49 protein-coding genes (2 of these 49 only partly in view) are annotated in these 57,021 nt (G+C 64.0%); 16 read left to right on the top strand and 33 right to left on the bottom strand.

Annotated features, from left to right (window positions below; translation table 11 throughout):
- A protein-coding gene (locus U0004_RS12730; protein WP_034787797.1) for a hypothetical protein crosses the window boundary here: on the bottom strand, positions 1-450 show its 5' portion. It extends 3 nt beyond the left edge of the window; the window shows 450 of its 453 coding nt (coding positions 1-450); the start codon lies at positions 448-450; its stop codon lies beyond the left edge, outside the window.
- Between the two features lie 182 nt (positions 451-632).
- Here U0004_RS12730 and U0004_RS12725 point away from each other — a divergent pair, with 182 nt between their 5' ends.
- Positions 633-1,100, top strand: a complete 468-nt coding sequence (locus tag U0004_RS12725; RefSeq protein ID WP_070253636.1) for a PACE efflux transporter — start codon at positions 633-635, stop codon at positions 1,098-1,100.
- On the opposite strand, the gene U0004_RS12720 is transcribed toward U0004_RS12725, so the two are convergent.
- Positions 1,076-1,957 (bottom strand): LysR family transcriptional regulator, encoded by an 882-nt coding sequence (locus U0004_RS12720; protein ID WP_034787224.1) that lies wholly within the window; start codon positions 1,955-1,957, stop codon positions 1,076-1,078. The two genes, U0004_RS12725 and U0004_RS12720, sit on opposite strands and share 25 nt — an antisense overlap.
- A gap of 87 nt (positions 1,958-2,044) precedes the next feature.
- Here U0004_RS12720 and U0004_RS12715 point away from each other — a divergent pair, with 87 nt between their 5' ends.
- Positions 2,045-2,248, top strand: a complete 204-nt coding sequence (locus U0004_RS12715) for a DUF3460 family protein (protein WP_070253637.1) — start codon at positions 2,045-2,047, stop codon at positions 2,246-2,248.
- 6 nt (positions 2,249-2,254) lie between these two features.
- On the opposite strand, the gene U0004_RS12710 is transcribed toward U0004_RS12715, so the two are convergent.
- Together U0004_RS12710 and U0004_RS12705 are read right to left on the bottom strand one after the other, a co-directional pair.
- The gene (locus U0004_RS12710; RefSeq protein ID WP_370452800.1) at positions 2,255-3,004 is read right to left on the bottom strand and encodes a YcbK family protein; all 750 of its coding nucleotides are present in this window, start codon (positions 3,002-3,004) and stop codon (positions 2,255-2,257) included.
- A 99-nt stretch (positions 3,005-3,103) separates the two neighbouring features.
- On the bottom strand, positions 3,104-3,940 hold the full coding sequence (locus U0004_RS12705) for an EAL domain-containing protein (protein WP_070253639.1): 837 nt from the start codon (positions 3,938-3,940) through the stop codon (positions 3,104-3,106).
- A gap of 234 nt (positions 3,941-4,174) precedes the next feature.
- Between U0004_RS12705 and U0004_RS12700 the strand changes: the two genes are divergently transcribed.
- Positions 4,175-4,987 carry a class II glutamine amidotransferase gene (locus tag U0004_RS12700; RefSeq protein WP_071653602.1) on the top strand — a complete coding sequence of 271 codons (813 nt, stop codon included), beginning with the start codon at positions 4,175-4,177 and terminating at the stop codon, positions 4,985-4,987.
- A 65-nt stretch (positions 4,988-5,052) separates the two neighbouring features.
- On the opposite strand, the gene U0004_RS12695 is transcribed toward U0004_RS12700, so the two are convergent.
- Complete coding sequence (locus U0004_RS12695; RefSeq protein ID WP_070253641.1) at positions 5,053-5,583, bottom strand: GNAT family N-acetyltransferase; 531 nt, start codon at positions 5,581-5,583, stop codon at positions 5,053-5,055.
- Between the two features lie 561 nt (positions 5,584-6,144).
- On the opposite strand from U0004_RS12695, the gene U0004_RS12690 reads away from it, so the two are divergent.
- Positions 6,145-7,101, top strand: coding sequence for a sulfate ABC transporter substrate-binding protein (locus U0004_RS12690; protein WP_046685513.1), 957 nt, complete (start codon positions 6,145-6,147; stop codon positions 7,099-7,101).
- A 58-nt stretch (positions 7,102-7,159) separates the two neighbouring features.
- Here the strand turns inward: U0004_RS12690 and U0004_RS12685 are convergent, their stop codons facing one another.
- The gene (locus U0004_RS12685; RefSeq protein ID WP_070253642.1) at positions 7,160-7,648 is read right to left on the bottom strand and encodes a hypothetical protein; all 489 of its coding nucleotides are present in this window, start codon (positions 7,646-7,648) and stop codon (positions 7,160-7,162) included.
- Positions 7,649-7,818: 170 nt separating this feature from the next.
- Between U0004_RS12685 and U0004_RS12680 the strand changes: the two genes are divergently transcribed.
- Positions 7,819-8,037: a TOBE domain-containing protein gene (locus U0004_RS12680; RefSeq protein ID WP_034757699.1), complete on the top strand. Its 219-nt coding sequence runs from the start codon at positions 7,819-7,821 to the stop codon at positions 8,035-8,037.
- A gap of 54 nt (positions 8,038-8,091) precedes the next feature.
- Here the strand turns inward: U0004_RS12680 and U0004_RS12675 are convergent, their stop codons facing one another.
- From U0004_RS12675 to U0004_RS12665, 3 genes are read right to left on the bottom strand one after another with little or no spacing between them, the layout of a single operon-like run.
- Positions 8,092-8,520, bottom strand: a complete 429-nt coding sequence (locus U0004_RS12675; protein ID WP_081345408.1) for a DsrE family protein — start codon at positions 8,518-8,520, stop codon at positions 8,092-8,094.
- Between the two features lie 43 nt (positions 8,521-8,563).
- A complete protein-coding gene (locus tag U0004_RS12670) occupies positions 8,564-9,313 on the bottom strand; it encodes a LytR/AlgR family response regulator transcription factor (protein WP_034777866.1) in 750 nt (249 codons plus the stop codon).
- Positions 9,310-10,569 carry a sensor histidine kinase gene (locus tag U0004_RS12665; protein WP_070253643.1) on the bottom strand — a complete coding sequence of 420 codons (1,260 nt, stop codon included), beginning with the start codon at positions 10,567-10,569 and terminating at the stop codon, positions 9,310-9,312. The genes U0004_RS12670 and U0004_RS12665 overlap by 4 nt, the downstream gene beginning before the upstream one ends.
- A gap of 415 nt (positions 10,570-10,984) precedes the next feature.
- On the opposite strand from U0004_RS12665, the gene U0004_RS12660 reads away from it, so the two are divergent.
- Positions 10,985-11,863 carry a serine hydrolase gene (locus tag U0004_RS12660; RefSeq protein ID WP_035826880.1) on the top strand — a complete coding sequence of 293 codons (879 nt, stop codon included), beginning with the start codon at positions 10,985-10,987 and terminating at the stop codon, positions 11,861-11,863.
- Here the strand turns inward: U0004_RS12660 and U0004_RS12655 are convergent, their stop codons facing one another.
- Complete coding sequence (locus U0004_RS12655) at positions 11,864-12,796, bottom strand: DMT family transporter (RefSeq protein ID WP_070253644.1); 933 nt, start codon at positions 12,794-12,796, stop codon at positions 11,864-11,866.
- Positions 12,797-12,905: 109 nt separating this feature from the next.
- Between U0004_RS12655 and U0004_RS12650 the strand changes: the two genes are divergently transcribed.
- Positions 12,906-13,805 (top strand): LysR family transcriptional regulator, encoded by a 900-nt coding sequence (locus U0004_RS12650; protein WP_070253645.1) that lies wholly within the window; start codon positions 12,906-12,908, stop codon positions 13,803-13,805.
- 4 nt (positions 13,806-13,809) lie between these two features.
- On the opposite strand, the gene U0004_RS12645 is transcribed toward U0004_RS12650, so the two are convergent.
- The 6 genes from U0004_RS12645 to U0004_RS12620 form a co-directional block, all read right to left on the bottom strand.
- Positions 13,810-15,747 (bottom strand): methyl-accepting chemotaxis protein, encoded by a 1,938-nt coding sequence (locus U0004_RS12645; protein ID WP_071653603.1) that lies wholly within the window; start codon positions 15,745-15,747, stop codon positions 13,810-13,812.
- Between the two features lie 159 nt (positions 15,748-15,906).
- Positions 15,907-17,865, bottom strand: coding sequence for an exodeoxyribonuclease V subunit alpha (gene recD, locus U0004_RS12640; protein ID WP_070253646.1), 1,959 nt, complete (start codon positions 17,863-17,865; stop codon positions 15,907-15,909).
- Complete coding sequence (gene recB / locus U0004_RS12635) at positions 17,855-21,526, bottom strand: exodeoxyribonuclease V subunit beta (protein ID WP_070253647.1); 3,672 nt, start codon at positions 21,524-21,526, stop codon at positions 17,855-17,857. The genes recD and recB overlap by 11 nt, the downstream gene beginning before the upstream one ends.
- Positions 21,523-24,942, bottom strand: coding sequence for an exodeoxyribonuclease V subunit gamma (gene recC / locus U0004_RS12630; protein ID WP_115057465.1), 3,420 nt, complete (start codon positions 24,940-24,942; stop codon positions 21,523-21,525). The genes recB and recC overlap by 4 nt, the downstream gene beginning before the upstream one ends.
- 75 nt (positions 24,943-25,017) lie before the next feature.
- Positions 25,018-28,056, bottom strand: a complete 3,039-nt coding sequence (locus U0004_RS12625; protein ID WP_070253648.1) for a CHASE domain-containing protein — start codon at positions 28,054-28,056, stop codon at positions 25,018-25,020.
- Positions 28,057-28,199: 143 nt separating this feature from the next.
- Positions 28,200-29,090, bottom strand: coding sequence for a LysR family transcriptional regulator (locus U0004_RS12620; protein WP_070253649.1), 891 nt, complete (start codon positions 29,088-29,090; stop codon positions 28,200-28,202).
- 108 nt (positions 29,091-29,198) lie between these two features.
- Between U0004_RS12620 and U0004_RS12615 the strand changes: the two genes are divergently transcribed.
- Complete coding sequence (locus U0004_RS12615; protein ID WP_070253650.1) at positions 29,199-30,191, top strand: cyclase family protein; 993 nt, start codon at positions 29,199-29,201, stop codon at positions 30,189-30,191.
- A 1-nt stretch (position 30,192) separates the two neighbouring features.
- Here U0004_RS12615 and cobA read toward each other — a convergent pair whose 3' ends face one another.
- From cobA to U0004_RS12560, 11 genes are all read right to left on the bottom strand, one after another.
- Positions 30,193-30,963 (bottom strand): uroporphyrinogen-III C-methyltransferase, encoded by a 771-nt coding sequence (gene cobA, locus U0004_RS12610; RefSeq protein ID WP_070253683.1) that lies wholly within the window; start codon positions 30,961-30,963, stop codon positions 30,193-30,195.
- A gap of 14 nt (positions 30,964-30,977) precedes the next feature.
- Entirely contained in the window at positions 30,978-32,168 is a 1,191-nt protein-coding gene (locus U0004_RS12605) for a CmpA/NrtA family ABC transporter substrate-binding protein (RefSeq protein WP_070253651.1), read from the bottom strand.
- A gap of 157 nt (positions 32,169-32,325) precedes the next feature.
- A complete protein-coding gene (locus tag U0004_RS12600) occupies positions 32,326-32,964 on the bottom strand; it encodes an ANTAR domain-containing response regulator (RefSeq protein WP_034777888.1) in 639 nt (212 codons plus the stop codon).
- Positions 32,965-33,037: 73 nt separating this feature from the next.
- On the bottom strand, positions 33,038-34,537 hold the full coding sequence (locus tag U0004_RS12595; protein WP_034777890.1) for a CoA-acylating methylmalonate-semialdehyde dehydrogenase: 1,500 nt from the start codon (positions 34,535-34,537) through the stop codon (positions 33,038-33,040).
- Between the two features lie 9 nt (positions 34,538-34,546).
- The gene (gene iolB, locus U0004_RS12590; RefSeq protein WP_070253652.1) at positions 34,547-35,344 is read right to left on the bottom strand and encodes a 5-deoxy-glucuronate isomerase; all 798 of its coding nucleotides are present in this window, start codon (positions 35,342-35,344) and stop codon (positions 34,547-34,549) included.
- The gene (gene iolE / locus U0004_RS12585) at positions 35,341-36,261 is read right to left on the bottom strand and encodes a myo-inosose-2 dehydratase (RefSeq protein WP_070253653.1); all 921 of its coding nucleotides are present in this window, start codon (positions 36,259-36,261) and stop codon (positions 35,341-35,343) included. The genes iolB and iolE overlap by 4 nt, the downstream gene beginning before the upstream one ends.
- Positions 36,258-38,087, bottom strand: coding sequence for a 3D-(3,5/4)-trihydroxycyclohexane-1,2-dione acylhydrolase (decyclizing) (gene iolD, locus U0004_RS12580; protein ID WP_070253654.1), 1,830 nt, complete (start codon positions 38,085-38,087; stop codon positions 36,258-36,260). The genes iolE and iolD overlap by 4 nt, the downstream gene beginning before the upstream one ends.
- Positions 38,084-40,030: a bifunctional 5-dehydro-2-deoxygluconokinase/5-dehydro-2-deoxyphosphogluconate aldolase gene (locus U0004_RS12575; RefSeq protein ID WP_070253655.1), complete on the bottom strand. Its 1,947-nt coding sequence runs from the start codon at positions 40,028-40,030 to the stop codon at positions 38,084-38,086. The genes iolD and U0004_RS12575 overlap by 4 nt, the downstream gene beginning before the upstream one ends.
- A gap of 8 nt (positions 40,031-40,038) precedes the next feature.
- Positions 40,039-40,824: an ATP-binding cassette domain-containing protein gene (locus U0004_RS12570; RefSeq protein WP_034777901.1), complete on the bottom strand. Its 786-nt coding sequence runs from the start codon at positions 40,822-40,824 to the stop codon at positions 40,039-40,041.
- A 3-nt stretch (positions 40,825-40,827) separates the two neighbouring features.
- Entirely contained in the window at positions 40,828-41,997 is a 1,170-nt protein-coding gene (locus tag U0004_RS12565; RefSeq protein WP_034777904.1) for an ABC transporter permease, read from the bottom strand.
- A gap of 139 nt (positions 41,998-42,136) precedes the next feature.
- Entirely contained in the window at positions 42,137-43,186 is a 1,050-nt protein-coding gene (locus tag U0004_RS12560; RefSeq protein WP_034757655.1) for a sugar ABC transporter substrate-binding protein, read from the bottom strand.
- Between the two features lie 248 nt (positions 43,187-43,434).
- Here U0004_RS12560 and U0004_RS12555 point away from each other — a divergent pair, with 248 nt between their 5' ends.
- The 3 genes from U0004_RS12555 to U0004_RS12545 are packed head-to-tail and all read left to right on the top strand — an operon-like array spanning position 43,435 to position 46,331.
- Positions 43,435-44,301, top strand: coding sequence for a MurR/RpiR family transcriptional regulator (locus U0004_RS12555; RefSeq protein ID WP_034757651.1), 867 nt, complete (start codon positions 43,435-43,437; stop codon positions 44,299-44,301).
- Complete coding sequence (gene iolG, locus U0004_RS12550) at positions 44,294-45,280, top strand: inositol 2-dehydrogenase (RefSeq protein WP_081345411.1); 987 nt, start codon at positions 44,294-44,296, stop codon at positions 45,278-45,280. The genes U0004_RS12555 and iolG overlap by 8 nt, the downstream gene beginning before the upstream one ends.
- A 28-nt stretch (positions 45,281-45,308) precedes the next feature.
- Complete coding sequence (locus tag U0004_RS12545; RefSeq protein WP_070253657.1) at positions 45,309-46,331, top strand: Gfo/Idh/MocA family oxidoreductase; 1,023 nt, start codon at positions 45,309-45,311, stop codon at positions 46,329-46,331.
- Positions 46,332-46,346: 15 nt separating this feature from the next.
- Here the strand turns inward: U0004_RS12545 and U0004_RS12540 are convergent, their stop codons facing one another.
- Together U0004_RS12540 and U0004_RS12535 are read right to left on the bottom strand one after the other, a co-directional pair.
- On the bottom strand, positions 46,347-46,682 hold the full coding sequence (locus tag U0004_RS12540; protein WP_071653604.1) for a helix-turn-helix domain-containing transcriptional regulator: 336 nt from the start codon (positions 46,680-46,682) through the stop codon (positions 46,347-46,349).
- 20 nt (positions 46,683-46,702) lie between these two features.
- A complete protein-coding gene (locus U0004_RS12535) occupies positions 46,703-47,080 on the bottom strand; it encodes a type II toxin-antitoxin system RelE/ParE family toxin (RefSeq protein WP_412101869.1) in 378 nt (125 codons plus the stop codon).
- Positions 47,081-47,278: 198 nt separating this feature from the next.
- Between U0004_RS12535 and U0004_RS12530 the strand changes: the two genes are divergently transcribed.
- Positions 47,279-48,496 (top strand): hypothetical protein, encoded by a 1,218-nt coding sequence (locus U0004_RS12530; RefSeq protein WP_070253659.1) that lies wholly within the window; start codon positions 47,279-47,281, stop codon positions 48,494-48,496.
- Positions 48,497-48,499: 3 nt separating this feature from the next.
- Here U0004_RS12530 and U0004_RS12525 read toward each other — a convergent pair whose 3' ends face one another.
- Positions 48,500-49,879, bottom strand: a complete 1,380-nt coding sequence (locus U0004_RS12525) for an MFS transporter (RefSeq protein ID WP_070253660.1) — start codon at positions 49,877-49,879, stop codon at positions 48,500-48,502.
- 122 nt (positions 49,880-50,001) lie between these two features.
- On the opposite strand from U0004_RS12525, the gene U0004_RS12520 reads away from it, so the two are divergent.
- Complete coding sequence (locus U0004_RS12520) at positions 50,002-50,652, top strand: TetR/AcrR family transcriptional regulator (protein WP_231958185.1); 651 nt, start codon at positions 50,002-50,004, stop codon at positions 50,650-50,652.
- A gap of 21 nt (positions 50,653-50,673) precedes the next feature.
- On the opposite strand, the gene U0004_RS12515 is transcribed toward U0004_RS12520, so the two are convergent.
- From U0004_RS12515 to U0004_RS12505, 3 genes are read right to left on the bottom strand one after another with little or no spacing between them, the layout of a single operon-like run.
- Positions 50,674-52,137, bottom strand: coding sequence for an ATP-binding protein (locus tag U0004_RS12515; protein ID WP_034777919.1), 1,464 nt, complete (start codon positions 52,135-52,137; stop codon positions 50,674-50,676).
- The gene (locus tag U0004_RS12510; RefSeq protein ID WP_034777921.1) at positions 52,130-52,843 is read right to left on the bottom strand and encodes a response regulator; all 714 of its coding nucleotides are present in this window, start codon (positions 52,841-52,843) and stop codon (positions 52,130-52,132) included. Before U0004_RS12510 ends, U0004_RS12515 begins: the two co-directional genes overlap by 8 nt.
- Complete coding sequence (locus U0004_RS12505; protein WP_230522030.1) at positions 52,818-54,146, bottom strand: ABC transporter substrate-binding protein; 1,329 nt, start codon at positions 54,144-54,146, stop codon at positions 52,818-52,820. The genes U0004_RS12510 and U0004_RS12505 overlap by 26 nt, the downstream gene beginning before the upstream one ends.
- Before the next feature lie 355 nt (positions 54,147-54,501).
- On the opposite strand from U0004_RS12505, the gene U0004_RS12500 reads away from it, so the two are divergent.
- The 3 genes from U0004_RS12500 to U0004_RS12490 form a co-directional block, all read left to right on the top strand.
- A complete protein-coding gene (locus U0004_RS12500; RefSeq protein WP_034777923.1) occupies positions 54,502-55,767 on the top strand; it encodes an ABC transporter substrate-binding protein in 1,266 nt (421 codons plus the stop codon).
- Between the two features lie 111 nt (positions 55,768-55,878).
- Positions 55,879-56,793, top strand: a complete 915-nt coding sequence (locus U0004_RS12495) for a carbohydrate ABC transporter permease (RefSeq protein WP_034758088.1) — start codon at positions 55,879-55,881, stop codon at positions 56,791-56,793.
- A gap of 8 nt (positions 56,794-56,801) precedes the next feature.
- On the top strand, positions 56,802-57,021 hold the beginning of the coding sequence (locus U0004_RS12490) for a carbohydrate ABC transporter permease (protein WP_034777925.1). Its footprint extends 620 nt past the window's final position; the window shows 220 of its 840 coding nt (coding positions 1-220); its start codon is at positions 56,802-56,804; its stop codon lies beyond the right edge, outside the window.

Below are 57,021 nucleotides of genomic sequence, written 5' to 3'. Positions count from 1 at the left end.
GCGTCCCATGCGGCTGCGGCGCAAGCCGAAATCATGGCCCACCACCAGCAAGGTGCTCGCTACCAGGCTCGATAGCCCCACGATCAGCTGGATCAATTTATCATCAGGCAAGATCCACAGCGACGAGTCCGGCGTCTCGCAGCCCGTGGCCGCGCTGATCAGGGGAGACACCCAGGCCGCGTCCGGCGTCACGTCGAGCACGACGGCGCCGTCGGCGCTGGTCTGCATATAGATATCGCCGCCTTCGGCCAAAGTAAAGCAGATGCCCACGCCCGTTTCCGTGGCGCGAATATTGTCCTGCATGCTGCGGTTATGTTCTTCGATCCACACTTCCACGTCGTATGGCGTTTCCAGGTGCTCCCACGGACGGGGGCGAAAACGGGGACGTTCGTCCGCACTGGCGGGGGTGTCAGGAACCTCGGGGATGTTGCTGTCTGCTGCGCCTTGCATGCTCGTTGACCTTTTCTGCGGTGATGCGGCGGGACCGGTTGCCTGCCAGCCGCCATTATCCACCGTTCAGGGCAAGCATGGTATTCCCACGCCGAATCAATCAGAAAAACTGACAGCTATCGACTTTAAAGATCAGCATGCCTGACTTAAAATACGCGCCATCTCTTCTTTACAGGCTTTACATGCAAGGCATTAAACGCAAAATCGTCTACGTCACCGCTTTTGAAATCATCGGCATGGCCATTTCCACGCTCTGGCTGACCCTGCTTTCGGGCGAATCGCCCACCAGCACGGGGCCGCTGGCCATCATGATCACCACCATCGCCGTGATCTGGAACCTGCTCTACAACACCGCATTCGAATACTGGGAAATCCGGCAAGTGTCGCGCACGCGCACGGTCTGGCGCCGCATCCTGCATGCGATCGGCTTCCAGATCACGCTGGTCATCTACCTGATCCCGCTGATCGCCTGGTGGCTGAACATCAGCCTGTGGCAAGCCTTCGTGCTCGATTTCGCGCTGATGCTGATCATCCCGTGCTACAGCTTCATTTTTAACTATTTCTTCGACGGCCTGTTCGGCGTGCCCCTGTCGGCGCAGCAGCCGAAGGAAGAAGCCACTGACGTTCAGGCTGCTTCGCTGAGCAACTGAAGAAAAGACCGCGCCGCCATGCCCAGCGGCCGGTCCTTCATCCACACCAGGTGGATGGGCACGACCAGGCCATTGCCCGTATTCTTGAACGCCACGCAGCGCACCCGCCCCGCCGCCAGAGAATGCTGGATGGCCGAGGCGGCAAAGTTGCCCCAGCCCAGTCCCGCTTCCACCATGGCCAGCGCCATCGGCAAACTGTCCGTGCGCCAATAGGACAGCCCCACCACGGGGCGCGCATCGGCCAGGTCGAGTTCGCGGCTGGCCACGATGATCTGGCGCAAGTTCACCAATTCCTCGATATACAAGGGCTGGCCCGCCGCGCTGGGCGGATGCTGGGTGGAAATAATCGCCAGCAAGGCATCGCTGCCGACCAGCTGGAACTGCTCCTCGTGATTGATGCGCCCGCCTGCGAAAGCCATGCAGGCGCTGATGCGGCCCCGGTGCAGCATGTCGAGCACATCGTCCTGCGGCGCCGTCAGCACCTCGATATCGAGCAAGGGATGGCGCTGCGACAGCGCGCGCACGGCGGCCAGGAAGGGAGTATGGTCGAGCTCGGCCGCGATGCCCAGCGAAATGCGGCTTTCCAGTCCCTGCGACAATTCCTGCACGTGCAGGTGCAACTGTTTCAACTGCTCGGCGATCAGGCGCGCGTGCGGTATCAGGGCCAGCGCGGCCGGGGTGGGCACCGCTTCGCGCGCGCCGCGGTCGAACAGGGTGATGCCCAGTTCCGCCTCGATATTGGCCATCGCCATGCTGACGGCCGACGGCGCCCGCCGCAAGGCGCGCGCGGCAGCCGAGAACGAGCCGCCGTCGACGACGGCCAGGAACAGTTCGATGTTATGGCTGGAAAGTTTCATGGAAATGGAAAAAGGGAAGCTCGAAACGGGCGGCACTTTGCCGCCGCTGGCGATAGAATGAAAGAAATCTCGACTGCAGGAGGAGCCATGACTCATCCACTTCCCTACCGCTGCGGCGGCTATGTCTCGGAATTCACGCGCTTTATCGACGGCTATCTGCGCGACCATCCCGAAGCGCAAACCAGCCAGCGCCTGGGCTGGCGCATTTACTGGGAACGCCCCGTGAATTTCGAGGAATGGCGGCGCGCCGAACGCGATAGCGTGCCGGAGCCGCCCTACCACTACGACTAAAAAGCCTTAGCCTTTCCAGGTGCGCTGGAGTCCGGTATCCGCATGTATCCAGCCACCACGCGGGCCGTTGCGGTAATAGAAGCCCACGCCGCCCTGCTTGAAGCTGCGCACCAGCGAACCGAGCACTTCCGCGTTCAGATTCGCCACGCGGATGTCGGCGGCGCGGCCCGAGATGTGCAGCGACTGGCGCGCGGCCGGCACGCCCGCTTCGCGCAGCCTGCTGTTCGACTCGGCCGTGCGGTAGCCCGACAAAATCTCCAGCGGCTGCTCGATGCCGTAGCGGGCCACGAACGCTTGCGTGCCCCACAGGGTTTCCAGCAGTTTCGGATCGATGGGCGCCGTCTTCTTGCCGTTCACGTCGCGCAGCAAGTGACACAGTTCCTGGTAGGCCGAATCGATGACTTCGCCATCTTTCCAGTACAGCAGCTTGGCCTTTTCATTGCTGGCCGGGCGCACCACTTCCAGGGTGCGGGGCTTGAGCCAGAATTCCAGGTCCAGCGCCTGCGCATCGAAAATGTCGGGTGGCGGTTCCATCTCGGTGATGGCCTGGCGCGACTGCGACGTGATCGAGCGGTCGATGCTGGCCAGTTGCGTCGGCTGCGGCGGCACGGCCGTGCGCGGCGCGCGCGGCTTGGCGCTGGCCGAAGCCGAGGCGGGAGCGGCCGTGCGCGAGGCGCAGCCGATGAGAGGAGTGGCAACCAGGCCCAGCGCGGCCAGGCCCATACCGTGGTGTAGAAAATTTCTGCGCGATGCCATAGTCAGTCCAATTTAACGATGGGAATACTATAGCGTATTGTGCCGCGAAGAAAAACCCTCAATGCCTATCGTGTCACCCTCATTTCAAGGCATTTTGCGTCAGGCGGCAGCCGCGACGGAGGCGCCGGCGCCTTTCGCCTGCGCCAGCGCCGTCAATGGCTTGTCGAGCAGATAACCCTGGGCCACGATGGGCAAGCCCGTGATGGCGGCGACGCGTTGCAGCGCGGCCAGCGCGGCCGGCGTGTCGAGGCGCTTGAAAATGACGCGGATTTTCGCCGCATGGCACACAGTGACGAAGCTGGCGACGGCTTGCTCGTCGCTGAGGTTGCCCGCGTCGAGCTTGAACGCATGCGGGTGCAAGCGCTCCAGCATGCCCGTTGCCTCATGCACGTTGGCCACGTTGATGGCCAGGCGGAAACCGTTGCGGCGGTAATTGTCGGCCACGTAGTTGAGCAGCCAGCCCTGGTTCGGCGTGACCGTCGGCAATTGCAGCACGATGCGCTCGATGGGCAAGCCCAGCGCGTCGAGGATGCGCTGGAAAGCGTGGCCGTGATTGCTGCTGACGGCGCTCAGCAGGCGGTCATGCACATTCAGGTACAGGTCGGCCTGCTCCGCTTCCGCCTGCCGGAAAAAATTAATGGCATGCAGCATGCGGCACAGCCGGTCCAGCTCCACGGATTCATCGTCGCTGGCCGCGTGATCGAGCAAGCGCCACAGCGACAAGCCCTCGTCCGCCTTCGATACGCTGCGCGCCAGTCCTTCGAACGCCACCAGCTTGCCGCTTTCCAGTTCGCGCAGCGGCTGGAAGGCGCTGGTCATGGTGCAATTGAAAAAGCGCCCCAGCGCCCGGCCCTCCCCGTCGAGCCAGACGCTGGTGCCGGCCTGGGTTTGATGCGACAGGCGGGCCAGGTAATTTTTCAGGACGGGAAATGGCATACGTGCTCCTTCGTAAGGCTGCGCCAGCTGCCCTCATGGGGAAGACGGCGCCAAAGTGTGCAGAGTAAGGCAGCGCAAACCAAAGGAGAACGAATGGTTTCGCCATTTGATATGCACCAAGCAAATATGGACGCAACAACGGACAGCGCATAACCATAGTCGGAAACATTCCTTCCCGCCCCCTGGTCCAGCCTTTACTGTGGGCATGTACCGATACCATCAGGAAGGGCCGCCATGTGCCAGTTACTCGCAATGAACAGCAGCAAGCCTGCGGCGCTGGGATTTTCCTTTGCCGGCTTTGCCGAACGGGGCGGACGCACGGACGAGCACCGCGACGGCTGGGGCATCGCCTATCATTCCAGCAGCGGCTGCACCCTGCTGACGGATCACCTGGCGGCCATCGATTCGCCGCTGGCGGCCCAGGTGCAGCAGCATCCCGTGAAGGCGAAAAACATCGTCGCGCACATCCGCAAGGCCACGCAAGGCCGCATCGCCCAGGAAAATACCCACCCGTTCGCCCGCGACCTGTGGGGCAAGACCTGGTCCTTCGCCCACAATGGGGACTTGAAAACGTGGCGTGCGCCCGCCAATGCGCACTACCGCGCCAGCGGCGACACGGACAGCGAACAAGCCTTCTGCCACCTGCTGGCCACCTTGCGCACGCAGTTTCCCCTCGGTGAACCCACGCGCGCCGACTTGCGCGCCGCCATCGCCGAGGTCGCCAAGGACATTGCGGCGCACGGCACCTTCAATTTCATCCTGTCGGACGGCGAACTGCTGTTTGCCCACTGTTCCACGCACTTGCACTATGTGATACGCGAATACCCGTTTTCCGTGGCGCAACTGATCGACTGCGAGCGCAGCATCGACTTTCGCCAGCACAACCACCTGGACGACAGGATCGCCGTCATCGCCACGCATCCGCTGACGCAAAACGAGGATTGGCTGGCGTTCGCTCCCGGCGAACTGAAACTGTTTACGGGCGGCACCTTGCTGCCGGCGGATGATGCCGCGCCACAAGGCGTGTATATCCAGATCAGTTACTGAGGGAATTATTGAACGGGAAGAAATGGCCCGCCGCCGGATGGGCGGGCTGAGGGAATGGCGGGGCGTCAGGCCGAATTGCAGTTGCAAAAGCGCTTGCGCTTGGGGTCGCCGCTAGCGATGCCCGTGGGATCAATCTGTTTCCAGCAAAAAATCGTTTCCACGCCATATGGCGAACGCACATTGCCCGCCTCGACATAACCCTGCTTGACGAAAAAGGCCTGGCTGCTGGCCGTGCTGTGCAGTTGCAGGGCCTTGATGCCCCACTCGCGCGCCTGCGCTTCCAGCTGCTCCACCAGCGCCTTGCCGGCGCCGCGGCCTTGCGCCTCGGGCAGCAGGTAGCACAGGGCCAGCTTGCCGGCGCGCGTCAGCAAGCCGACGCCGACAACGGCGCCCGCCTCGACTGCGACCAGCGAAAAATTAGTCGGCGACGCAAACCAGCACGCCACCATCTGCGGTGTTTTATTGCCCAGCCAGGCTTCCAGGATGGCCGGATCGTCCCGGTGATCGAGGCTGCAGCATTCGACGATGGAGCGTCGTAATACGTTGCACGCCTCGAAAGCGTCGGTCGATGTTGCAATACGAATTTCAAGACTCATGTACGCTCACAAAATATTCCAGTTGCCGATGCGGACGGTTTTCCCCCTGTATCGTGCGATTCGACTATACACCAAGCGGCGCTTTCGGGTTTTTTGCCGCACGCCACGGGCCGGTTTTGCCTATGGCGCTATGCCTGCAGACTAAGTGCTGATGCGCATCTTGCCCACGAATGTTTCCAGAAATCGATATATGTTTTTTAGCGCAAACGGGAATCGAATCTAAGAGCCTATCCCCGCAGGGAGCGTCTTCTGCTGGCAGCGCATCAGGAGCGCGGACAAGGCGTGAGGAGGACGCGTGGCGAGCCACGCGACGACGAGCAACGCAGTCCCCGCTTCTGAGGGGCGCCAGCAGGGGATGTATTCATCTGCTGGGATAGGCTCTAAGCATATTACGAAAAATTCGTTTCTTTTCCGGCCGGAATTTTAGACTATGTCTATCTATTCTCACAACAAGAGTTCAATATGACCCATTCCAACGCCGTAACGACTGCCGCAGCAACGCTCACCCAACGCTCGCGCCGCTGGTTCCTGGCCAGCGCCCTGGCTGCTTCCGCCGCCGCCATGAGCCTGCCGATGGCCGCCAGCGCCGCCGAACCGGTGGTCTTGCTGAACGCGTCCTACGACGTGATGCGCGAATTGTTCAAGGACGTGAATCCCGCATTTATTGCTGATTGGAAAGCCAAAACGGGCGAAACCATCACCATCAAGCAGTCGCACGGCGGCTCCAGCAAGCAGGCGCGCTCCGTCGCCGATGGCCTGGAAGCATCCGTCGTGACCATGAACCAGGCCAATGACATCGACATCCTCGTCGACCGCGGCCTCGTGGTGGCCGACTGGGCCAAGAAATTCCCGAACAATGCGGCGCCGTTTTACTCGACCATGGTGTACCTGGTGCGCAAAGGTAACCCGAAACACATCAAGGATTGGGACGATCTGGCCAAGCCCGGCATCAAGGTCATCGTGCCGAATCCGAAAACCTCGGGCAATGGCCGCTACACCTACCTGGCGGCCTGGGGCTATGCCGTGAAAAAAGGCGGCAGCGAAGCGCAGGCGCGCGACCTCGTCACCAAACTGTTCAAGAACGTGCCCGTGCTGGACGGCGGCGGCCGCGGCGCCACCACCACCTTCACGCAGCGCGAAATCGGCGATGTGCTGGTGACGTTTGAAAATGAAGTGCAACTGGTGCGCGCCGAATTCGGCGACAACTTCGAAGTCGTGTATCCAAGCATCTCCATCCTGGCCGAATCGCCGGTGGCCGTCGTCGACAAGGTCGTCGACCGCCGCGGCATCCGCAAGGAAGCCACGGCCTACCTGCAATACCTGTACTCGGAACCAGGCCAGGAACTGGTCGCCAAGCACTACCTGCGCCCCCGTTCGGCGGCCGTCGCCAAGAAATACGCGGCCAGCTTCAAGCCGATCACCCTGTTCACCATCGACGACGTCTTTGGCGGCTGGAAACAGGCACAAAAGAAACACTTTGACGATGGTGGCGAGTTCGACAAGATTTATCAGAAGTAATCTTCGCCGCATCAACAAAAAACCGGGACATGTCCCGGTTTTTTTATGCCTCCACACATCACTGCTTCTTCAGCAGCAGCTTGAATTGCGGCACCCAGCGCCCGTCCACCAGCATCTCGCTGGCCGCCTCATACGCATCGCCCGACGGCGTCCAGCGCACGCGATAGGTCAGCGTCTTGCCATTCGCCCCCACGTATTGCGTGGCGGGAAAGTCGAGGCCGCCGTCCGCCGGCAGCATCGTGCCGCGGCTATGGCCGCCGCTGTTTTCCACATACAGGAAGGCTACCTTGCCTGCGGCGGGATCGTGGTAATACGTGGTTTCGCCCACGTAGTCGGGCTTGCCGGGGCTGCGCACCGTGTGGACGTCGCGCAGCATCTGGCCGCCATACAGCCACTGGAAACAGTGCTCATCCGTTTGCTTCCCGCCAGGGAACTCGCCCTTCCAGCAATGCCCGGCCAGGAAAGCCATCGGTTGCAGGGCGGCAATGGGTTGCGCCAGCACGGCGGCTGTGGGCAACAGCAAGAGCGACAGCAGGAATGGACGCATGGCACACCTCCGGTAGATACTCGAGTATAGGCGAATAATATGCTTGCAGCAGCGCTGGCGCACACTTTGCGCATATCGATATGCGCATCGATTCGTGGTCAAAAGCGTGCGCGCGCCGTACTCTGGCCTTGTCGCGCCGCATGGCGTATTACGGGCTCAAAGGAAATATCATGGCTATCTCGGAAGTGAATGTACGCAACCAGTTTCGCGGCAAGATCAAGGAAATCATCTTTGGGCCCGTGGTCTCGGAAGTGGACGTGGAAACGCCGCACGGCATCGTCACCTCGGTGATCACCTCGCGCTCGATCAAGGACCTGGACTTGAAAGTGGGCAGCGAAGTCATCGCGCTGGTGAAATCGACGGAAGTGTCGATCGCCAAGATCCAGTAAGGGTTACCCACCCGCTAACGCCGCGCCCCTTGCCATCCGGCAGCGACGCGTGCGTCAGGGCTTGATATACGCATACCCTTCCTGCCACTGCAAGCGGCTCAGTTCGGCCACGCCCGAGGGCACGATGACGGCGTCGGGCAGCACGCGCTGGCGGTCGATGTTGCGTCCTTGCAAGGTGTTATTGCAGACACGGAAACTCACGCCGCGCTTGGTCAGCTCGCGCACCACTGCGTCATACGGAGTGCCATTCTTGTCGACGGCGCCATCGAGCAGGAAATCGATGCCGGGGCCATGCGCGACGAGCACGATGGTGGCTTGGGGACTGGCGTCCAGGTGATTGCGGATATTTTTCAGCGCAGCCGTGGCATTGCTGGCGTCATTGACGTGATACACCACCTTTTCCTCCTTCTGCGCTGCCGTGGCGGCAGTGCAAGCGAACAAGGAAAGAAGGATGGCGGAGAACCAGCGGCGCAAGATTGTCATGAGATGTCCATTTCAGTGGCAGATTAAAAACATTGCCATCATATCAATCTCTGAACAAATACGTAAACGTGCGGCTGACGGGCAGCTTTTCCGTGCTGCCGCGCAGCAGCACCTGCATGCGCTCGGCGTCGATGCGTTCGGCCGCCTCGATGGCTTTCACGTTGACCATGGTGCCGCGGTGGATTTGCCAGAACTGTTCCGGATCGAGGCCACCCAATAAATCCTTCAGCGGCGTGCGCACCAGCGCTTCCGAGCCGGCCAGCACCACGCGCGTGTACTTGGTGTCGGCCTGAAAGAACAGCACGTCGTCAATGTCGATCAGGCGGATCTGCTTGCCCACGCTGGCCCTGATCCATTTCAGTTTTTCGCGCGGCGCGGCCGGCAGCGCCGCGCGCAGCGACTGCAGCAAGTGGGCCATGTCGGCCGGCTGCGCGCCCAGCTTGTCGCGCAGCCGGGATAGCGCGCGCTGCAGGCGCTCGGCCTGCACGGGCTTCAACAGATAATCGACGGCGCCCGCATCGAAGGCATCGACGGCATACTGGTCATACGCGGTGACAAATACCACGTGCGCCCGCACGCCGATACGCTCGGCCACTTCCAGGCCCGACAGGCCAGGCATGCGGATGTCGAGGAAGACCACGTCCGGCTCATGCTCGAGGAAACCGTCCCAGGCATCGTTGCCGTTTTCCGCCACCAGCACGATGCGTGCCTCGGGCCAGGCCAGCGCCAGCATCGTTTGCAGGCGTTCGCGCATCAGGGGCTCGTCTTCGGCGATCAGGATGGTGGCATTCATGCGGCAAGTTCTTTCAGGCTGGATGCAATTTTAATGGGAAGCAATATCTCGGCGATCACGCCCCCCTCTTCGCCGTCGCGCAGGGTCAGGCTGGCGGACGGATCGGACAGCGACAGCCGGCTGCGCACGTTTTCCAGGCCCAGGCCGCCTTCCGGCGCGCTGCCCGCGGCGCTTGCCGGCAAGCCCATGCCCGTGTCCTGCACGCGCAAGCGCAGCATGCCGTCCACCCGCAGCGCCGACAGGCTGATCTCGCCGCCGCGCAAGGATGGTTCAATACCGTGCTTGATGGCATTTTCCGCCAGGGTCAGCAAGATCATGCTGGGAATCGTCGCGTGTGCAAATTCGGCCGGCAAGTCCAGCGCATAGCGCAGGCGGGAGCCCATGCGCGCCTGCATCACGCGCAAATACGCGGCCACCATGTCGAACTCGCTTTGCAGCGGCACTTGCTCGCTGCGCATCTCCGCCATGCTGGCGCGCAAAAAGGCGATCAGGTCGGCCGTCAATGCCGCGGCCCGGCCGGCGCCTTGCGCTCCCTGCTCGGCCAGCTGTTGCACGGCGCCCAGGGTATTGAACAGAAAATGCGGCTCGATCTGCGCGCGCAACAGCCGCAGCTGCGATTCGCTCAGTTCGCGCGCCAGGCGGTCGCGCTCGGCATCCTGCTGCAGCTGCAGGGCCAGCGCTTCGTACTGACGGTTGCGCCAGGTGCTCACGACCGCCAGCGGCACCATATAAAACAACCCGGCCACCAGCAAGGCAATGCCGCCCACGCGCAGCAAGCGCTCGAAGGCCATTTCCATGGAACCCGTATCGCTCAAGCCGGCCAGCAGCACGCCGGCCGCTACCCCTGCCGCGCAGGTCGACACGATCAACAAAAGCTTCTTGAACTTGTAGCGCACGGAACTGCGGTAATTGAACCAGACGCCCACCAGGCCCCACGCCAGCGCAAAACCCAAGCCGTTGCTGAAGACCAGGGCCTTGAGCAATTCGAACCGGGCCGGCAACAGCAGGTGCAGGGTGACGCCGATGGCGCTGAACAGCAGCGTCAGCTTGAACGCGGCGATGTAAAAACCGGCGCCGCGGTACTTGAGCAGGAAATCGTGCAATTGCTGGCGCTCGATCGGCGTCAGCTTGACCAGCTTCATGGCGACGTAGCGGCGCACTCTTCCCTGGATCTGGTCCGCCATCTCGGGATGTTTCAGTACCAGCAGCGATTCTTCGTCGATGCTGCGGTACCAATCCGTATATTTTTTTAACACGATGCGCTCCCTTGGTCTGTGATTCAGGCATGAACGCAGTCTACGGCGCCACCGTGGCAGGGCATAGCGCGGGGCGACGAAGCACGAAGGGACAGGCATCAACGACGAGGTACATGGCGCCTGCCGGATCCTCGCTGCCAATATTGCTGAAATAATACGAAGTTTCCAAGGCGAAATCAATAATTGCGTAACAATTTTCACTACGGCAAGATTAGCCCCATTTATTTGCCAAATTGGCCGCAACACCGCTTGTCGCGGGCCTGTACCGTAGACATCGCTTGATCTTTAATGGTATTGTTTAAGCTTGGCAAATATTGCCTCCGAGATACACTCCGCGTCCCCATGCGGCCCGTTTCCGGATTTGCGCGCAGCGCCCACGATGGCGCCCCAAAACTGCTTTCCCACATACAATTCCATGCTCAAAAAAATGTTCGCCGCGGTGCTGATGACGCTTTCAACAGCGGCCATCGCCGTGCCCTTCGGTTCCCAGTCGATACTGGTGGTCGAAGACGGCACAGGCAAAGTCTTGCTTGAAAAAAATTCCAACGTGGTGGTGCCCATCGCCTCGCTGACCAAACTCATGACGGCCATGGTCGTGCTCGACTCAAAGGCGAATATGCAGGAAGAGATCAGCATCGACCGCGAGGATGTCGATACCTTGAAACACAGCACCTCGCGCGTGCCCGTGGGCGCCACGCTGAGCCGTCATGACGTGCTGCAACTGGCGCTGATGTCGTCCGACAACCGCGCCGCCGCCTCACTGGCGCGCACGTTCCCCGGCGGCCCCACCGCATTTGCCGTGGCCGTCAACGCCAAGATCAAGGCCCTGGGCATGCGCCAGACCGTGATCGAAGAGCCGACGGGCTTGTCGCCGAACAACCAGTCGACGGCAGCAGACCTCGTCAAGATGGCCGTGGCCGCCTCGCGCTACCCGGAAATCAGCCGCATCACGACGGATTCGAAGGACGTGATCCAGATCAAGGGCCGCGACGTGGAATACCACAACACGAACCGCCTGGTCGGTGCCAAGGGCTGGGATATCGGCCTGTCGAAAACGGGCTACACGAATGAAGCGGGCCGTTGCCTGATCATGCGCATCAAGTCGGCCGGCAAGTTCGCCACCATGATCCTGCTCAACGCGCGCGCCAATTCCGTGCGCGCCATGGACGCCGTCAACATCCGCCGCATGCTGGCGGCCGAGAACGGCATCGAAGAGCCGAAAGTGATGCGCGCCTCGGTCAGCCGGCACAAAAAAGCGCCGGCGAAACCATCCAAACGCCGCCGCGCAAAATAATTACTTCGCTTGCCGGTTGGTCATCACCACGCCGGCAATCGTTACCGCGCCGCCCACCAGCATCGAGGCCAGCACCGGCTCGCCCAGCAGCACCGCCGCCAGCACGATGCCGAACACGGGCACGAGGTTGTTGAAGACGGCCGTGCGCGACGGGCCCAGCGCTTTCACGCCCTCGTAATACCAGACAAAGCCGATCACCGTGCCGAACACGCCCAGGTAGCCGATGGCGGCCCACACTTGCCAGCCAAAGCTGTGCCATGGCACGGTGGGGAACTCCACGGCCGCCCCCACCAGCAAAAAGGCCAGGCCCCACATCGACGCATACGTGGTGGCGGCAATCGGGCTCAAGCCCTTCAGCGCGACCCGGCCGATCAGGGTGTAGGCGGCCCAGCTGGAAATGCCGCAAAACATGAATACCTCGCCCATGCCGATGCCGCCACCCGTGCCGTGCAGCACGCCGGCGAGATCGCCGCGCGTGATGACGATGGCCGTACCGCAAAACGCCAGCATGATGCCCAGCCACTTGAAGGAACCGAGCCGTTCGCGGAACAGCATGGCCGAGGCCAGCGCCGTGACGATAGGGTTCAGGGCCACGAACAGGGCCGTGCGCCCCGCCGGCATGCGCGACAGGGCCGCCAGGAAGCACAGGTTGTACAAAAAGATGCCCGTCAGGCCCAGCGCGGCCGTCGTTGCCAGCTGCTTGCGGTCCAGGCGCGGCAAGCCCCCTTCCAGTTTCCACGCCAGCACGAGCAGCAACAGCACGGCCACGCCGAAGCGGCCGCTGGCGGCCGTCATGGGCGGCATCTGCTGCGCCAGCACGCGCCCCGCGATAAAGGTGCCGCCCCAGAACAGGGCGACAAAGATCAGTTTGATGTAGACGAGCGGCGATTGCACGGAAGGCAAGGCGGCTGATGGTATGGCGGAAGAAGACATGGAATATCCTGTATGGCCGCTTGCGCGGCGGGTGGCGTCCATATATATTAATACTAATATCAACTCATGAAATAATGAGTAAATACTCATAACTCAACAAAACCACACCATGACCTTCACGCAACTGGAAATTTTTACCCTAGTGGCCGAATTGCACGGCTTTTCCGCTGCCGCCGCGCAGCTGGGCATCAGCCAGTCGGCCGTCTCGCACGCCTTGAAGGCGCTGGAAAAGGAGATGGGCGTGGACCTCATCGTGCGCCACCAGGCGTCGGCCGAACTGACGGACGTGGGCCGCCAGCTGCTCGTGCGCGCGCGCGAAATCCTCGGCTTGTCGGAGGCCATGCGCCAGGAAGCGGCCGACGTGCTGGGCCAGCGCCAGGGCACCCTGCGCATCGGTTCCTTCGGCCCGACGTCATCGTTGAATCTGCTGCCGGCCATCACGGCCCAGTTTCGCCAGCGCTATCCGGGCATCGACTTGCGCATCGACGAGGGTGCAGACCATGAAGTGGTGCAGTGGATACGCGAACGCAGGGTCGATGTCGGCTTCGTCGTGCTGCCCGACGAGCGCTTCGACACGGCGCCGCTGGTGGAAGACCAGATGATGGCGCTGGTGCCGCGCAGCCATGCGCTGGCCAGCGAAACCGCCATCACCCTGGCGCAGCTGTGCGAAGGGCCGTTCATCATGTCCGAGGCGGGATGCGCCTGCCTGATCGAACCGCTGTTCGCCAACGCGGGCTTGCAGCCGAACGTGCCCTATCGCATCAGCCAGGTGATCACCATCCTCGACATGGTCAGCCGCGGCGACGGCCTGTCCATCGTGGCAGAACTGGCCCTGCCGCAGCGCCTGCGGGAGCAGTATCCGGAACTGGTCGCCTTGCCGCTCAATCCACCCGTCAGCCGCAAGGTGGGCCTGGCCGTGCGCGACCGGCGCCAGAATACGCCCGCCACCAACGCCTTTTTCGAGGTGGCCAGGCAGATGGCTCCGACCCTGGCGCCCCGGCGCGCTTGAGAGTTTAGAAAGTCTCCCACTCCTCGCTGCGCTCCGGCTTGACGGCCGCCGCCTTTGCCGGAGTGCTGGCGAGGCGCGGCGCCATCGCGGCGCGCACCACGGGCCGAACGGGTTGCTGCTGCTGCGGCGGCGGCGGCGCCTGCCCCTCATCGAGCTTGAACACGCCCACCACCTGCGCCAGGGTGCTGGCCTGGTCTTGAAGGCTTTCCGCCGCAGCCGCAGCCTCTTCCACCAGGGCCGCATTCTGCTGCGTCACCTGGTCCATCTGCGCGATGGCCTGGTTCACCTGCTCGATGCCCGAACTCTGCTCGGCGCTGGCGGCCGTGATCTCGCCCATGATGTCGGTTACGCGGCGCACGCTGTCGACGATTTCCTGCATCGTCGCGCCAGCCTCGTCGACGAGGCGCGCTCCCGAATCGACCTTGCCCACCGAATCGTCGATCAGCAGCTTGATTTCCTTCGCCGCGCCGGCGGAGCGTTGCGCCAGGCTGCGCACCTCCGTCGCCACCACGGCAAAGCCCCGCCCCTGCTCTCCCGCGCGCGCCGCCTCCACGGCCGCATTGAGCGCGAGGATATTCGTCTGGAAGGCGATGCCGTCGATGACGCTGATGATGTCGACGATCTTCTTCGACGAATCATTGATCGAGGCCATGGTATCGACCACCTGCGCCACCACTTGCCCGCCCTTGCTGGCCACGCTGGACGCCGATTGCGCCATCTGGTTGGCCTGGCGCGCATTGTCCGCATTCTGTTTCACCGTGCTGGTCAGCTCCTCCATCGAGGCGGCCGTTTCTTCCAGCGAACTGGCTTGCTGTTCCGTGCGCGACGACAGGTCCTGGTTGCCGGCGGCGATTTCTGACGAGGAAACCTTGACCGATTCGCTGGCCGTGCGGATTTTCACGAGAACGGCGGCGATCTTGTCGATGAAGCGGTTGAAGGCGCCGGCGATCTGCGCCAGTTCATCCACGCCGGAAGCGTCGAGGCGGCGCGTCAAATCGCCTTCGCCCGAGGCGATGTCGTCGAGCGCATCGCGCACCAGTTCCAGGCGCTTGAGCATTTTGAAGACCAGCAGCGACAGCAGTAGCGCCGCCAGCCCGGTCAACAGCGCGGCCGTGACGGTGGCCGTCGTCAGCATCGTCTGCAAGGCTTGCATGGCTTCCTGCTGATCGAGCACCACGGCCAGCAGCCAGTCGGTGCCCGCCACGCGCGTGACATACAGCTTGCCGTCGCGTTCATTGAGGCGCACGGCATCGCTCGTGCGCGTGCTTTCCAGCCGGTTGACCTGCGCGGCCGACAGCGCCGCATCGAGTTTTGCCACCGGCTGCAGGCTCAGATCCTTGTTGGCATGGGCGATGATGGTGCCGCTCTGGTCGACGAGGAAGGCAAAGCTGTGCGGCGTCGGCTTGATCGCCACCACGTTGGCAATCACCGTATCGAGCAGCACGTCCGCGCCCGCCACGCCCAGCAGCGCCTCTTTCGGGCCGACGGGCGCCGTAAACGACACCACCAGCTTGTGGCTGGCCGCGTCCACATACGGCGGCGTGAGCATCGGCACGCCCGCCTTGACGGTGTCCGTGTACCAGGCGCGCGCCGTGGGATCGAAATCGGCCGGGCGGCCCGGATGGGTAAACACGGAGCGCTTGTCCGCATAGCCGATGAACACTTCCGCAAAATCGCCGGCCTTTTCCGCGATCTGGAAGGCGCGCAGCGGATCGGGCGTCTCGGCGGACATGACAACGGATGCCATGACCTTTTTCTTGCCATCGACCCATTGCGCCAGCACTGCCGACTGGCTTTGCAGCAGTTGCTGCATCTGCTGATCCGACGACGCCAGCATGCTGCTGCGCGTCGTCACGTAATTGGCAACCGACAAGGCCAGCATGGACAGTACGACAATGGCCACGCAAATGAGCACCAGCCGCGTGCGAAGGGAAGACAACATGATGGACTCCTCGTTTCGATTTTAATGGCGTGAAACAGTGCTGTTGCACCGCTTTCTCTACGCAAGTATTTTCACACAAAAATCGGAACAATTTTCATCAATATTCGGAATACAACACATATATTTCCGTGCGGAAACCTATCGAACCCTGTCAACCTATCAGCGGATCAGCCCCCTCAAGCCGCTGGCCCGCTGCGTGCGGCGCAGGATCGCGTCGAACAGCACGGCCTGCGTGGGCGAGACGAGGGTAAAGAAGTCGCGCGCGCGCGTGATGCCCGTGTAGACCAGTTCGCACGCCAGCATGGCGCCGCCTTCCTGCGGCAGCACCAGCACCGTGTGGCGAAATTCCGAGCCCTGCGATTTGTGCACCGTCATGGCGAACGCCGTCTCCACGTGGCGCAGGCGCGTGGCCAGCACGCTGCGCACATTCTCGCCCTCCAAAAAATACACGCGCAGGGAACCGGGCCGCGCAGGATCGCGCAAGGTCAAGCCGATATCGCCATTGAACACGCCGGTGCCGTAGTCGTTGCGCGTGACCATCACGGGACGGCCCACATACCATTCGCTGCGGCGTATCAAGCCATCCTTTTCCAGCCGCAGTTCGATGGCCGTGTTCAGGCCCGCCACGCCCCACTCGCCTTCGCGCACGGCGCACAGGATGCGGAACGATTCAAAACTGTGCAGCACGGCGCGCACCCAGTCGTCATGCTGCGCGTAGCCTTCGCCGCCCGCATTCACCAGTTCCAGGTAAGGCTGGTAGCCGCCCGGTGCGTCGGCGCGTCCGCGCAAGGCCAGGCGCAGCACGTCTTCCTGCTGCGCCGGCACGCTCCACGCCAGCTGGCCGCCGCTGTCGCCGGCGAAGCACGCTTTGGCCAGATCGGGCCTGCCGCCATTCACGGCCAGCGCCAGCTCGCCGATCGGACCGCTGAAGCGGTGGCTGTGGCGCAGCATCACCGTCTGCTGCGCCAGCGCGCCGGCGGCACCGGCAAAATCAGCGGGTATGGCCACGCCGCTGGCCGCCTGCGCATACGCGATGGTGGCGTCCGTGTAGCCGCCCGCCTGCGCGTCGTGGCACAAGTCGCCCAGCACGGCGCCCGCTTCCACGGACGCCAGTTGGTCCTTGTCGCCGAGCAGTATCAGGATCGCCGTGGACGGCAAGGCATCGAGCACGCTGGCCATCATCTCCAGGTGCACCATCGACGCTTCATCGACGATCAGCACATCGACGTCGAGCGGATTGCCCGCGTGATGGGCAAAGGCGCGCGTCTCGGGCCGCGCACCCAGCAAACTATGCAGGGTGCGGGCCGCCCCCATGCGCCGCGCCAGTTCCTGCAGGGGCAAGGCATCGCCCGCCTTCGCCGCCAAGCCTTCCAGCGCCTTGTCGATCGACTGTTTCAGGCGAGCGGCCGCCTTGCCCGTCGGCGCGGCCAGCGCGATGCGCAGCTGCTCCGGCTGCGGCGAGACGGCAAACAGCAGTGTCAACAGGCTCGCCACCGTGTACGTCTTGCCCGTCCCCGGCCCGCCCGTGATGATGGCCACCTTGCCGCGCAGGGCGATCGCGCACGCCACTTTTTGCCAGTCCGGGCCACCATCCTGCGCGGGCTGGTCGAACAGGATGTCGAGCCATTGCCGCACCTGCGCCAGCGGGGGATCAATCAAATCCTGTGCGCGGAGGGCGATTTTCTCGCCCACCAGGCTTTCGTCGCGCCAGTAGCGGCGCAGATACAAACGGTCGCCATCGAGCACCAGCGGCTGGCGCGCATCGGCCGCACCGACCTGCCACACTTGCGGCGCGCCGGCCAGCAGCGCGCGCCAGCCATCGACGCTGTCCGGCAGCGGACCGGAGACGGCCAGCACGGCATGCCACAGCTCCTCGCTCCAGCCCAGCAACTGCGACGGTTCGCTGGCCAGCTCAAACAGCATCAAACAGCTGTGCCCCCGTCCTTCCAGCTCGGACAGCACCACGCACGCCACGGCCACGGCGGGCGCATGCGGCGCATTCTCGTCCAGGCTGGCGATGAAACGGGCAAAGGCGGCGCTCAGGCGGCGCAGATGGCCATTCTCGGCGATGCCGTCGACATGGGCAAACAAGGCGTTCATCTGTGCGTCATGCTGCATGGTGTTCCGTTTCTTCTAACAGTTGATCGAGGCCGTCCAGCAATTCCAGCTGCGGCGCCAGCCAGTAGCAGCCATGTGTATCCGCATTCGCTATGCCGCGCAAGAACAGGAAGATGGCGCCGCCCAGGTGCTCAGCCGCATCATAGGCATCACCGAGCCGGCTTTTCAGCAGCCGGTGCAGGGCCAGCATGTAGATGGCGCCCTGGATGTCGTAGCGGTGCTGCGCCATGCCGGCCGCCAGCGCCTGCGTGTGGTAGGCACCGTCGTTGGCGCCCAGCGCATTCGACTTGTAGTCGAGCACCCAGTAGCGGCCATCCCTTTCGATGACCAGGTCGGCAAAGCCTTTCAGCATGCCGTGCAGCTGGCGCCGCGGCAGCACGGGACGCGGCGCGCCATCGAGCAGCAAGCGCGTGCACAGCTGATCAAGCGCCCCCGTGGACAAATGCTCGCTGGGGAACCAGAACTCCATCTCGGACAGGGTGCTATCGAGCTGCGACAGCGACGCATCGAGCAGCGGCAACGGCGTGAGGGCGATTTCCCTGAGCCAGGCGATGGCGTCTTCCTGGCGATGGCCCCAGCCGGCCCGCTCGCAGCGCGCGGCCAGACGGGTATTGAAGTGCTCGTCGTGGACGCTGTCAAAACCTTCGCTGCCCATCCACTCGAGCTGCTCGTGCAGGAAATTGCCGGGCACGGAGCCACGCGGGAAGCGGTGCCATGGCGCGTCGCCCATGTGCATCTGCGAAGTCACGGCGACAGCCGTGCCATCTTCCAGCAGGGTTTCCTCCAGCGCCCGTTGCGGCACGTGCGCGGCCGCCACGGCACCGATCTGGCGCGTCAGCGACGTAAAGCTGCCCACCGACCAGTCGCGCTCGAACTCGCCCGCGAACACGGGCGCCGGACGCAGCTCGGGGCGCCGCTCGACCCGGTCCAGCACCGTGCAGGCATCGGGCTGCGCCAAAGAAGCCACGTAGATGGCGTCGCAGCTGCCCGCCACCTGCTGCCAGCGCAGCAGCAGCTGCTCCGCCGGCAGCTTGTCGCCGCCCGTCAGCAGGTAGCCGAGCGCCGATTCGTGCAAGGTGTTCTCGCCCGCCTTGCGCGCCGCCTGGGCGGCCACGCCCAGCCACAGGAAGTGGCGCGCGCGCGTCAGCGCCACATACAGCAGGCGCAAGTCTTCCTCTATGCGCGCCTCTTCGACCGCCGCCATGGCCTCGTCGGACAAGGACAGGTCGAGGCGGCGTTCGCCATCCTCGCCCGCATAGTCGAAGAAGCTGCGGTTGCGTTTGTCCACCTTGCGCGCCGTGACGGCAAACGGTAAATAGACCAGCGGATATTCGAGTCCCTTGGATTTGTGCACGGTGATGACCTTGACCAGCTCCGCATCACTTTCCAGGCGCAGCACGCGCTCGTCGCCGCCCTCGCCTTCGCCGGCGATCTGCTCGGCCAGCCAGCGTATCAGCGCCTGCTCGCCATCGAGCTGGCGGCTGGCCGATTGCAGCAGTTCGGCCAGGTGCAGCAGATTCGTCAGCCGCCGCTCGCCGCCCGTCTGCTGCAGCAGCATGGCGGGCAATTGCAGCTCGTGGATGAAGCGGCGCAGCATGGCCAGCACGCCCTGGCGCTGCCAGATCAGGTGCAAGGCCTTCAACTGCTCGACGCGGCGTTCCCATTCCAGTTCATCGCTGGACAGGCGCGCCAGCTCGCCCAGCGACAGGCCGATGGTGCGCGTGGCAAAGGCGGCGCGCGCCAGTCCCCCGTCGAGCGGATTGGCCAGCGCCGCCAGCCAGCGCAGCACATCTTGCGCTTCCTCGCTGTCGACGACGGAATCCTTGTCGGACAGGTACACGCTGGCGACCCGGCGGCGCGCCAGCGCGCGGCGGATGGCCGCCGCTTCCTTGCGGTCGCGCACGAGGATGGCGATATCGGCCGGCTGCAGGCGCGTAAAACCGTCGGGGCCAGTAAAACCGGCTTGCGCATCGCCCAGCATGGCGACGATATGTTCGGCGCAGTGCTGCGCGAAATACTCGCGGTAGCTGTCGCCGCGCAGCCCTTCATCGCTGGCGCAGGCGGCCAGCAGGGCCGGCAGCGGGCCGCTGGCGTTCACCAGGTATTCGGCGCGGCCCTTGGCATCGACGGCTTCGAACGGCAGCGGGTTCTCGCCATTTTTCCGGTAGCGGAAGGCACCAAGCGGCACTTCGGCGCGCTCGGCGTGCAGGAACAGCTGGTTGACGGCCGCCACCAGGGGCGCCGTCGAACGGTAGTTGGTGCCCAGCTGGTAGTGGCGTCCCGTCGTCGCGCGCCGCGCCGCCAGGTAGCTCTGGATGTCGGCGCCGCGAAAGCCGTAGATCGACTGTTTCGGGTCGCCGATCAGGAACAGGCCCAGGGCCGGATCGTTGTCGGCAATGCGGTACAGCAGATTGAAAATCTGGTACTGGGCGGGCGCCGTATCCTGGAATTCATCGACCATGGCCAGCGGATACTGGTCGATGATGCGCTGGCGCAGGGCCGTGCCATTCTCGCCGGCCAGCGCGTCGTGCAGGCGCTGCAGCATGTCGGCAAAGCCGAACTGGCGCGACTGGCGTTTTAGCTGGTCCATGCGCCGCGCGATGGCCGCCGCAGCATGCAGGTGCAGCTTGTGCGCCAGCGGCGTGAGGCCCGCCAGGGCGATGCCCAGCCCTTCCGTATGCTCGAAGCACTCGGGCACCTGGGCCGTGAAACTCTTGGCAAACGCATCCTCGATGCCGAACGGCGTCAATCTCTCCCACGCCTTGGCCGTGATGGCCGGCTGCAGCAGCAGCGGGTCTTGCGCCCAGCGGCGCAAGCCATCGAACCACTTCGCCAGGTTCTCCGGCTTCATCTTGACGCCGTTAAAACACTTGGGATTGGCGGCGCGGTGGTCGTTGATCCAGGCGGCCATCTGGTCCACGCGCTCGACCCATCCCGCCTTCAGGGTGGCCAGCTGCGCGGCCAGCGCCCGCTGTTCGCGCGCGATCAGCGCGGATAATGGCTCCTCGTCCGCCATGCCCATGATGTCCGCGCGGCGCGCCAGCTCGCGCGCGCCCTTCTTCAGCGCCCCCACGTCGGGCCAGCAGGCCAGCAGCACGTCGAGCGCCTGCGGCGGCAAGGGATAGACTTGCTGGCGCCAGTAATCGTGGGCCGCATCCTCGAACAGGGCTTGCTCGTCGCTGACCAGTTCTTCGTCGAACAGGCTGCCGCTGTCGAACGCGTGCTCGCGCAGCATGCGCTGGCACCAGGCGTCGATGGTGAAAATGGCCGCTTCATCCATCGTCTCGGCGGCCAGCATCAGCCGGTGCGCGGCCTTTTGCCGTTCGCTCTCGTCCGGATAGGACTCGAGCAAGGCGTCGAGAAAGGGGTCGCTGCCGCCGGATTCAATGCCAAATTCGTGGCGAAAATAGGCGGCCGCTTCGATCAGGCGCTCGCGCACGCGGTTCGACAATTCGCGCGTGGCGGCGCGGGTAAACGTCATCACGAGGATGTCGGCCGGCAGCAAGGGACGCGTAAAACGGCTGTCGTCGTCGCCATGCCCCAGCACGAGCCGCACGTACAGCGCGGCGATGGTCCAGGTCTTGCCCGTGCCGGCCGAGGCTTCGATCAGGCGCGAGCCGTGCAGCGGGAACGCCAGGGGGTTGAGCAGATGGCTCGTCATGGTTCTTCTCCCGCGCCATCGAAGGGCGCGCTGATAGGGTCGATCGTGATGTGTTCTTGCAGCCAGTCGGCCAGCGGGCCATACAGCTCGCGCGTGCAGTCTTCCCAGGCTTCTTCCGCGGCCAATGCGGAAAACTCGGGCCACAGGCGCGCCAGGCACAGTTCTTCGCGCTCGCCAGACAGTTCAAAACCGCCATCATAGATGGCGCGCGGGTCGCCCTGCTGCACCAGCGCCAGGCCCGTCTTGCACGCCGTCGGCAGCGGATGGTTCATGCCTTCGCGCCACAGCGCCAGCAAGATGGCCAGCGCATCGCGCGACGTGGCTGGATCGAGCGGCGCCATGCTGACGATGGCGTCGCGCGCCACCAGGTAGCCGGTAACGGGAAAGCCGAGGGCGGCGGCGGCCAGCTGGCGCAGCCACATCAGCATCAGCTTGTCCCCGCGCGCCAGGCCGCCCTTGTCCGTCACCTTCGAGGAAATCTGCATCAGCCAGGCCGTGTCCTGCCCGTTGCTGCACAATTTGTCGAGCCAGTCGTCGATCTGCAGCTCGCCAAACGGCAAGTTGATGGCGCGCTTCTCGGCCGCCAGCGGGAACGAGGCGCGCAGCGACAGCCACGCGCTGCGCACGGGCACCAGCGCCTCGACCAATTGCGCCTGCACTTGCCGCCCGATCAGGCCAATCGGGAGCACGCCTTCGCGCGCCAGCTTTTCCGCGCGCGCTTCCAGGCTGGCGCGCACGTCATCGAGCGCTTCAACGGCGCCGCCGTCGTCCAGCATGGTGTCTTCCAGCAGATAGCGCTCGAGCGCGTTCAGGCCGAACGGCTCTTCATCCTCGCCCAGCATGGCCGCATCGGCGAAATACACGCTCAAGCGGCGGCGGAAAAAGTATTTGACGGGCTGGCGCAAAAAGCTGGCCAGCTCGCCCAGCTTCAGCCGCGTGCCGGGATCGAGCTCGTAAGGACCCAGCGGCAGCACGGCGGCCTGCGCATCCGCATCGGCATGCGCGACACGCCATTCGCGCGCGTAGGTCAGCAAGCCATCGGCCTCGAAATAGCGGCGGCTGAACGGCTGCAGCGCATGCTCGGTGGTCAGCGATGCAAGGTGCCGGTCCAGCGACCAGCCGGCGGCCAGGTAATCGCGCAGCTGCGACACCAGCACGGACGGCGGCTGCTCGGAATTGTCGCGCACATTGCGCCCCACCCAGCTCACGTACAGTTTGTCGCGCGCGGCCAGCAAGGCTTCGAGCATCAGGTAGCGGTCGTCGTCGCGGCGCGAACGGTCGCCGGGGCGCGCCATGCCGGGCAGCGCCAGCAAGTCGAAATCGGCCTTCTGCGCGCGGCGCGGGAAATCGCCATCGTTCATGCCCAGCAGGCAGACGACGCGGAACGGCACGGCGCGCATCGGCATCAGGGTACAAAATGTGACGCCGCCGGAGACGAATTGATGGTTCAGGGTCGGCTCGTCCAGCGCGCCCAGCCACGCCACGCGCAGCACGGACAGCGGCACCTGCTCGACAAAGCCCGCGTGCTCGCAGGTTTCCAGCCAGCCCTGCAAGGCGCCTTCCAGCTGGGCCAGGGTCAAACGGTCGCCCTCGTCGTCGGCGTCAAAAAAGGCGGCCAGCAGCACACGCGCCTGCACGCCCCACTCGGTTGGCGTGCGCGCGCCGGCCAACACGGTGCGCCAGTGCAGCAGCGCCTCGACCAGCTGCGCAAGGGACCCCGCCAGCGCCGCATCGAGGCCGCCCACTTCCGCATACGGCTCGATGCCGCCAAAGCTGGCGCCACTGCCGCTGGCATAGCCGAGCAGCATGCGCCGCACGCCGAAGATCCACGCATTCTGCTCGCCGGCCGCGCCCAGCCCCAGGCCGGCGCGGTGTTCCTGGTCCAGGCCCCAGCGCACGCCGGCCCCTTCGATCCACGCGCCCAGGGTGACCAGGTCGTCCGGCTGCAAGCCGAAGCGGGCCGCCAGCGCCGGCACGTCGAGCAAGTCGCGCACTTCGCTCTGGCGGCAGCGCTGCTGCGGCAGCTGCAGCAGCCACTCGAGCGCGACGAGCAGCGGATTGACGCTGCGGTCCTTCACGTCGCCGATCTCGAACGGGATGAAGCGCTCGTCATTGCGCCGGTACTGGCCGAAGACGGCGTGGATGGCGGCCGTAAAAGTGTCGATGTCGGGCACCATGACCACCACATCGCGCGGGCGCAAGCCCGTCTGGGCGCTGTGCGCGAACATGGCCAGTAGCTGGTCGTGCAGCACTTCCACTTCGCGCTGCACGCTGTGCGCCACGTGGAATTCGATCGAGCGGTCGCCTGGCTCGGGCGGCACCTGCTCATGCTCGGCCAGCGGGCGCAGTTCGCGGATGGCCACCTGCACCTGCTGCAGCAGGGTCTCGCCCGTTTCCTCGCCAAACAGGTCGATGCGCAGGCTGTCGTCGCGACCCTCGGCTTGCGCGTGTTCGTCGAATTCGTCGAGCATGCGGATGAAATCGCGCCCTTGCCTGCCCCAGCTGGCCAGCAGCGGGTGGCTGTGCGCATGCAGTTCTTCCAGCGGAATCTGCGCCAGGTCGGTGCCGTTGCGCTGGCGCTGGCGCTTGTTTTCCGCGCGCAGCAAGTCGCGCCCGTCGATGATGTCGCCCCAGTAAAACTGGCACGGATTCGGTACGGCCAGCACCACCTGCGTGTGGCGCGCCAGCGCGGCCAGCGCCTGCAAGGTCTGGTACGGCAGCGCCGACACGCCAAACAGCACGACACGGCGCGGCAGCTTGCCGGCAGGCGCTTCGCCGGCGGCGATCGCCGCCAGGAAGGCGTCGTGGATATCGGCGCGGCCCGTGTCGCGCTCGAACGGCTCCACGTCGGCCGCCACGGCGCGCCACAACTGCGCCTGCCAGCGCTGGTCATCCTTCAAAACAATCGCTTCGCCGCGCGCCGTGCGCAACTGGTCGCGCCCGGCCGCCCAATCGGCCAGCCAGTCGGCGCGGTAGACCTGGTACTGGTCGAACAAATCGGCCAGGCGCTCGGCCAGCTGCAGCCGGCGTTCGCTATCGCCATCGGCAAGGAAGTAGCGCAGCGGCGCGAAGACCGGGTCGGTCAGCAAGGACGGCAACAAGCGCATCAAACGCCACGTCAGCGGGGACTTATCGAACGGCGACACGCGCGGGACGCGCTCGCGCCCCAGCATGCCCCGGTAGCTTTCCCATAGCAGGCGCGCCGGCAGCGCGATGCGCGTGGCGGCGCACACGCCCATCTCCTCGGCCAGGGCGATCTTCAGCCACTCGGCCACGCCGTTTGACTGCACCAGGAAGATATCCGTTTCCAGGGGCGCCAGCGGATGCTGGCGCAGCCACTGGAAGACAGCGGCGCGCAGCTGTTCCAGCTGGTTGCCATGCAGGATGAGGAGGCCGGGCGTGACGGGAGTATGCATGCTGATCCGATGGGTTGCCGCGCCTCCGGCCGGGTGGCCAGAGACGTCAAAGGCATATTATCGCCGCTGCTTGGGTCAGGGGGCGTCGCTGGCGGCAAATTCCACTGAAATTTGTTCTGCCACCTGCGCCAGCGCCGGCCCGAGCGCCGTCAGCAAGGCGCGCGCCTGCTGCAGGTCGCCGCCCAGGCGCAAGCCTTCGATCGACGTGCACAGGCCCGCAAAGGCATGCGCGCCCACGGCCAGCGCCGACGATTTGCTGCGGTGGCCCAGGTCGGCCAGGCGCCCCAAGTCTTCCAGCGCCATGGCCTGCTCCATTTCGGCGATGCCGTCGCGCGCCGTATCGAGAAACAGCTGGGTGTACTTGCGCATCTTCACGGCGTCATTGCTGAACGTGAGCGCCAGCGTGGCCAGGTCGAGGATGGCCGTGTCGCGCAATTCCGGCGACGCGGCCGATGGCGGCGCTTTCGGCGCTGCCGCCGGCCTCTCGCCCGCGCGCGCATGGCCGATGCCGCCAATGCCTCCACGCAGGCGGAACCATTTCGCCAGCAGGTGAAACAGCAGATTCGGGGCGATCGGCTTGGTCACGAATTCGTCCATGCCCGCCGCCAGGCAGCGGGCGCGGTCTTCGCTGCCCGCATTGGCCGTCATGGCGATCACCAGCAGGCCGACAAGCTGCGGATCGGCGCGGATGCGGCGCGTCGCCTCGAAGCCGTCCATTTCCGGCATCTGCACGTCCATCAGCACGCAGTCATAGCGCTGGTGGGCCAGCAATTCCAGCGCCTCGCGGCCATTGCAGGCGACGCAGACGGTGGCGCCGGCGTCTTCCAGCAATTCGCAGCCCACCTGCTGGCTGAAGACGTTATCTTCCACGAGCAGGATGGACGCGCCGCGTATCACTCCCAGCACTTCCGGCTCCACTTCGGCGATGCGCTCGTCGCTGGCCTGCGTGCTCTTCTCCAGGCGCGCCGTGAACCAGAAGGTGCTGCCCAGGCCAGGCTGGCTGTACACGCCCACCTTGCCGCCCATGAGCTCCACCAGCTGCTTGCTGATCACCAGTCCCAGGCCGCTGCCGCCATACTTGCGCGTGGTCGACGGGTCCGCCTGGTGGAAGGAGCGGAACAGCTGCGCCACCTCTTCCTGGTTCATGCCGATGCCCCGGTCCTGCACTTCGAAGCGCAGCATGCTGTGGCTGCCCCGCTCCTCGGACTGGCGCACGCGCACGAAGATGCTGCCATTGTCGGAAAACTTGATGGCGTTGCTGGCCAGGTTCAGCAAGACCTGCTCCAGGCGCAGCGGGTCGCCACGCCAGCGCTGCGTCAGTTCCGGCGCGATATCGAATTGCAGTGCCAGGCCCTTGACGGCGGCCGCATCGCCGAGCTGGCTGGCGATGTTCGCCAGCAGGGTATCGAGACGGAAATCCAGCACTTCCAGTTCCAGCTTGCCCGCCTCGATCTTGGAAAAATCGAGGATGTCGTTGATCAGGCCCAGCAAATGCTGGCCCGAATGGAAGATTTTCTGCAGATAGTCGCGCTGGCGCGCGTCGGCCACGGATTTCAGCGCCAGGTGCGCCATGCCGATGATGCTGTTCATCGGCGTGCGGATTTCATGGCTCATGTTCGACAGGAAGTCGCTCTTGGCCTGGCTGGCCGCGTCGGCCTGCTCCTTCAGCCGGTGCAGTTCCGTCACGTCGGTGGACAGGCCGATCAGGCCCGTGACGGGACCGGGCAAGCCCAGCGGCACCTTCACGCTCCACAGGTGATGCACCTGCCCTTGCGCGTCGACGAAGCGCTCCTCGCCGACGAACTTGGCGCCGCTGTCGAACACCTGGCGCTCCGTGCGCTGCGCGGATGCCGCCGCATCGCCGAGCATCAATTCGCCGTCCTGGCGGCCGATCAGCTGCTCCGCCGAACGGCCCAGTATCTTCGCCGTGCGCGCATTCACGTAGCGGTAGCGCAGGTCGGCATCCTTCATGTAGACGTAGGCGTCGACGCTGTCGAGCACCGTATCGAGCAAGGTGCGCTGCGCCACCGCGTTGCGGCGCGAGCGATACAAGGTAAAGATATAGCCATAAATGAGCAGGGTGCCGGCCACGCCGACGGCCAGCGCCAGCCATGGAAAATAGCGGTCGAAGGGGCTGTACAGCTCCGCCTTGCGCACGCGGAAATGGGCTTTCCACAGGCCGCCCTGGTACGCCACCGGCAGCACCTGGTCGAAATAGTCGGCATCGCTGCCCGGTTGCGGCGGCGGGGCCGTCAGGTCGCCACCGTCGTTGAACAGCAGGCGGTCCTGCGGCGTGATGCGCCAGACGCCGTCGGCAGGCAGCGCCTCGGCGGCGCTGTACAGGGTCAGGTGCAGCGGTTCCAGGGCGCTGCGTTCGAGTGCGCTGTGCACCAGCTGCGCCACGCCAAAGCCGATGCCGACGGATCCCTGATAGGCGGCGCGCCGCTCGGCCACGCTGCCTTGCGGCATGCCATTGCGGTACACGGGCAGGCGCATGCCCAGGCCCACGTGCGCGGGCGGTCCCTTGATCATGATCACCTGGCCCGACGCGCCGACCTCGCCGCTGTCGCGCGCCTGCGCCAGGGCCTGCGCCACCAGCGGGTTGGCGCCGATATCGACGCCCATGCGCTCGGCCAGCAGGGAGTCGGGTTCCAGGTAAGTGAGCACCGCGTATTCCGGCCGCTCGCCGGGCGGGCGGATGGTGAATGCGGGATAGCCGCGCGGCGCCAGGCTGGTGTCTTTGCGCACGGCCTCGATGAAGGCGGCGCGCTGCGCGGACGGGACAGCCACCGCGTAATTGACCGATTCGATGGCAGGGAACTGGCGCGCGATATCGAGGCCGGCCACGTAATCGTGGAACTGGCGGCGCGTCAGGTGCTCGCTGGTGCGGAACAGGGCTTCGAGGCCGCGCAGCAGGTCGGAATAGCTTTTTACGCGCGTGGCCAGGCTATGCTGGGCGCCATGCGTGAGATTGTCGAAACGCTGTTCGGCGTCGTCATTGACCGTGCGCGCCGCACCCGCATACAGGGCGCCGCCCACCGCCAATGCCAGCAGCAAGCCACCCGCCCAGATCCTGATGCCTGATCCCGCCCCGCCCTTGCTCAAAGTGTGCATTGTCAATCGCTTATTCCGGTTTCCTCGAATGTGCGGCGCTCCGGCCAGCCAGCAAGTACGAGGATACTATCAAAGCTCCTGCCAGACGCGCTTGTGCAAGAAAAAAAGCGCGCATGATGGTTGCACTGGAAAACAACGCGCGCTTAAGCCTCCCGCAGCTCACCGGCCAGGAAGTCGCAAAAGGCGCGCACCTTTTCCTGCACATGGCGTCCGTCGGGCATCAAGGCATACACGCCGCGCCTGGCCATGCCGTGCGACGGCAGCACGCGCACCAGGGCGCCGCTGGCCAGCAGCGGCGCGGCGACGAACGACGGCAGCGCGCCCACGCCGATGCCCGCCACCAGCATGTCGGCCAGCAGCAGGCTGCTGTCGGCGGAAAAGCGCACGGGCAGGACGATGCTGCTGCTCCCTTCCGGGCCGGCCAGCTGCCAGATGCCGGGGCTCTCGGCCAGGCGGTAAGCCAGGCAATCGTGTCCATGCAAATCCTGCGCCTGACGGGGCGTGCCACGCCGCGCCAGGTAGGCGGGCGCCGCGCAAATCATCTGTTCGACGTCGCCCAGGCGGCGCGCCACCAGGGTCGAATCGGCCAACGCGGCGCGGATGCGCAGCGACACGTCATAGCCCTCGCCCACCACGTCGCGCAGGCGGTCGTCCAGGGTCATTTCGATTTTGACTTCCGGATAGCGGTCCATGAACACCGGCAGCAGCGGCGACAGCACCTTCAGGCCAAACGACAGCGGTGCATTCACGCGCAGCCGCCCCGCCACCTTGCCGGCGCAGCCGCGCGTGGCCAGTTCCAGCGCATCGATTTCATCGAGCAGGCGGCAGCATTCCAGATAATAGGCGCGTCCGCCGTCCGACAAACTCATGCGCCGCGTCGTGCGCACCAGCAGCACGGTCGCCAGATGCGCCTCCAGCTGGCGCACCTGCTTGCTGATGGCTGCCGCCGACTGATTGAGGTCCAGCGCCGCCTTGCTGAAGCTGTCGCGCTCGACCACCTTGCGAAACACGCGCATGTGCGCCAGGATATCCATGATTCTTTCCTTCCAGTTGAATATCTTATTATTTTATCGCTAATTATCAATGAATTGGAAAATAATATGATGGCGGCTTCTTCATTCATGTCACGCAAGGAGTACCCCATGTTCAAACCATCCGCCACCCTGACCACCGTGCTGCTGGCGCTGCTGGCCGGCACAGTGCAGGCCGCCCCGGCCGCCGCCCTGCCGGAAGTGGGCATCAGCCCCTGGGGGCCGAAAGACGAGATCGGCCGCCTGAACCTGATGACACCAGCCTCGCGCGCCGCCATCCTGGCGCGCATCGACGGCGGCAAGAGCTACGACCTGGCCGTCGATTTCTATGTCGGCATGCCCAGCTGGCAGGCGGCCGGCGATCCGCCCTACCAGATGTGGATGACGCACACGCCGAAGGGCAACGTGGTGGCCGACTCGATGAACGTGGGCGAACAGATGAACCGCCACGTCAGTTATACGGGCTCGGCCGTGTCCATGTATGCGCACATGGGCACGCATATCGACGCCCTCAATCACTTTGGCTTGAACGGCAAGATCTGGAATGGTTTTACGGAAGAGCAATACCTGGGCGACCGGGGCTGGACCGTGACGGGCGCCGAAAAGCTGCCGCCCATCGTCGCGCGCGGCGTGCTGATCGACGTGGCCGTGGCCAAGGGATTGCAACAGTTGCCCGACAATTACCGGGTCACGCGGCAAGACTTGCGCGCGGCGCTGGCAAAACAGAAGGTCTCGCTGGAAAAAGGCGACGTGGTGCTGATACGCACGGGCCGCATGCAGCACTATGAGCAGGCGCAAGCGTACATGGCCAATCCCCCCGGCCTGTCGCTGGACGCGGCAAAATTCCTCGTGGAAGATGGCGGCGCCATGGTGGTCGGTGCGGACAACCTCAGTTTCGAAGCGTTTCCGTCCGAAGTGGCAGGCAATTACCTGCCCGTGCACACCTATCTGCTGGCGCAGCAGGGCACGCCCATCCTGGAACTGGTCGACCTGGAAGCGCTGTCGCGCGACAGGGTCTACCAGTTTGCCTTCATCGGCGCTTCATTGAAATTCCGTGGCGGCGACGCGGCCCCCATCCGTCCCGTGGCGCTGCCGATCCGCTAAATCACACGGTCGCGGCCAGCAAGCCCTGTGCGCCATGGTCATCCCAGGCATCGGCGCAGCGCACCACCTCGCCCACGACGATGATGCTGGGGCTGCCCAGGCCGCTGGCCAGCAAGTCGGCAGGCAAGGCTTGTAAGGTACTCAGCAACTGGCGCTGCGCCGGCAAGCTGGCCGATTGCACCACGGCCACGGGCGTGCCTGGCGCCATGCCGCCGGCCAGCAAGCCGGCCTGGATGGCGGCCACCCGGGCCACGCCCATGTAGATGACGAGGGTGAGCTTGCTCTGCGCCAGTGCCGTCCAGTTCGGCTCGGACGCGCTATCCTTGCCATGGCCCGTGACGAAGATGGCGCCCTGGCTCCAGCCGCGGTGCGTCAGCGGCACGCCGATGCTGGACGGCGCGGCCAGGCCGCTGCTGATGCCAGGGATTACTTCGACGGCCACGCCGTGGCTGCGCAGGTAGGCGCGCTCTTCGCCGCCGCGCCCGAACAGATAGGGGTCGCCCCCTTTCAATCGCACCACGTGCAGGCCGGCGCGGGCTTCGGCCAGCATCAGGCGTTCGATGAAGGCTTGCGGCGTGGAAGCGCAGCCGCCCCGCTTGCCCACCTCGACCACGCGCACGCCGGGCGCCGCATGCGCGAGGATGGCCGGGTTGACGAGGTCGTCGATCAGCACCACGTCGGCCCGCGCGATGGCCTTCACCGCCTTGATGGTCAGCAGGTCCGGGTCGCCGGGGCCGGCGCCGACCAAAGTCACGCTTCCTTGTTGTGCCATGATGAAATCTCCCATTAAAAAAAGTGGCCGATGGCAAACGATGCCGCGTACGCTTCCGGCGCGCTGCCGTCCCACACGACGCCGTCGCACAGGGTCGAGCTGCGCAGCGGTGAAGCGGGCAAGGGCGTGGCCGTCATTTCCGCCGCCTGGCGGTACAGGTCGATGCGGTTGACTTGCCTTGCCACCGCCAGGTAATCGGGTTCGTCGCGCAGCAGGCCCCAGCGCCGGTGCTGGGTCATGAACCACATGCCGTCGGACAGATAGGGAAAATTGACGGCGCCGGCGCCATAAAACCTCAAGCCGTGCGCCTCGTCCCAGGTCTTGCCCAGGCCATCCTGATAGTGGCCGAGAATGCGCGGCGCCAGCGTTTCCTGCGGCGTATTCAAGTAAGCGGGCTCGGCCAGAATGGCCGCCATGGCCAGCCGGTTGGCATCGGTGGCGTCGATCCAGCGCCCCGCCTCGAGCACGGCGGCGATCAGGGCGCGGCAGCTGTTCGGATGCTGCTGCGCAAACGCGGCGCTGGTGCCCAGCACCTTGCCCGGATGGTCGGGCCAGATGGCGCCGCTGGTGGTGGCTGTCACGCCGACGCCATCGACGATGGCCTTGTAGCCCCATGGTTCCCCGGCGCAAAAGCCATCCATCTGGCCCGCGCGCAAGGCGGCCACCATCTGCGACGGCGGCACCGTCATCACGCGCGCGTCGCGCAGCGGGTCGATGCCATGCGCAGCCAGCCAGTATTGCAGCAGCATCGCGTGGTTGCCGGTCGGGAAAGTATGCGCAAACGCAAATGGCCGCGCCGCGCCGCGCATGTGCCGCGCCAGTGTGGCGCCATCGTGGGCACCCTCGCGCGCCAGCGCCGCCGACAGGGTGACGGCCTGGCCGCTGTGATTGAGGTTCATCAGCACGGCCATGTCGTGCTGTTGTCCGCCGATGCCCATCTGCACGCCATACACGAGGCCATACAACACGTGGGCAACGTCGAGTTCACCGCTATTCAATTTGTCGCGCACGCCGGCCCACGACATCTCGCGGCTCAGTTCGATCTTGATGCCGTATTTTTCATCCAGGCCCAGCTTTGACGCCATCACCAGCGAGGCGCAATCGGCCAGCGGCAGATAGCCGATGCGTATCGTCTGTTTTTCCGGCTGCAGGGACCGCATCATCTGGGCACCATGTCCCGCCTCTTTGCCCGCTTGCTCTGTCATACCATTCCTTGCTGATAAGTACTGTTTTTCCGCGCCACCGTGGGCAAGGCTCTCCCCTTCCAGCAGCAAGGACCGTGCCTGTGCACGTCCCGTCCAGGGAGGCTGGAAACGCACCGAAATGGTGCGCTGCACCAGCATGTATCAGGAAATGGACGATTCATCCCAGCAAGTCCTCCACGTCGAGGATACGCTGGGCAATTTCCGCCAGTTTGAGTTTCTTGTTCATGGCCATGCTGCGCAAGCGCTGGTAAGCCTGCTCTTCCGTCAAGCCGTGATGCGTCATCAACAGGCCCTTGGCCCGCTCGATCACCTTGCGCTCGAGCAGCTTGTGCCGCGTGTCAAGTAATTCGGCGCGCAATTTTTCTTCCTGGCGAAAGCGCGCCAGGGCCACATTCAGCACGGGTTGAATGCGCTCGGCCTGCAAGCCGGCCACGATATAGGCGGACACGCCGGCCGCCATGGCCGCGTCAATGCTGGCCGTGGCGCCGTCTTCGGTAAAGAGTACGATGGGGCGGCGCTCATCACGCGTGGCAATGACGATGTGTTCGAGTACGTCGCGCGCATCCGATTCGGCGTCAATGATGATGAGGTCGGGCTGCAACTGGGCGATACGTTCGGGAAGGTAGAGGTCGGCTGGCAGGGAGGCGACGATGTCATACCCCGATTCAAGCAAACCGATGCGCAAGGCGTTGCCACGCTGCACCTGGGCCGCCAATGCCGCATTCTCGTGCACGCCGTGCTCGACAATAGTGTTGACGACAACAATGCGCAATGGCTGGGTACGGCTGGACGTCATGGAGGGCTATCTGCAATGGCTAAACACAACCATTGCAGTAAGCAAGAAACGAACCAGATAGCGCTAGCGCCCCTTACTTCAATGTCGGCATGGCAAATTCGGCACCGGCAGCCGTGGAAGCGGGCCAGCGCTGCGTCACCGCCTTCTGCTTCGTGTAGAACCGCACGGATTCCGGACCATGCGCGTGGTGGTCGCCGAACAGGCTGCGCTTCCAGCCGCCGAAGCTGTGGAAGGCCATCGGCACGGGGATCGGCACATTGACTCCGACCATCCCCACCTGCACCCGGTGCGTGTATTCGCGCGCCGTATTCCCATCGCGCGTGTAGATCGCCGTACCATTGCCGTATTCATGCGCATTGACGAGGTCCAGCGCGGTGGCAAAATCGGGCACGCGCACGATGCACAGCACGGGGCCAAAGATTTCTTCCTTGTAGATCGTCATCTCCGGCGTGACGTGGTCGAACAGGCTGCCGCCGAGGAAAAAGCCGTTTTCGTGGCCTGGCAACACGAAACCGCGCCCGTCACTGACCAACTTGGCACCTTCCTTGACGCCCGTGGCGATATAGCCGGCAATCTTCTCCTTGTGCACTTGCGTGACCACAGGACCCATTTCCGCTGTTAAATCCATGCCCTGCGTAATCTTGAGGGCGGCGATGCGCGGCACCAGCGCCTCGACCAGCTGGTCTGCCACATTGCCCACCGCCACCACCACGGAAATAGCCATGCAGCGCTCGCCGGCCGAGCCGAAGGCGGCGCCCATCAGGGCATCGACGGTTTGCGGAATATCCGCGTCCGGCATGACCACCATGTGGTTTTTCGCGCCGCCCAGCGCCTGCACGCGCTTGCCCTGCGCGCAGCCGGTGGCGTAGATATATTCGGCGATCGGCGTGGAACCGACAAAGCTGACGGCGCGCACGTCCGGGTGATGCAACAAGCCATCGACGGCTTCCTTGTCGCCCTGCACCACGTTGAAGACGCCATCGGGCAAACCCGCATCCGTCAACAGCTGCGCCAGCAGCAGGCTGGCCGACGGGTCGCGTTCCGACGGCTTTAATACGAAGGTATTGCCGCAGGCAATTGCCATCGGGAACATCCACATCGGCACCATCACGGGAAAATTGAAGGGCGTGATGCCGACGCACACGCCGAGCGCCTGGCGGATCGACCAGGCGTCGATGCCGCCGGCCACCTGCTCCGAATACTCCCCCTTCATCATTTGCGGGATGCCGCAGGCAAATTCCACTACTTCGATGCCACGCGTCACTTCCCCTTTGGCATCCGTGAACACTTTGCCGTGCTCTGCCGTGATCAGGGCGGCCAATTGATCCGAGTGCTCTTCCAGCAATTCCTTGAACTTGAACATCACGCGGGCGCGGCGCAGGGGCGAGGTTTGCGACCAGGCGGGAAACGCCGCATGGGCGGCGGCCACGGCCGCGTTCAATTCGGAAGGCGTCGCCAGCGCCACCTTCGCCGTCACGGCGCCCGTGGCGGGATTGAAGACGTCGCTCATGCGCTCGGAGCGCGAAGCCATCGGGTTGCCACCGATAAAGTGGCCGATCTGTTGCGTTGTCATTGGAGTTCCTTATTTGCTATTCATCAGCCACTCATGGGCCGGATCATTTTTAAAGTGCCACACGCGTTTCGGGCCGGCCATCACGTTCAGGTAATACCCATCGTAGCCATACGGCACGGTCACGGGGTGGTAGCCCCTGGGCACCATCACCACGTCGTGGTTTTCCACGGCCATGGCTTCATCGATGGAACGGTCATCCGTGTAGACCCGCTGGAAGGCAAATCCCTGTTCCGGGTTCAGGCGGTGGTAATAGGTTTCCTCGAGCGAACTCTCCAGCGGCACATTGTCGCTGTCGTGTTTATGCGGCGGATAGCTCGACGAATGGCCGGATGGCGTCACGACCTCCACCACCAGCAAGCCGTCGGCCTCGGCCGTCTGCGGCAGGATGTCGCACACATAACGCGTGTTGGCACCCTTGCCGCGCACGGAGCGCGTCATGGACGATGGCTCGATCAGGCGTGCCGGACGCTGGGTCGTGGCCGGTGCGCTGCACAGGGCCACTTCCGCGTTGCTCACCGCCGTGATGCTGACCTTGGTTTCCAATGGGACATACACGGCATACGGCGAGCGGTCCTCAAAGACGCTTTGGCGCTTGCCGATCTCGCGCCATTCCTGCCCGTCCGCCTTGACGGTGACCGTGCCCGTCAGCACGACGATGCACAGTTCGCGGCTGCCTGTCTCCAGGTTCAATGACTCGCCCGCTTGAAGCCGGTGCGCGGCAAAGCCCACATGCGTCCAGCCGGCCGACTCGGGCGTCACCTCGACGATGGCGGAACCCGGTCGGGCCTTCACCAACAGCGGGCTCATGCCGCCTCCCGGCCCAGGCGGGGAATCGCATCGACCAGACGTGCCAGGTAATCGTGGCCCATCTTCGCGTATTCGTAGCTGGGCGCAACGGCCGGGTCTTGCTCCGCTTCCACTACCAGCCAGCCTTCGTAGCCATGCAGATACAGCCGCGTCAGGATGGCCGGGAAGTCGATGCTGCCGTCGCCCGGCACGCTGAAGGCGCCATTGATGACGGCCTGCAGGAAACTCCAGTGGCCATTGCGGGCCAGTTTCACCACATTCGGGCGCACGTCCTTGCAATGCACGTGGCAAATGCGATCGATATGTTTATTCAGCACCGCCAGCGCATCGCCGCCGGCAAAGGTGATATGACCGGTATCAAACAACAAGCCCACTTCCGGCCCCGTCAAGGCCATCAATTGGTCCACATCGGCCGGCGTTTCCACGTAAGCGCCCATGTGATGGTGATAGGCCAGGCGTACTCCATGCGCCAGCAGGTGGGCGGCAAAGGCCGTCAATTTGTTTGCATATTCCTGCCATTGCTGCTGCGACTGGAAACGGGGGCGCTTATACAGGGCGCGCGCTTCACCCTGGATGGCGTCGGCCACTTCGCCGTAGACCATCACGGTGGCGCCGCTGTCCGCCAGCAAACGCAGATGCGATGCCACTGCGGCGATCTCTTCCTCGACAGAGCGGTGCGCCAGGCGCCCCGAATACCAGCCGGAGACACACGCCAGGCCATACTTGCCCAGCACGGCGTTCAGGGACGGGGCGTCTTTCGGAAACTTGTTGCCCAGCTCAAAGCCCACGTAGCCGATCTCGGCGCCTTCCTTGAGGGCCGTTTCCAGCGGGGTTTCTCCCCCCAGCGACGGCAAATCGTCGTTCATCCACGAGATCGGGTTGATGCCGATCTTCACATTCCATGTCGGTGCGTTCATTTTTGTTGTCCTTGGCGGTCAAGTTCATAACGGGCGCGCGCAAGCTGCACGCCGGGCTGGGTGGAGACCTCGGGCACGGCCACTTCCCACCAGCAACCACCCTCTTCGGTCGTGCGCGTGTCGTCCGTATCGATGCAGATCAGATACGTGCGGCTGGCTCCCCGGGCGCGCAGCATCGCCTGTTCCAGTTCGGCAATCGAGCCCACATGTTCGGACAGCGCGCCCAGCGATTGCGCATGCAGGGCAAAGTCGATATGCGGCGCGCTATCGGGCAACATATTGTTGAACGAAGCATTGCCGCACGCCTGCTGCAGGCGGTTGATGCAGCCATAGCCCCGGTTGTCGAGCACGACGATGATGAGTTTTTTATCGAGCATGACGGAAGTGGCAATTTCCGAATTCATCATCAGATAGCTGCCGTCGCCCACCATGACGATGACCTCCGCTGCCGGTTTCGCCATCTTGACGCCGAGGCCGCCGGCGATTTCATAGCCCATGCACGAATAGCCGTATTCCATGTGGTAGCCGCCTGGCGTCGACGTGCGCCACAGCTTGTGCAGTTCGGCCGGCAGAGTCCCCGCCGCGCAGACGACGATGTCGCGGCTGGTGGAATCGGGAGCGGAACGCTGCACGGCGCCGATGACTTCGCCGTCGTACGGCAAGCCGGCCACCTCGCGCTTGCCGGTGATGGCGGCCACCGTCGCGCGCCAGGCCTTGCCCGCCTGCTGCGCGCAGTCCATCCATTGCCCCGCGCTGTTCCAGCTGCCGAGCAGCCGCGACAGGCCTTGCAAGCCCAGCGTCGCGTCCGCCTGCAAGCCCAGGCCACGACGTTTCAGCACGTCAAAACTGTTGACGTTCAAGCTGACCAGCTGCGCCTGCGCAAACAGGGAATTCGAGCCGGTGGTGAAATCCTGCAGGCGCGTGCCGATGGCCAGCACCACGTCCGCCTCCGCCGCCAGCGCGTTCGCGGCAGGCGAGCCCGTCACGCCGATGGCGCCCAGCTGCAGCGGATGGTCCCACGGCAAGGCGCTCTTGCCCGCCTGGGTTTCCGCCACGGGAATGCCATGGCGCTCGGCAAACGCCTGCAAGGCGGCGCTGGCCTGGCCGTACAGCACGCCGCCGCCAGCCACGATCAGCGGCTGCTTGGCGTTTTTCAACAGCGACACCGCTTCTTCCAGCTCCTGCTCGACAGGCGGCAAGGCGCGGAAACGCACGACTCTCGGTTCGAAAAAGCTGGCAGGATAGTCATACGCCATCGTTTGCACGTCTTGCGGCAAAGATAAAGTGACGGGGCCGCAGGCGGCCGGGTCCGTCAAGGCGGCGATGGCACGCGGCAAGGCGGTGAGCAATTGCTCCGGATAGACGATGCGGTCGAAATAACGCGATAAAGGTTTGAAGGCATCATTCACCGAGACACTGCCGTCCGAGGCATCTTCCAGCTGCTGCAGCACGGGATCGGGTGCGCGCGAGACGAATACGTCGCCGGGCAGCAAGAGCACGGGCAAGCGATTCACGTGCGCCAGGGCGGCGGCCGTCAGCAAGTTGGTGGCGCCGGGACCGATGGAACTGGTCACCGCCATCATGCGCCGGCGCATGTGCGCTTTTGCGTAAGCGATGGCCGCGTGCGCCATCGCCTGCTCGTTGTGGGCGCGGTAGGTGGGAAATTGTTCGCGGTACTGGTACAGCGCTTCGCCCAATCCCGCCACGTTGCCGTGGCCAAAGATGGCGAAGGCGCCGCCGAACAAAGGTTCGCCCCCTTCCACCCGCAAGGCGGCCAGATAGCGCACCAGCGCCTGCGCCATGGTCAATCTGATCGTGGCGCTCATGCTGCACGCTCCAGGCGGTTGCGCGTACGCTGCCACAGGGCGATGAGCTGCTCGAAGTTGGCGCGCACTGCAGCGATCAGGCCCGCATCGTCGAGTTCGCCCGCCAGCCAGCGGCGGCTCGGTTCCTGGAAGATGGTGCGGCCCACCATGAAGCCGCGGCACGTCGTGCTGGCACTGGCTTGCTCAAAACTGTCGGCCAGGGCGGCAATCGGCGCGTTCAAACCCAGCAGGACGACGCCACGGCAATACGGATCGCGCTCATGCACGAGGGCATCGATGGCTTGCCATTGTTGGGCAGACATACTTTCCAGCTTCCACCATTCCGGGTAAATACCCAGGTTGTACAGGCGCTTGACGGCACGCAAGACCGTGTCGTCGCCGTGCGGCAAGGCTTCCGACGGTATCACTTCCAGCAACAGTTCGTGACCGCTCACTTGCGCCGCGTCGTACAGGGCCTTGATCTGCGCTTCCTGTTCCAGGCGGTTTTCCACGGCATCGTCCGGGTGCAGCTGCACCAGGCACTTGATCACGTGCTCCTTGGGCCAGCTGAGCAGGTGCGAGCCGATGGAGCGGCCCCAGTCGAATTGCAGCGGGTTTGATCCCGGCAATTCCACGGGGCGGCCGATCCACCAGCCACGTCCCGTCGCATCATTGAGGGCATCGACGCCATAGCGGCCATCGATCAGCACGCCAGTCTTGCCGGCCAGCTGCAAGGCCGTTTCCGTCTGCGCCACGGCTTGCACCATCAATTGCTTCAGGGCCGCAATGGCGGACTCGGGTGCGCCCGTCTGTTGCGCCAGCTCAAAGAATTGCGTGCGGTGGTCAAAGGCAAACACGCACAGCTCATTCCACTCCTTGCGCGCTACCGTCGTGCGGTGCAGACGGGACAAGGTCGCGTCCTGGTCCGGCTGCGTCAGTCTGGCCGCGTTGGCCAGGAAATAGTCGAGCTCGACGGGCGAAGGCATGGCCGGCGCGCAACCGTGGCGCGACACGACCAAGGCGCCGCAGCCATTCGCGTAGCGGCAGCACGCTTCGTAATCCTCGCCGCGCAGCCAGCCTTTCAGAAAGCCCGAGAGAAACGCGTCGCCCGCGCCCAGCACGTTCAATACTTCCACGCGCACGCCACGGTAGTTATACGCGTCATCGAGGCTGTGCGGCACCACATTGTCGATGACGGCGCTGCCCAGCGGCCCGCGCTTGACGACGAGGGTCGCCAGGGTGGCGGACCGCACGGCGCGCAGGGACGCCATGATATCGGCGCCGCCACCGGCGATCATGAATTCCTCTTCCGTGCCGACGATCAAGTCGAACTGCGGCAAGATGCTTTGCAGATGTTTGGTGACGCCTTCGTTCGAGACGAAACGCGTTTCGCCGTCCGCCTTGCCCGACAAGCCCCACAGCACGGGCCGGTAATCGATGTCGAGCACGGTGCGCACATTGCTGGCGCGGGCCAATGTAAGGGCCTGCGTGCTGACGGCGTGCATGGCGGCCGTGGAGAAATGCGTGCCAGTGATCAACAGCGCCTTGCTCGAGCCAATGAAGGCCGCATCCACCGAAGATGCTTCGATGGCCATGTCGGCGCAATTTTCACGGTAGAAAATCAGCGGAAACGTGTTTTTATCCTTGATGCCCAGCATCACCAGGGCCGTCAGGCGGTCGCGGTCGATGCCGACATGGCTGACGTCGCAACCCTCTTTCGACAAGGTGTCGGTGAGGAAACGCCCCATGTGATCGTCGCCCACCTTCGACAGCATGGCGGACTTCAAGCCCAGGCGCGCCGTGCCGAAGGCGATGTTCGCCGACGAGCCGCCCAGGTATTTGGCAAAGCTGGTCGCGTCTTCCAGGGTGCTGCCGATCTGCTGCGCGTACAGGTCCACCGCCAGGCGGCCCAGGCAGATCACGTCCAGCGCTCGCCCCTGGGCAAATTGTGTGGAATTATTCATGGCTATCCTTAAATCGTGACACCGTCGAGTTCACTCATCAGCGTTTGCATTTCCGCGCCGCCCGCCATCATGTCCAGCAAGGCATCCTTGGTCACCGTATCCTTGGTGAAGGTGCCCAGCGACTTGCCCCGGTTCAATAAAGTGAACGAGTCGCCGACCGGATACGCATGGTGCACATTATGCGTAATAAAGATCACGGAAATGCCCCGCTCGCGCGCCTTGTAAATCAGTTTCAATACATTGAACGATTGCTTGACGCCCAGGGCGGCCGTCGGCTCGTCGAGGATCAGCACGCGGGCGCCGAAATGGATGGCGCGGGCGATGGCCAGGCACTGCTTTTCGCCGCCCGACATGGTGCCGATGGCCTGGTGCGGGTCGCGCACCATGATGCCCATCTCGGCCAGCTTGTCGCGCGCCGTGTCGGCCGCATAGTCGATATCCATCACGGGCACCAGGCCCAGCAGCTTTTTCATCGGCTCGCGGCCCATGAAGAAATTGCGCGCCACGGACAGCAGCGGCACCAGCGCCAGGTCCTGGTAGACGGTGGCCACGCCCATGTCCAGCGCTTCGCTGGGCGAATTGAAGACGACGGGCTTGCCATCGACCAGGTACTGGCCATCGGTCGGTTTGTGCACACCGGCCAGGGTCTTGATCAAAGTCGACTTGCCGGCGCCGTTGTCGCCCAGCAAACAATGCACCTCCCCCTCGCGCAAGCGCATGGTGATGTTTTGCAGGGCCAGCACGGAGCCGAAACGCTTGCTGACATTTTCCAGGGCAAGAATATGCTCGCTCATGATTTATCTCGCTTCCGTGACGCGTGAGCGTACAAAGTTATTGAACAGCACCGCGATCAGCAGCATCACGCCGAGGAACACGCGGAACCAGTCCGAATTGATGTTGGTATAAGTGATGCCGATCTGCACCACGCCGAAGATCAGCGCGCCGAAGCAGGCGCCGACGACGGAACCGTAGCCGCCCGTCAGCAAGGCACCACCGATCACGGCCGCGATGATGGCTTCAAATTCCTTTTGCATGCCGCGGTCGGCGGCGGCCGAACCCACGTCGCATACTTGCAAGGTGGCAAACAGGCAGGCACAGAAGGCCGTGAAGACGAACAGCGAGATCTTGACCTTGCGCACCGGCACGCCCACGTTCTTGGCCGCGTTGGCGTCGCCGCCCACGGCAAACATCCAGTTGCCGAAGCGGGTACGCGACAACACGAATGCCGCGCCGGCAGCCAGCACCAGCCACCAGGCGATGACTTTCGGAATGCCTTTCACCAGCGGCGAGCCGTCGTCGAGCACGGCGATCCAGCCATGCGCGCCCATCCACTGGAACAGGCCCGTCGCCACATTGCCGTGGAACAGCAGGCTGGCCAGCCAGTCCTGCGCCGCCAGGTCGCCCACGCCGCTGACGATGGTGCGGTTGGCAAACATGATCGACAGGGCCAGCGTCAGGCCGCGCAGGATGAACAGGAACGCCAGGGTAACGATGAACGATGGCAAGCGCGTCTTGATGACGATGTAGCCGTTGAGCCAGCCCAGCGCCATGGAACCGGCGAAAGCGAACAGGATGGCGGCCCACAATGGCCAGTGGAAATAGATCGTCGGAATGGCGATCATCATGCCGGCAAAGCCAATCATGGAACCGATCGACAGGTCGAATTCACCGGCGATCATCAACAGGCAGGCGCCGATGGCGATGATGCCCAGGTAGGATGCCACTTGCATCCAGTTGACGACGCCATCGAGATTGAACATGCCGGAATCGCCGGCCGTGATGACGAAGAAGGCAAACACGAGCACCGCGCCGGAAATCGAGGCGAATTCGGGGCGGCCAAAAAACCGTTTGACCCAGCTGGTCGTGCCCACGCGCTCGTCGGCGGCGGCAACTGGCTTGCTGGAGGCGCCGGGAGGCGGAGGAGGATACTTGCCGGGGCTAGCCAGGCTGGATTTGAGCGCAGTCATACGATGTCCTTTCAGTGATACTTGTTACCAATTCCAATTACTTTCCTGCCAGCATCGCTGGCGCCAGGCGTGTTCCACCCATGCGCCGCCCGCGGGAGGCGGTGCGGCGCTGGGCAACTCCCGGTGGCGACTGTGTGGATTAGCGGTATTGGCCGGCGTATTTTTCGACCTTGGAGATATTTTCCTTGGTCACGAAACCGGGGCCTGAGCTGATGTGGCGTGGGCCGTAGATGGGCGTCAGGCCGTATTCCGCCAGGCGCGCCTGGTATTTCGGATTGGCGATCAGGATTTCCTTGACCTTGGCCAGGTCAGTGATCTTTTGCTGTTTCATGATGGCCATCACGGCGACAGGAATGTAACCTTGCAGGTAGGGCTGCTGGTCGATCGCGAACTGGATGCTGCCATCCTTGATGCCCTTGGCGATTTCTTCCGACAAGTCAAAGCTGGCGAAATACATCTTGCCTTTCAAGCCCAGCTTCTCGACGGCGCGCATGGCGGCCGGCGCCGAATCCGGTCCCAGCGCCAGCACGGCCTGGGTCTTCGGATTGCTGCGCAGATAAGCGCTGACCTTGCTTTCGATCACGCCAGGGTCGACGCCATTGGTGTCGAGCGTGGACGATTTGAAGTCGACGCCGAGCGCATCGGCAAAACCGCGGCAGCGTTCGAACGACGAGGCATTCATCGCATAGTGATTCACGCACACGAACGACTTGATGCCCGCCTCCTTGGCGCGCTTGCCGGCGCCCAGGCCCGCGTCATATTCGGGCTGGCCCACGTGCATGATGGCTTTCAGCTGCTCGCTTTGCGCGATGGTGCCCGAATTGATGGTCACGAGCATGATTTTCTTGGCCACTACCGTACCCAGCGGTTTTTGCAGCACGCTGAAGTCGGCGATATCGGCGATCAAGCCATCGTAATTGCGCGCGGCCGACTGCTCGATCAGGCGCGCCATGTCGGCCAGGTCGCCATTCGGCGGATTGCGGTAGTCGACGGACACGTTGAAGTCTTCACCGGCTTGCTTGATGGCGTTCTTGATGGTGTTCCACCAGGAATCGGAGTCCGGCGCGTGGCTGACCATGACGAATTTCTCGCCGGCAGCATGGCTGGCGCCCGTGCTCAAACCCAGGCTCAGGCCCAGGCTGGCGATGGCCAGGCACTTCATCAAACCCTTGCTTTTATTGCTATGCATGAATGTCTCCTAGACGGATTAATTTTTATAGTTGCGAGCTTTTATGAAGGGTGTCACCGGTCTGGCCTTGCGGCACACGAACCGATGCACTGCGCACAGCTTAGGCCACAAAAAAGACAAATGCAATAAAATTTTCAAAATAAATTTAAATAGAAATTCATTTCTATTTTTGGATTTCCCTCCTATAATTCTCGCCAGAACCAGCCGCAGCAATCCTACGGCCCAGCAAGCATACAGAGGAAAACACCATGGCAGCCACCGCCCCCATCGAACAGTTGATGCAGCACATTGCCGCCGAGTACGACAACCTGTCGCGCCAGCTGAAAGTCATTGCCCAATACATTGAAAAGCACCGGGCCAGCCTGATGCTCGAGCGCATCAGCGATATCGCTGCCGCCTGCGACGTGCAGCCATCCGCCATCGTGCGTTTCGCGCAGCGCTTCGGCTATACGGGCTTTTCCGAAATGCAGGATGTGTTCCGCCAGGCTTACACGGACCAGGCCGGCGCCACGCCCGACTATCAGCAGCGCATCCGCAAGCTCATTTCGACGCGCGACGCCGCCCTCAGCGCAGGCGACCTGACGCGCGAATTCGTCGGCGCCAGCCGCGCCGGCCTCGACGACCTGGCGGCCGGCCTCGACGACGCGCAGCTGGAAGCGGCCGTCAACCTGCTGCTGAAAGCGGAAAATATCTATGTGATCGGCGTGCGCCGGTCCTTTCCGATCGCCTCCTACATCGCCTACGCACTGGAACACACGGACAAGCGCGTGCACCTGATCAGCGGACTGGGCGGCATGCACCGCGAACAGATGCGCAGCGTGCGCGAACGCGATGTGGCGATCGCCATCAGTTTCTCGCCTTACGGCAAGGAAACCCAGCAGTGCATCAAGGCGGCGCAAGACAAGGGCGCCAAGGTCCTCGTGATTACCGACAGCAAACTGGCCCCGCTCGCGCGGGCCGCCGACGCGCTGCTCACCGTCACCGAGGGCAGCGCCTTCGCCTTCCGTTCGCTGACCAGCACCATCTGCCTGTGCCAGGCGCTGTTCATCGCGCTGGCATACAAATTAGAGCTCGACATCGAAGAAATCCACACCCCAGGAGAACATGATGATTGAAGTAGCGTTGTTCGGCGCCGGACGCATCGGCAAAATCCACGCGGCCAACCTGGCTGCCCAACCCGGCGTGCAGTTCAAGTACGTGGTCGACGTCAACCAGGAAGCGGCCGCCGCGCTGGCCGGACTGCATGGCGGCAGCAGCGCGACTGTCGAGGCTGCCTTGGCCGACCCCGCCATCAAGGCCGTCGTCATCGCTTCCAGCACGGACACGCACGCGGACCTGATCCTGCGCTCGGCCGCCGCCGGCAAGGCCATATTTTGCGAAAAACCCGTCGACCTGACCATCGACCGCGCGCGCGCCTGCGCCGCCGCCGTCAAGGAAGCCAAGGTCCTGTGCATGCTGGGTTTCCAGCGCCGCTACGACCCGACTTTCAATGCCGTCAAGACACGCATCGAAGCGGGCGAAATCGGCACGCCCGAATTGCTGGTCGTCACCAGCCGCGATCCTGGTCCTCCGCCCGTCAGCTACATCAAGGTGTCGGGCGGCATCTTCAAGGATATGCTGATCCACGATTTCGACATCTTCCGCTGGATACTCGACGATGAAGCCGTCAGCGTGCACGCCACGGGCAGCTGCCTGGTCGACCCCGCCATCGGCGAGGCGGGCGACCTGGACACGGCCGTCGTCACCATCCGCACGGCCAAGGGACGCTTGTGCCAGATCAATGCCTCGCGCCGCGCCGCCTACGGCTACGACCAGCGCTTCGAAGTGCTGGGCAGTGCCGGCATGCTGCAAGCGGGCAACCACAAGCCGACGGAAGTGACGGCCTATGGTTCGGTGAATGTCAGCGTGGACAAGCCGGAAGACTTCTTCCTGGAACGTTATCGCGTGGCCTACGCGCAGGAAATGGCGCATTTCTTTGACGCCCTCACCCACGGCACGCCGCTGCGCACCACCGTCCACGATGGCTTGAAGGCACTGGAACTGGCCGAGGCGGCCACCTTGTCGTGGCGCGAACAGCGCGTGGTCACTTTATAAACCGATAATAAAAATACCTGGAGACACCATGTCATCCCCAACATTAAAAGTCGGCATCGTCGGCCTGGGCCGGCTGGGCCAGCGCCACGCCATCAACCTGGCGCAGCGCGTGCCGAATGCCGAAGTCGTGGCCGCCTGCAGCCCCGTACCAGCAGAACTGGACTGGGCAGCCAGCACGCTCGGCATCACCACCGGTTATGCCGACTACGACGCCCTGCTGGCCCACCCGGGCCTGGACGCCGTCTTCCTCGTCACGCCCACCTCGCTGCATGCGGACCAGATCATCGCCGCCCTGCGCGCCGGCAAGCACGTGTTTTGCGAAAAGCCGCTGTCCCTGGACCTGGCCGATTGCCTGAAGGTGGAAGCGGAAGCGGCGCGCCACCCGCAGCTGACCGTCATGATCGGCTTCGTGCGCCGTTTCGATGCCAGCTACCATGACGCGCAGCAAAAGATCGCCCAAGGTGTCGTCGGCAAGCCGTATCTGGTGCGTTCGCAAACCTGCGACCAGAACGACCCCAGCGGCGCCTTCATGCGCTTCGCCCCCACCAGCGGCGGCATCTTCCTCGATTGCAGCGTGCACGATATCGACCTGGCGCGCTGGCTGCTGGGCAATCCCGTGCCCAAACGCGTGTATGCGAGCGGCACCAACGCCATCCACACGGGCTTGCAGGCGTTCGGCGACGTGGACAATGGCCTGGCGACGGTCGAATTTTCCGATGGCAGCATGGCCAGCTTCATGGCCTCGCGCACCATGGCGCACGGCCACGAAACCCTGACGGAAGTGTTTGGCACGGGCGGCCGCCTGGCCGTGGGCAGCAATCCGCGCCTGAATAGGGTGGAAATTTCGGATGCGCATGGCGTACGCAATGAATGCACGCCGGACTTCTATGCCCGCTTCGCCGACGCCTTTTTGATCGAGGCGCAGGAGTTCACGGATGCGGCACTGGGCCGGCGCACCTTGTCGCTGACCTTGCACGACGCGACGGAAGCAACGCGCATCGGCCTGGCCATGACGCAAGCGATGCGCGAGGCACGGCCCGTGGAGTTTTAAGCCAGAGGCAGGGACTCAGGCAGCCGGCGCGGGAAATGGACGCTCGGGCTGCCTGGGTTCCACGGCCAGGCGCAAGCCCATGGCATCGAGGATGGCCGTCAAGGTGCTCAAGGAGGGATTGCCATCGGGCGACAAGGTGCGGTACAGCTGGGTAGGATTGAGCTTGGCCGCCTGCGCCACGGCGGGCACGCCGCCAAAGGCGCGCGTCAGCTGCCGTAGCACGGCCAGCAGTTCGCCGCGGTCGCCATCGACGAGGATATCGTTGATCAATACAAGGGCAAAGGCGGGATCGTCGCGGTACAGTTCGGCCATCGCCTCGTCATGCGAGCGGTCTCTTGGTGGTTTGCTCATGACCTCTTTCACGTCCTCTTTCACCTTCCCTCTCCTTCCAGTCGTACCAGCAGGCACAGGCGTATTCGATATCTTTCGACTGCGTGCGCTTGTCTCCACGCGCTTGCGCCGCCACACAATAATAAAATGATCTGGCCGTCAGCGATGGCGTAATACACGCGGTAGCCGGGTCCCACATCGATGCGCAACTCCCACACGCCGTCGTGGCAAAATTTATGGTCGCCAAAATTGCCGGCAATCATACGCAGCACGCGGCACACGATGGCTACCCTGGCTGTATTGTCGCGCTGGCGCTTCAGCCATTCCGTATACAAATCCCTGCCCGATGATGTCAGGTAGTGCCGTATCTCGTACATCATATTCGTCCATAAACGAAGAAAGATCAAGGGGGAAATCACGTGTACATGTAAAAAAGTAGGCCGCCCATCTTGCTACCAAACCCACGCACACAGGCCGCGAATGCCGGGTTCACTGAGCTACATCAAGATGCGTTTTTCTAATTGTTATAGGGAAATGATGTCGCGTGTGTACATCGCATCTGCATGCAGATGCGCTATACAATAAGCACCTGTTCAACCGCCAGGAAGCATGCCACCATGACGCAGCACGACAGCCACTCTCCCCTCCTCACCGACGTGGCCGAACGCTATGTCAAGCTGGTCCTGGCCATGGGCCAGCACGATGTCTCGTATGTGGACGCGTATTACGGCCCGCCAGAATGGCAGGCCGTAGCGGCAGAACAGCAACAGGATTTGAGCGATATCAAGGATGGTGCAAACGCGGCGCTGGCCCTGCTGACCGACGCCGCCTGCTTGCGCGCCCTCAACCTGCGCAAGCAGTTGCAAGCCGTGCTGGCCAAGGCGGACATGCTGCAGGGATCGCGCCTGGATTTCGATACGGAAAGCGCGCGCCTGTACGACGCCGTCTCGCCCCACCACAGCCGCGCATACTATGCAGAACTGGTGGCGCAGATCGATGCCCTGCTGCCTGGCGACGGCACGGTCAGCGACCGGGTCAATGCCTTGCGCGCGCAACTTGTCATTCCCGCCGACAAACTACGCGCCGTCATGGATGCGGCCATCCGCGCGGGCCGCGAACGCACCTTGCAGTACATCGCCCTGCCCGAAGGCGAAGATTTCGTGCTGGAATTCGTCACCGACAAGCCGTGGAGCGGCTACAACTGGTACAAGGGCAACTACCAGAGCGTGATCCAGATCAATACCGACTTGCCCGTGTACATAGACCGCGCCGTCGACCTCGGCTGCCACGAAGCGTATCCGGGCCACCACGTCTACAACGTGCTGCTCGAGCGCGACCTGGTGCGTGGCAAGGGCTGGATGGAATACTGCATCTATCCGCTATATTCTCCGCAATCCCTGATTGCCGAAGGCACGGCCAATTACGGCATCGAACTGAGTTTCACGGATGCGGAGCGGCTGGCTTTCGAACAGCAGGTGCTGTACCCGCTGGCCGGCCTCGATCCGGCGCTGGCGCCCCGCTATGCGCAACTCAATGGGCTGCTGGCCAAACTGAGCTATGCCGACAACGATATCGCGCGCCAGTACCTCGAAGGCAGCCTGAACCGCGAAGAGGCACTGGAATGGCTGGTCAACGTGCGCCTGTACCCGGCCGAGAAATCCGCGCAGCGCCTGCAGTTCTACGACGCCATGGGCGCGTACGTCATCAATTACAACCTGGGCCAGGACATGGCGAAAGCCTATGTCGAGCGCCAGGGCGCGACGCGCGCGGAACACTGGGCCGCGTTCCGCGACCTGATGTCGTCGCCACGCGTGCCCAGCGCCTTGCGTGCCTGAGCCTTACTTCGGCGGCAAGCAGTACAGCGGCAAGGCCACGGCAAGGCACGCCAGCCCTGCCATCAGCATCGCCAGCTGAAAGCCGGCGGCCAGGGCGGCAACCTGCCCCGCCCGCTCCAGCAGGGTGGCGGCGCGCAAGCTCATCACGCTGCCCAGCACGGCCACGCCCATGGTCATCCCCGCCTGGCGCAAGGCATTCATGATGGCCGATGCCATGGCGGCCCGCTCGCCTTCCACGGCTGCCATCGCCAGCAAGCCCGTGGCTGGCACGGCCAATCCCATGGCCAGGCCCAGCAGGCCGAACAGGCTGCCGACGATGGCGTAGGGCGTCCGCGGCGCCAAGGTCGCCGTCGCCAGCAGCACCAGCCCCGCCAGCACATAGCCCGCCAGCATCAATCGCCGCAGGGACACGTGGCGGCTGAGGCGGCCGAAGCACAGGGAAACGATGCCCATGGCCGCAAACTGCGGCAACATGCGCCAGCCGCTGGCGCCCGCCGGCCAGCCCTGGATTTGCTGCAGGTACAGCGAGAAAAAGAACAGGCTGCTGTAGCAGGCAAAACCCAGCACCAGCGAGGCAAGGTTGATCACCGCAAAGGTCCGGTCGCGAAACAGCCGCAGCGGCAACAGGGGGCGCGGCGCGCGCGCTTCGACGGCCAGGAAGGCGATGAAGGCCAGCAGCGCCCCGCCCAGCGATGGCCAGGCAGCCATGCCGCCCGGTCCGTCCGCCTCGCCCAGTGCGATCAAGCCGTAGGTAAGCGCGCCGAGCCAGACGATGCTGAGTACCTGCCCCGTCCGGTCCAGCGCCGCCTGCTCACGGTAATGGCGCTCCGTGATGCCCCAGGCCCCCAGCAGCATGGCCAGCAAGCCCAGCGGCAGGTTGATCAGGAAGATGCTTTGCCAGCCCGTGGTCTCCAGCAGCATGCCGCCCAGCAGCGGCCCCAGAATCAGCGCCAGCGCGCTGAAAGCCGACCAGCCGCCGATCACGTGCGCCCGTTCGCGCGGGTCGGGAAACGCGTGGCTCAATATCGGCATCGCGCCGGGGATCAGCAAGGCCCCCGCGACGCCCTGCACGGCCCGGCCCGCCAGCAGCAGCGGCAGGCTGGCGGCCAGCGCACACAGCAGCGAGCCCACTGTAAATAACGCCACGCCCAGCAGCCAGATGCGCTTGTGCCCATGCCGATCGCCCAGCGGCCCGGCCGACAGCATGCAGGCCGACAGGCACAGCGCGTAGGCGTTGACCACCCACTGCAAGCCCGCCATATCCGTCGCCAGCGCCGTTTGCAAGGTGGGCAAGGCCACGTTGACGATGCTGATATCGAGCGAGGCAAGAAAGGTTCCAAGGTAGGCGGCGGCTACCAGAGCCGCCCGGCGATAACGTTGCATGAGTGGTTCCGATGTATGAGTTTGCCTTCATCATAACAATCGACTGACCGTCGGTCAATTAAAAACCAATCGTGTGCACAGGTGAGCTTTGGCAGCGCCAGCGCTTCACTTATACTAGACGCATGACTACTTTCCTCCGCGCCATGCACGACGCCGCCCCTGCCACGGACACGCCCGCACGCCCCCGCACCAAACCAGCCGAAGTGCGCCTCGATGAATTGATGACCGCCGCCGAGCGCCTGTTCCTCGACAAGGGTGTTGACGCGACCACCGTCAGCGACATCACCAGCCTGGCCGGCGTGGCGAAAGGCACGTTCTATCACTATTTTCCGTCCAAGCACGAGATGCTGGCGGCGCTGGCCGAACGCTATACGCAGCACTTCCTGGCCAGCCTGGAAGCGGCCATCGGCCTGTGCATGCCCAACGACTGGGAAGGCCGGCTGCGCGCATGGGTGCAGGCGAATGTCGCCACTTACCTGGGCACCTGGCAATTGCACGACATCGTCTACACGAGCCACCGGCGCAGCATCGGCATCGACCCTGCGGACAATCCCGACAAGAACGCCATCCTGGCCCAGCTCGGCGCCATCCTGGCGGGCGGCGCGGCGGCGGGCGCATGGCCCCTGCCGCAGCCGCGCCTGGCGGCCCTGATGATTTACTCGGCCGTGCACGGCGTGACGGACGACGCCATCGCCGCGCAGTTACAGGACAGCAGCGCCTTCGCCGCTGACGTGGCCGACGCCTGCCTGCGCATGCTGGGCACGCCGCACTGACGCGGCAGGCATGGCGGCACTTCAGTGTGCCGGCAGGCGGATGGTCGCTTCCAGGCCGCCGTCGCGGTGGTTGGCCAGGGTCAGCTCGCCGCCATGGGCCTGGATGATGCTGCGCGCGATACCGAGCCCCAATCCCATGCCATGCGCGTTTTGCTCGCGGCCATGTTCCAGGCGCACATAGGGCTGGAACAGGCTGGCGAACGCCTCTTCGGCCACGCCGGGGCCGTCATCGCGGATGCGGATCACCACGTTGACGCCTTCGCGGCACGCCGACAGGTGGGCCGTCTTGCCATAAAACAGGGCATTGTCGAGCAGATTACCGATGGCGCGCTTCAGGGCCAGGGGCTTGGCCTTCACGCTCAGGCCCGTCTCCGCGTAATGCACTTCATGGCCAGCCAGCTGGGTCCCGCGCACCATGCGCTGCAGCAAGGGGTCCAGCCGCACCTCGGTGGCGTTTTCATGGATATCGCTATCCTTCACGCATTGCAGCGCGCCCTTGACCATCATGTCCAGCTCATCGAGGTCATCGTGGAATTCGTTGCGCTGCACATCGTCGTCGAGCAGTTCCGTGCGCAATTTCAGGCGCGTGATGGGCGTGCGCAAGTCGTGCGAAATCGAGACGAACAGCCGTTCGCGGTCTTCCAGGTAGCGCTGGATGCGTTCGCGCATGCCGCTGAAGGCGCGCGCCGTCTGCACGAACTCGCGGCTGCCCGTCTGCGGCAGGGGCGGCGGCGTCTCGCCACGGCCAAACGCTTCGGCCGCGTCCGACAAGGCGGCCAGCGGCCGTGTTGTCCAGCGTACGACGAGGATCGACAGCAGCAGCACGGCCGCCAGCGACAACGCTTGCAGCAATACCCGGTCCAATGTCCACGGATTACTGCTTTGCAAGAAATACGGGTTGGGCATCAGTGCCGCCAGGTACAGCCAGTTGCCAGGCTCCAGCTCGGCCTGGATCACGAGGACGGGCGCGGGATTCGGTTTCAGCAGCAAGATGTGCTGCACCCAGTTTTCCGGCAAGTCGCCGATGTGCGCGCCGCTGTCGGCCACCACCAGGTCGCCCGGCCAGGCGAAACCCACACGGTAGCCGGCCAGCTGCGGCAAGTCGTTCTTCAGCGCCGCGCCCACTGTGGCCACCACCGTATCGGCCAGCGCGTGCGGGGCGATTTCGCGGATGGCCAGCGGCCCCTGGTTGACGTTGACAAAGAAGCGCGTGCCGCCCATCTCGCGAAATTGCTGGATCAGGATGGGGCGGTAGTTGGCCGGCAGGCTGAGGAAGAAACGGATGGTGCTGGCGGCGCTGCGGGCCAGGTGCTGCGAAGCCATGCGCGCCTCCACCGCCGAGTCGCGGCGCAGCTGCGTGGCCCAGATCAGGTTGCCCACCAGTTGCGTGGCCAGCACGCCGGCGACCATCACCACGGACAAGCGCCCCAGCAGCGACGGCGGCAACAGGCGCTCGAGCAGCCGGCGCGCGCCCCGCTCAGGCATGCGCGCTGCTCACGTCGGCCGAAAAGACATAGCCGGCGCCGCGCACCGTCTTGATCAGCATGGGCTGCTTGCCATCGTCCTTCAGGCGCAAGCGCAGCCGGCTGACCTGCACGTCGAGCGAGCGGTCGAGCGGCCCCGCGTCGCGCCCCCGCGTCTGCTCGCACAGCACGCTGCGGTCGAGGATATCGCCAGGATGCTCGACAAAGTAGCGCAGCAGCTGGAAATCGAGGCCCGTCAGCTGCAGCGCTTCGCCATCGGCATCCGTCACCGTGCGCTCCAGCGTGTCGAGGGTGAAACCGACGAAGCGGTAATAGCGGGGCGGCGCGGCCGCGTCGATGCCCGTGCGGCGGTGGATGGCCTTGATGCGCGCCAGCAATTCGCGTGGGCTGTAGGGCTTGGCGATGTAGTCGTCGGCGCCCAGTTCCAGCCCCACCACCCGGTCCGTCTCGTCGGAGCTGGCCGTCAGCATGATGATGGGCACGTTCGAGCGGGCGCGCACCACCTTGCACAGGGCAAAGCCATCCGTGTCGGGCAGCATCACGTCGAGGATCACCAGCGACAGGCTGTCGACGTGGCGGTGGAATTCGGCCAGGAAGGTGGCGCCATCGTGCGCCAGGCCCACCTCGTACTGGTTCTTTTCCAGGTAGGCCTTCAACAGCATGCGGGTCTTTTGATCGTCGTCAACGACCAGGATTTTGCGTGACATGGTCTCGTCCTTTTTTATTCAGCGCCTGCAACATGCTGCCGATACGGCGCTGGGCGTCGGCCGCGCTGATCGTCTCGTCCAGGAAATAGCGGTGCACTTCGGCGATGATGGCGTCCTTGCTGGTTTCATCGGTGGCCATGCGGTGCACGAGGCTGGGCGCCTGGAACGCGGCGCCGCGCGCGAATGCCTGCGCCGAGGCGCGTGCACAGCTGTCCAGACGCGACAGGTCGGCCTGGCGCAAGGCGGGAATCGAGCCCTTCACCTGGCTGTATTCGAGCTGCACGGGCAGCGAAGCGACCACCTGCGCCAGCTTTTCCTGCGCGCCCTGGTGCGTGTAGTCGGACGCGAACATGGCCAGCGTATCGATGCTGTACAGGTGGTAGTCGCCCGTGTCCGGTGCGGCGGCGCAGCCGAACACTTCGTCCGTGGCGCGGCCCCAGGCGTTCAGCTCTCCCTTCGCCCAGTCGCCCATGATGTACATGGCCGCCTCGCCATCGCCCACCTGGCGCGCCATTTCGGGCCAGCCCTGTTCGCGCAGCGGCGTGCCCATCCACTGCTTCAGCGACCTCAGCCGCTGCAAGGCGTGGCGCAGGCGCGGGTCGGCATACGCTTCGGCTTTCTTGTCGACAAACAGGGCGCGGTAATACGCGGGCCCCGATTCGGCCAGCACCAGCGTTTCAAACAAGGTCGCCACCTGCCATGCTTCGCTGCTTTGCGCCAGCGGCGTGATGCCGGCCTGGCGCAGCTTGCCGGCCACGCGCTCGAAGTCGCTCCAGCTGCGCGGCACGGCCAGGCCCAGGCGCTGGAAGATCTTGCGGTTGTAAAACAGGGTATTGATGCGGTGGATGCCGGCCGGCACGCCCATCGTATGGCCCCGGTTTTGCAGCAATCCCCACACGGTGGGATACATGGTCGCGCGCCAGTTGTTGCTGGCGGCGACGCTGTCGAGCTGCAGCAGCAAGCCCAGGTCGCTCCATTCGCCCAGGGTATAGCCGATCAGCTGCATGACTTCCGGCGAATTGCCGGCCAGCACGCGGCTCTTCAAGACCTTGCCCGCGCCGACCCCGGCGCCGCCCGCAATCCCCGCGTCGCGCCATTCGACGCCTTCCTGCGCCAGGCGTGCCACCAGCACGTCGGCGGCGCGGCGTTCGCCGGTTGACGTCCACCAGTGCAGCACTTGCAGCGGCTCGGCCCGCAAGGGCACGCTGCAGAACATGGCAGCCAGCAACGCCAGCGCCGCCACGCCGCGACGGCGGGCGGCCCCGGCATGGCGGTCGGCGGTGCTGCGCGGTGGCGTCTTCAATCCTGTCCCCTTTTTCTTGTCGCGACAAACTATAGCCCAACTACAAAACAGCATGTTGGTAATTTAGCACCTTGATTTGTAAAGAAATGTGAGCTTTTGTTGCCCTATCTTGCGCGGAGGATAAACCGGGCCAGCCACCCGACGCCCCGCGCGGCGCGCCACGGCAGCGGATGACGGTAAGGAAAGGTAAGCAAGCGCACCTGCGCATTTGAAAATTATCCTTTTGAATCAACAGGATAAGCAAAATACATCGGCCCGATGCCAGGCGCTGGCGTCACATTTTCTCCGATGCTACTGTCCGCCAACTGCAGCGTAACCGGCAGTAAAACAAGACCAACACCAACAAGGAGACGACATGCAACTGCATGCAAAAGGCGGCGTGGCCGCGCGCAACACATTACTGGCCCTGCTGCTGGCCAGCGGCACGGCACAGGCTGGCACGCTCACCATCGAAAGCTGGCGCGTGGATGACAAGACCCTGTGGGAAACGGTACTCATTCCCGCCTTCCAGAAAAAGCACCCTGGCATCGAGATCAAATTCTCGCCCACGGCCCCCACCGAATACGATTCCACCCTGAACGCGCGCCTGAGCGGCGGCACGGCAGGCGACTTGCTGGCCTGCCGCCCGTTCGACGTCTCGCTGGCCCTGTACAAGCGGGGCCAGCTGGAAAAGCTCGACGGCAAGGCCGGCATGGATAACTTCCCCGCCTCGGCCAAGGTGGCGTGGCAGACGGACGATGGCAAGGACACCTTCTGCATGCCGATCGCCTCCGTCATGCATGGTTTCCTGTACAACAAAAAAATCTTCCGCGAACTGAAACTGCAGCCACCCGCCACGGAAGAGGAATTCTTCAAGGTACTGGAAACGGTCAAGAAAAGCGGCAAATATGCGCCCTTGGCGCTGGGCACGGCCGACCAGTGGGAAGCGAACCAGGTGGTCTTCACCAGCATCGGCGCCAATTACTGGAAGGGTGAAGAAGGCCGCAAGGCGCTGATCGCCGGCAAGGCCAAATTTACCGACCCGCAATTCGTCGCCGCCTGGGAATACGAGGCCCGCCTGGGCAGCTACCTGTCCAAGGGGGCCAGCGCGCAAACCTATGGCGACAGCCAAAACCAGTTTGCGCTGGGCAAGGCCGCCATCTACCCGTCCGGCTCCTGGGACATCGCCTACTTCAAGCAAGACCCGGAACTGGAACTGGGCGCCTTCAACCCGCCCGTGCGCAAGGCCGGCGACAAGTGCTATATCTCGGACCACACGGACATCGGCATGAGCGTCAACAAAAAGTCGAAGAACAAGGAAGACGCCTACAAATTCCTCGCCTGGCTCGGTTCGCAGGAATTCGCCGACATCTACACCAACAAGGTGACGGGCTTCTTCTCGCTGTCAAACCATTTGATCTCCATCAAAGATCCGCTGGCCAAGCAGATGAACGGCTGGCGCGCCAGCTGCGCCTCGACCATCCGCCTGAACGCGCAAATCCTCAACCGTGGCGAACCGAGCATGGAAAACGAGCTGTGGAACGTCAACGCCCAGGTCTTGAACGGCAAGCTGGCGCCGAAGGACGCGGCGCGCCAGATCCAGTCCGGCTTTGCCAAGTGGTACAAGCCGCAGCAGCAATAAATCCCTCCCTCCTCCCCGCGCAACCGGCCTGAGCAAAGCGATGCGGCAGCCGGTGGCACGGTTTTGCCGGCGGCCCCGCCGCCGGTGCTTTTCTTCGTCTGGAGTTTCGCCGTGAAAAAAGCTTTCCCATGGCACGTGCTCGTGTTCCTGGCCCCGGCGCTGGTCATTTACTCGCTGTTCAGCGCCCTGCCCCTGGCCGATACCCTGCGTCTCGGCCTGTACACGACCGACGAGAGCGGCCAGCACCATTTTGCCGGCCTGGCCAACTACGCCACCATCCTGTTCGACCCGCAATGGTCGCAAAGTTTCTGGAATGCGATGTGGAACAACTGCAAGTTCTTCCTCATTCACATGCTGCTGCAAAATCCCATCGGCCTGCTGCTGGCCACCCTCTTCAGCCTCAAGGGGTTGAAGGGCGAGCGCAGCTACCGCACCCTGATCTTCCTGCCGACCCTGCTATCCGTCGTCATCATCGGCTTCATCTGGCAGCTGATCCTGTCGCCGCTGTGGGGCGTGGGCCAGTCGCTGATGGATGGCGTCGGCATCGGCAGTTACTTCGCGCCGTGGCTGGGCCAGGAATCGACGGCCCTGCTGACCATCGCCCTCATTTCGGTTTGGCAATATATCGGCATTCCCATGATGCTGATCTATGCGGCCCTGCTGGCCGTGCCCGAGGAAATCATCGAGGCGGCCCACGCGGAAGGGGCCAGCGCCATGCGCATCTTCTGGCAAATCAAGTTGCCGTTGATCTGGCCCACCCTGGGACTGGTGACCATCCTCACCTTTGTCGCCAATTTCAACGCCTTCGACCTCGTGTATTCCGTGAAAGGCGCGCTGGCGGGACCGAACTACGCCACCGACATCCTCGGCACCTTCTTTTACCGCACCTTCTTCGGCTATCAGGCCCAGCTGGGCAGCCCCACCATGGGCGCCGCCGTGGCCACCATGATGTTCCTCGTGATCCTCGTGGGCGTGGGCGTGTATTTCTTTTTCGTGCAGCGCAAGCTGACACGCTACGAACTGTAAGGGCCGCCATGCGCAACGTTTCCACCCGCCCCCTGGGCCGCGCCGCCGTGCATGCGATCCTGGCCGGCTACACCATCATCGCCCTGTTCCCCATCGTCTTGATCCTGATCAACTCGGTCAAGACGCGGGCCGCCATCTTCGACAATCCGCTGGCCCTGCCCACGCCGTCCACCTTTTCGCTCGTGGGCTTTCACAAGGTGCTGGCCAATTCCGACTTCCTGCTGTACT

This window comes from Janthinobacterium lividum (genome assembly GCF_034424625.1).
Lineage (GTDB): Bacteria > Pseudomonadota > Gammaproteobacteria > Burkholderiales > Burkholderiaceae_D > Janthinobacterium > Janthinobacterium lividum.
The sequence above is the reverse complement of the archived record's forward strand: the minus strand, read 5'-3'. Positions and strand labels throughout refer to the sequence as shown.

What these genes read in the sequence shown, in the direction of transcription:
- iolB (WP_070253652.1), bottom strand. Translation starts at nt 35,344, where the DNA reads ATGAGCCCGCTGTTGGTGAAGGCCCGACCGGGTTCCGCCATCGTCGAG.
- U0004_RS12565 (WP_034777904.1), bottom strand. Translation starts at nt 41,997, where the DNA reads ATGACTGCGCTCAAATCCAGCCTGGCTAGCCCCGGCAAGTATCCTCCT.
- U0004_RS12655 (WP_070253644.1), bottom strand. Translation starts at nt 12,796, where the DNA reads ATGTCTTCTTCCGCCATACCATCAGCCGCCTTGCCTTCCGTGCAATCG.
- U0004_RS12720 (WP_034787224.1), bottom strand. Translation starts at nt 1,957, where the DNA reads ATGAAACTTTCCAGCCATAACATCGAACTGTTCCTGGCCGTCGTCGAC.
- U0004_RS12525 (WP_070253660.1), bottom strand. Translation starts at nt 49,879, where the DNA reads ATGCAACGTTATCGCCGGGCGGCTCTGGTAGCCGCCGCCTACCTTGGA.
- U0004_RS12650 (WP_070253645.1), top strand. Translation starts at nt 12,906, where the DNA reads ATGACCTTCACGCAACTGGAAATTTTTACCCTAGTGGCCGAATTGCAC.
- U0004_RS12725 (WP_070253636.1), top strand. Translation starts at nt 633, where the DNA reads ATGCAAGGCATTAAACGCAAAATCGTCTACGTCACCGCTTTTGAAATC.
- U0004_RS12670 (WP_034777866.1), bottom strand. Translation starts at nt 9,313, where the DNA reads ATGAATGCCACCATCCTGATCGCCGAAGACGAGCCCCTGATGCGCGAA.
- U0004_RS12695 (WP_070253641.1), bottom strand. Translation starts at nt 5,583, where the DNA reads ATGAGTCTTGAAATTCGTATTGCAACATCGACCGACGCTTTCGAGGCG.
- U0004_RS12700 (WP_071653602.1), top strand. Translation starts at nt 4,175, where the DNA reads ATGTGCCAGTTACTCGCAATGAACAGCAGCAAGCCTGCGGCGCTGGGA.
- U0004_RS12600 (WP_034777888.1), bottom strand. Translation starts at nt 32,964, where the DNA reads ATGACGTCCAGCCGTACCCAGCCATTGCGCATTGTTGTCGTCAACACT.
- recC (WP_115057465.1), bottom strand. Translation starts at nt 24,942, where the DNA reads ATGCATACTCCCGTCACGCCCGGCCTCCTCATCCTGCATGGCAACCAG.
- iolD (WP_070253654.1), bottom strand. Translation starts at nt 38,087, where the DNA reads ATGAGCGCCACGATCAGATTGACCATGGCGCAGGCGCTGGTGCGCTAT.
- U0004_RS12510 (WP_034777921.1), bottom strand. Translation starts at nt 52,843, where the DNA reads ATGTCACGCAAAATCCTGGTCGTTGACGACGATCAAAAGACCCGCATG.
- U0004_RS12540 (WP_071653604.1), bottom strand. Translation starts at nt 46,682, where the DNA reads ATGAGCAAACCACCAAGAGACCGCTCGCATGACGAGGCGATGGCCGAA.
- U0004_RS12615 (WP_070253650.1), top strand. Translation starts at nt 29,199, where the DNA reads ATGTTCAAACCATCCGCCACCCTGACCACCGTGCTGCTGGCGCTGCTG.
- U0004_RS12620 (WP_070253649.1), bottom strand. Translation starts at nt 29,090, where the DNA reads ATGGATATCCTGGCGCACATGCGCGTGTTTCGCAAGGTGGTCGAGCGC.
- U0004_RS12715 (WP_070253637.1), top strand. Translation starts at nt 2,045, where the DNA reads ATGACTCATCCACTTCCCTACCGCTGCGGCGGCTATGTCTCGGAATTC.
- U0004_RS12545 (WP_070253657.1), top strand. Translation starts at nt 45,309, where the DNA reads ATGTCATCCCCAACATTAAAAGTCGGCATCGTCGGCCTGGGCCGGCTG.
- U0004_RS12675 (WP_081345408.1), bottom strand. Translation starts at nt 8,520, where the DNA reads ATGACAATCTTGCGCCGCTGGTTCTCCGCCATCCTTCTTTCCTTGTTC.
- U0004_RS12515 (WP_034777919.1), bottom strand. Translation starts at nt 52,137, where the DNA reads ATGCCTGAGCGGGGCGCGCGCCGGCTGCTCGAGCGCCTGTTGCCGCCG.
- U0004_RS12500 (WP_034777923.1), top strand. Translation starts at nt 54,502, where the DNA reads ATGCAACTGCATGCAAAAGGCGGCGTGGCCGCGCGCAACACATTACTG.
- cobA (WP_070253683.1), bottom strand. Translation starts at nt 30,963, where the DNA reads ATGGCACAACAAGGAAGCGTGACTTTGGTCGGCGCCGGCCCCGGCGAC.
- U0004_RS12595 (WP_034777890.1), bottom strand. Translation starts at nt 34,537, where the DNA reads ATGACAACGCAACAGATCGGCCACTTTATCGGTGGCAACCCGATGGCT.
- U0004_RS12680 (WP_034757699.1), top strand. Translation starts at nt 7,819, where the DNA reads ATGGCTATCTCGGAAGTGAATGTACGCAACCAGTTTCGCGGCAAGATC.
- recD (WP_070253646.1), bottom strand. Translation starts at nt 17,865, where the DNA reads ATGCAGCATGACGCACAGATGAACGCCTTGTTTGCCCATGTCGACGGC.
- U0004_RS12690 (WP_046685513.1), top strand. Translation starts at nt 6,145, where the DNA reads ATGAGCCTGCCGATGGCCGCCAGCGCCGCCGAACCGGTGGTCTTGCTG.
- U0004_RS12555 (WP_034757651.1), top strand. Translation starts at nt 43,435, where the DNA reads ATGGCAGCCACCGCCCCCATCGAACAGTTGATGCAGCACATTGCCGCC.
- U0004_RS12530 (WP_070253659.1), top strand. Translation starts at nt 47,279, where the DNA reads ATGACGCAGCACGACAGCCACTCTCCCCTCCTCACCGACGTGGCCGAA.
- iolE (WP_070253653.1), bottom strand. Translation starts at nt 36,261, where the DNA reads ATGAACGCACCGACATGGAATGTGAAGATCGGCATCAACCCGATCTCG.
- U0004_RS12575 (WP_070253655.1), bottom strand. Translation starts at nt 40,030, where the DNA reads ATGAATAATTCCACACAATTTGCCCAGGGGCGAGCGCTGGACGTGATC.
- U0004_RS12705 (WP_070253639.1), bottom strand. Translation starts at nt 3,940, where the DNA reads ATGCCATTTCCCGTCCTGAAAAATTACCTGGCCCGCCTGTCGCATCAA.
- U0004_RS12645 (WP_071653603.1), bottom strand. Translation starts at nt 15,747, where the DNA reads ATGTTGTCTTCCCTTCGCACGCGGCTGGTGCTCATTTGCGTGGCCATT.
- U0004_RS12710 (WP_370452800.1), bottom strand. Translation starts at nt 3,004, where the DNA reads ATGGCATCGCGCAGAAATTTTCTACACCACGGTATGGGCCTGGCCGCG.
- recB (WP_070253647.1), bottom strand. Translation starts at nt 21,526, where the DNA reads ATGACGAGCCATCTGCTCAACCCCCTGGCGTTCCCGCTGCACGGCTCG.
- iolG (WP_081345411.1), top strand. Translation starts at nt 44,294, where the DNA reads ATGATTGAAGTAGCGTTGTTCGGCGCCGGACGCATCGGCAAAATCCAC.
- U0004_RS12560 (WP_034757655.1), bottom strand. Translation starts at nt 43,186, where the DNA reads ATGCATAGCAATAAAAGCAAGGGTTTGATGAAGTGCCTGGCCATCGCC.
- U0004_RS12625 (WP_070253648.1), bottom strand. Translation starts at nt 28,056, where the DNA reads ATGCACACTTTGAGCAAGGGCGGGGCGGGATCAGGCATCAGGATCTGG.
- U0004_RS12605 (WP_070253651.1), bottom strand. Translation starts at nt 32,168, where the DNA reads ATGACAGAGCAAGCGGGCAAAGAGGCGGGACATGGTGCCCAGATGATG.
- U0004_RS12660 (WP_035826880.1), top strand. Translation starts at nt 10,985, where the DNA reads ATGCTCAAAAAAATGTTCGCCGCGGTGCTGATGACGCTTTCAACAGCG.
- U0004_RS12520 (WP_231958185.1), top strand. Translation starts at nt 50,002, where the DNA reads ATGACTACTTTCCTCCGCGCCATGCACGACGCCGCCCCTGCCACGGAC.
- U0004_RS12685 (WP_070253642.1), bottom strand. Translation starts at nt 7,648, where the DNA reads ATGCGTCCATTCCTGCTGTCGCTCTTGCTGTTGCCCACAGCCGCCGTG.
- U0004_RS12570 (WP_034777901.1), bottom strand. Translation starts at nt 40,824, where the DNA reads ATGAGCGAGCATATTCTTGCCCTGGAAAATGTCAGCAAGCGTTTCGGC.